At 64.9% G+C, this 57671-nt stretch carries 42 protein-coding genes, 1 tRNA gene and 2 pseudogenes (1 of these 45 running past the window's edge); 27 read left to right on the top strand and 18 right to left on the bottom strand.

Translation table 11 applies throughout. The features are described from left to right. The 4 genes from F3J19_RS16895 to F3J19_RS16880 all read left to right on the top strand — a co-directional run. On the top strand, nucleotides 1-11 hold the end of the coding sequence (locus tag F3J19_RS16895) for a type VI secretion system tube protein Hcp (RefSeq protein WP_167043332.1). It extends 463 nt beyond the left edge of the window; 11 of the gene's 474 nt are visible here — the last part of the coding sequence; its start codon lies off the left edge, out of view; its stop codon occupies nucleotides 9-11. A 1-nt stretch (nucleotide 12) separates the two neighbouring features. Next, nucleotides 13-396 (top strand): DUF3592 domain-containing protein, encoded by a 384-nt coding sequence (locus F3J19_RS16890; protein ID WP_167043330.1) that lies wholly within the window; start codon nucleotides 13-15, stop codon nucleotides 394-396. Between the two features lie 2 nt (nucleotides 397-398). Next, complete coding sequence (locus tag F3J19_RS16885; RefSeq protein ID WP_167043328.1) at nucleotides 399-986, top strand: hypothetical protein; 588 nt, start codon at nucleotides 399-401, stop codon at nucleotides 984-986. Between the two features lie 262 nt (nucleotides 987-1248). Then, on the top strand, nucleotides 1249-1752 hold the full coding sequence (locus tag F3J19_RS16880; RefSeq protein ID WP_167043327.1) for a M48 family metallopeptidase: 504 nt from the start codon (nucleotides 1249-1251) through the stop codon (nucleotides 1750-1752). Between the two features lie 42 nt (nucleotides 1753-1794). Here the strand turns inward: F3J19_RS16880 and F3J19_RS16875 are convergent, their stop codons facing one another. Further along, complete coding sequence (locus F3J19_RS16875; protein WP_167043325.1) at nucleotides 1795-4119, bottom strand: FdhF/YdeP family oxidoreductase; 2325 nt, start codon at nucleotides 4117-4119, stop codon at nucleotides 1795-1797. Between the two features lie 201 nt (nucleotides 4120-4320). Here F3J19_RS16875 and F3J19_RS16870 point away from each other — a divergent pair, with 201 nt between their 5' ends. Next, nucleotides 4321-5769, top strand: coding sequence for a PLP-dependent aminotransferase family protein (locus F3J19_RS16870; RefSeq protein WP_167043323.1), 1449 nt, complete (start codon nucleotides 4321-4323; stop codon nucleotides 5767-5769). 94 nt (nucleotides 5770-5863) lie between these two features. Next, on the top strand, nucleotides 5864-6217 hold the full coding sequence (locus F3J19_RS16865; protein WP_167043321.1) for a helix-turn-helix domain-containing protein: 354 nt from the start codon (nucleotides 5864-5866) through the stop codon (nucleotides 6215-6217). Between the two features lie 117 nt (nucleotides 6218-6334). Here the strand turns inward: F3J19_RS16865 and F3J19_RS16860 are convergent, their stop codons facing one another. Continuing rightward, on the bottom strand, nucleotides 6335-7084 hold the full coding sequence (locus F3J19_RS16860) for an SDR family oxidoreductase (protein ID WP_167043319.1): 750 nt from the start codon (nucleotides 7082-7084) through the stop codon (nucleotides 6335-6337). Between the two features lie 574 nt (nucleotides 7085-7658). Between F3J19_RS16860 and F3J19_RS16855 the strand changes: the two genes are divergently transcribed. The 7 genes and pseudogenes from F3J19_RS16855 (at nucleotide 7659) to F3J19_RS16825 (ending at nucleotide 15055) form a co-directional block, all read left to right on the top strand. Then, nucleotides 7659-8360 (top strand): SH3 domain-containing protein, encoded by a 702-nt coding sequence (locus tag F3J19_RS16855; protein WP_167043317.1) that lies wholly within the window; start codon nucleotides 7659-7661, stop codon nucleotides 8358-8360. Nucleotides 8361-8535: 175 nt separating this feature from the next. Further along, nucleotides 8536-10860: an EAL domain-containing protein gene (locus tag F3J19_RS16850; RefSeq protein WP_167043315.1), complete on the top strand. Its 2325-nt coding sequence runs from the start codon at nucleotides 8536-8538 to the stop codon at nucleotides 10858-10860. 229 nt (nucleotides 10861-11089) lie between these two features. After that, on the top strand, nucleotides 11090-11278 hold the full coding sequence (locus F3J19_RS16845; protein WP_167043313.1) for a hypothetical protein: 189 nt from the start codon (nucleotides 11090-11092) through the stop codon (nucleotides 11276-11278). A 187-nt stretch (nucleotides 11279-11465) separates the two neighbouring features. Then, nucleotides 11466-12863 carry an FAD-containing oxidoreductase gene (locus F3J19_RS16840; protein ID WP_167043311.1) on the top strand — a complete coding sequence of 466 codons (1398 nt, stop codon included), beginning with the start codon at nucleotides 11466-11468 and terminating at the stop codon, nucleotides 12861-12863. 169 nt (nucleotides 12864-13032) lie between these two features. After that, the gene (locus F3J19_RS16835) at nucleotides 13033-13608 is read left to right on the top strand and encodes a TMEM175 family protein (RefSeq protein WP_167043309.1); all 576 of its coding nucleotides are present in this window, start codon (nucleotides 13033-13035) and stop codon (nucleotides 13606-13608) included. A gap of 2 nt (nucleotides 13609-13610) precedes the next feature. Next, nucleotides 13611-14415 (top strand): annotated as a pseudogene (locus F3J19_RS16830) (hypothetical protein). Nucleotides 14416-14575: 160 nt separating this feature from the next. Continuing rightward, nucleotides 14576-15055, top strand: a complete 480-nt coding sequence (locus F3J19_RS16825; RefSeq protein ID WP_345891044.1) for a metallophosphoesterase family protein — start codon at nucleotides 14576-14578, stop codon at nucleotides 15053-15055. Nucleotides 15056-15405: 350 nt separating this feature from the next. Here the strand turns inward: F3J19_RS16825 and proP are convergent, their stop codons facing one another. The 3 genes from proP to argA form a co-directional block, all read right to left on the bottom strand. Further along, on the bottom strand, nucleotides 15406-16869 hold the full coding sequence (proP, locus tag F3J19_RS16820) for a glycine betaine/L-proline transporter ProP (RefSeq protein WP_167043303.1): 1464 nt from the start codon (nucleotides 16867-16869) through the stop codon (nucleotides 15406-15408). An 858-nt stretch (nucleotides 16870-17727) separates the two neighbouring features. Further along, nucleotides 17728-18000 (bottom strand): oxidative damage protection protein, encoded by a 273-nt coding sequence (locus F3J19_RS16810; RefSeq protein WP_167043301.1) that lies wholly within the window; start codon nucleotides 17998-18000, stop codon nucleotides 17728-17730. A 100-nt stretch (nucleotides 18001-18100) separates the two neighbouring features. Next, complete coding sequence (gene argA, locus F3J19_RS16805) at nucleotides 18101-19489, bottom strand: amino-acid N-acetyltransferase (protein ID WP_167043299.1); 1389 nt, start codon at nucleotides 19487-19489, stop codon at nucleotides 18101-18103. A gap of 23 nt (nucleotides 19490-19512) precedes the next feature. On the opposite strand from argA, the gene hrpA reads away from it, so the two are divergent. Further along, entirely contained in the window at nucleotides 19513-24378 is a 4866-nt protein-coding gene (hrpA, locus tag F3J19_RS16800) for an ATP-dependent RNA helicase HrpA (protein WP_167043297.1), read from the top strand. Nucleotides 24379-24628: 250 nt separating this feature from the next. Here hrpA and F3J19_RS16795 read toward each other — a convergent pair whose 3' ends face one another. Then, entirely contained in the window at nucleotides 24629-27007 is a 2379-nt protein-coding gene (locus F3J19_RS16795) for a YadA family autotransporter adhesin (protein WP_240159009.1), read from the bottom strand. Nucleotides 27008-27515: 508 nt separating this feature from the next. Here F3J19_RS16795 and F3J19_RS16790 point away from each other — a divergent pair. The 4 genes from F3J19_RS16790 (at nucleotide 27516) to F3J19_RS16775 (ending at nucleotide 31500) form a co-directional block, all read left to right on the top strand. After that, nucleotides 27516-28535, top strand: coding sequence for a beta-propeller fold lactonase family protein (locus F3J19_RS16790; RefSeq protein ID WP_167043293.1), 1020 nt, complete (start codon nucleotides 27516-27518; stop codon nucleotides 28533-28535). Between the two features lie 61 nt (nucleotides 28536-28596). Then, entirely contained in the window at nucleotides 28597-29595 is a 999-nt protein-coding gene (locus F3J19_RS16785; protein ID WP_167043291.1) for a sterol desaturase family protein, read from the top strand. Between the two features lie 214 nt (nucleotides 29596-29809). Then, complete coding sequence (locus F3J19_RS16780; protein ID WP_167043289.1) at nucleotides 29810-30643, top strand: EI24 domain-containing protein; 834 nt, start codon at nucleotides 29810-29812, stop codon at nucleotides 30641-30643. Between the two features lie 20 nt (nucleotides 30644-30663). After that, nucleotides 30664-31500, top strand: coding sequence for a molybdopterin-binding protein (locus tag F3J19_RS16775; protein ID WP_167043287.1), 837 nt, complete (start codon nucleotides 30664-30666; stop codon nucleotides 31498-31500). 313 nt (nucleotides 31501-31813) lie between these two features. On the opposite strand, the gene F3J19_RS16770 is transcribed toward F3J19_RS16775, so the two are convergent. After that, nucleotides 31814-32278: a rhodanese-like domain-containing protein gene (locus F3J19_RS16770; RefSeq protein ID WP_167043286.1), complete on the bottom strand. Its 465-nt coding sequence runs from the start codon at nucleotides 32276-32278 to the stop codon at nucleotides 31814-31816. A gap of 467 nt (nucleotides 32279-32745) precedes the next feature. On the opposite strand from F3J19_RS16770, the gene glnA reads away from it, so the two are divergent. The 4 genes from glnA (at nucleotide 32746) to F3J19_RS16750 (ending at nucleotide 39389) form a co-directional block, all read left to right on the top strand. Next, nucleotides 32746-34161 carry a type I glutamate--ammonia ligase gene (gene glnA, locus F3J19_RS16765; RefSeq protein WP_167043284.1) on the top strand — a complete coding sequence of 472 codons (1416 nt, stop codon included), beginning with the start codon at nucleotides 32746-32748 and terminating at the stop codon, nucleotides 34159-34161. A gap of 187 nt (nucleotides 34162-34348) precedes the next feature. Then, nucleotides 34349-35491, top strand: coding sequence for a nitrogen regulation protein NR(II) (glnL, locus tag F3J19_RS16760; protein ID WP_167043282.1), 1143 nt, complete (start codon nucleotides 34349-34351; stop codon nucleotides 35489-35491). A 41-nt stretch (nucleotides 35492-35532) separates the two neighbouring features. Further along, nucleotides 35533-37068, top strand: coding sequence for a nitrogen regulation protein NR(I) (gene ntrC / locus F3J19_RS16755; RefSeq protein WP_167043280.1), 1536 nt, complete (start codon nucleotides 35533-35535; stop codon nucleotides 37066-37068). Nucleotides 37069-37247: 179 nt separating this feature from the next. Beyond that, nucleotides 37248-39389 (top strand): prolyl oligopeptidase family serine peptidase, encoded by a 2142-nt coding sequence (locus tag F3J19_RS16750; protein WP_167043278.1) that lies wholly within the window; start codon nucleotides 37248-37250, stop codon nucleotides 39387-39389. A 108-nt stretch (nucleotides 39390-39497) separates the two neighbouring features. On the opposite strand, the gene xth is transcribed toward F3J19_RS16750, so the two are convergent. Next, nucleotides 39498-40274 carry an exodeoxyribonuclease III gene (gene xth, locus F3J19_RS16745; protein ID WP_167043276.1) on the bottom strand — a complete coding sequence of 259 codons (777 nt, stop codon included), beginning with the start codon at nucleotides 40272-40274 and terminating at the stop codon, nucleotides 39498-39500. 239 nt (nucleotides 40275-40513) lie between these two features. Here xth and F3J19_RS16740 point away from each other — a divergent pair. Next, a tRNA-Met gene (locus F3J19_RS16740) sits at nucleotides 40514-40590 on the top strand. Between the two features lie 401 nt (nucleotides 40591-40991). Here F3J19_RS16740 and F3J19_RS16735 read toward each other — a convergent pair. From F3J19_RS16735 to F3J19_RS16715, 5 genes are all read right to left on the bottom strand, one after another. Further along, complete coding sequence (locus tag F3J19_RS16735) at nucleotides 40992-41513, bottom strand: DUF4279 domain-containing protein (protein WP_345891043.1); 522 nt, start codon at nucleotides 41511-41513, stop codon at nucleotides 40992-40994. A gap of 108 nt (nucleotides 41514-41621) precedes the next feature. Beyond that, on the bottom strand, nucleotides 41622-42008 hold the full coding sequence (locus F3J19_RS16730) for a DUF1493 family protein (RefSeq protein WP_167043274.1): 387 nt from the start codon (nucleotides 42006-42008) through the stop codon (nucleotides 41622-41624). Further along, entirely contained in the window at nucleotides 41983-42480 is a 498-nt protein-coding gene (locus F3J19_RS16725) for an STM2901 family protein (protein WP_167043272.1), read from the bottom strand. Before F3J19_RS16725 ends, F3J19_RS16730 begins: the two co-directional genes overlap by 26 nt. A 15-nt stretch (nucleotides 42481-42495) precedes the next feature. Continuing rightward, entirely contained in the window at nucleotides 42496-42969 is a 474-nt protein-coding gene (locus F3J19_RS16720) for a type VI secretion system tube protein Hcp (RefSeq protein WP_167043270.1), read from the bottom strand. Between the two features lie 165 nt (nucleotides 42970-43134). After that, nucleotides 43135-43881 carry a phage major capsid protein gene (locus tag F3J19_RS16715; protein ID WP_167043268.1) on the bottom strand — a complete coding sequence of 249 codons (747 nt, stop codon included), beginning with the start codon at nucleotides 43879-43881 and terminating at the stop codon, nucleotides 43135-43137. A 19-nt stretch (nucleotides 43882-43900) separates the two neighbouring features. Between F3J19_RS16715 and F3J19_RS16710 the strand changes: the two genes are divergently transcribed. Next, nucleotides 43901-44497: a hypothetical protein gene (locus F3J19_RS16710; RefSeq protein WP_167043266.1), complete on the top strand. Its 597-nt coding sequence runs from the start codon at nucleotides 43901-43903 to the stop codon at nucleotides 44495-44497. Between the two features lie 45 nt (nucleotides 44498-44542). On the opposite strand, the gene F3J19_RS16705 is transcribed toward F3J19_RS16710, so the two are convergent. After that, complete coding sequence (locus F3J19_RS16705; RefSeq protein WP_167043264.1) at nucleotides 44543-45241, bottom strand: aspartate/glutamate racemase family protein; 699 nt, start codon at nucleotides 45239-45241, stop codon at nucleotides 44543-44545. A gap of 194 nt (nucleotides 45242-45435) precedes the next feature. Between F3J19_RS16705 and F3J19_RS16700 the strand changes: the two are divergent. Then, a pseudogene (locus F3J19_RS16700) lies at nucleotides 45436-46751 on the top strand (amidohydrolase family protein). A 188-nt stretch (nucleotides 46752-46939) separates the two neighbouring features. On the opposite strand, the gene F3J19_RS16695 reads toward F3J19_RS16700, so the two are convergent. From F3J19_RS16695 to fixL, 4 genes are all read right to left on the bottom strand, one after another. After that, a complete protein-coding gene (locus F3J19_RS16695; protein WP_167043262.1) occupies nucleotides 46940-49045 on the bottom strand; it encodes a M3 family metallopeptidase in 2106 nt (701 codons plus the stop codon). Nucleotides 49046-49488: 443 nt separating this feature from the next. Further along, nucleotides 49489-50358: a bifunctional methylenetetrahydrofolate dehydrogenase/methenyltetrahydrofolate cyclohydrolase FolD gene (gene folD, locus F3J19_RS16690; RefSeq protein WP_167043260.1), complete on the bottom strand. Its 870-nt coding sequence runs from the start codon at nucleotides 50356-50358 to the stop codon at nucleotides 49489-49491. Between the two features lie 426 nt (nucleotides 50359-50784). Further along, the gene (gene fixJ / locus F3J19_RS16685) at nucleotides 50785-51432 is read right to left on the bottom strand and encodes an oxygen response regulator transcription factor FixJ (protein ID WP_167043258.1); all 648 of its coding nucleotides are present in this window, start codon (nucleotides 51430-51432) and stop codon (nucleotides 50785-50787) included. Beyond that, complete coding sequence (fixL, locus tag F3J19_RS16680) at nucleotides 51429-53945, bottom strand: oxygen sensor histidine kinase FixL (protein WP_167043567.1); 2517 nt, start codon at nucleotides 53943-53945, stop codon at nucleotides 51429-51431. Before fixL ends, fixJ begins: the two co-directional genes overlap by 4 nt. A gap of 275 nt (nucleotides 53946-54220) precedes the next feature. Here fixL and aceE point away from each other — a divergent pair, with 275 nt between their 5' ends. Both aceE and F3J19_RS16670 read left to right on the top strand, forming a co-directional pair. After that, a complete protein-coding gene (aceE, locus tag F3J19_RS16675; protein WP_167043255.1) occupies nucleotides 54221-56917 on the top strand; it encodes a pyruvate dehydrogenase (acetyl-transferring), homodimeric type in 2697 nt (898 codons plus the stop codon). Nucleotides 56918-57003: 86 nt separating this feature from the next. Then, nucleotides 57004-57671, top strand: a 668-nt coding sequence (locus tag F3J19_RS16670) for a biotin/lipoyl-containing protein (protein WP_345891042.1), incomplete at its 3' end; no start/stop codon positions are given.

The following is a 57671-nucleotide window of genomic DNA, read 5'->3' as shown; positions in this document are numbered from 1 at the left end:
TTGCGAAATAGTATGCGAAAACGCAATTACATTGCCCTGATCATTGGTCTTGCTCTATTGATTGGGGCGATATCGGAAGTCAAGTCGAATCTGGATTTTATTCGGACATCTACTACAACCTTGGGCAAGGTTATCCGGCTAAACCATGGTGAACGTCATCCCGAGATTGCTTTTGTGACGCAACGCGGCAAGCAGATAACGTTTCCGGCAAGCTTTATTTCTGCGGATGTTGGTGATTCCGTTCTGGTTCGCTACGACCCGCTTATGCCAAGAGAAACCGCACGAATTGACGACTTCTACGGAATTTGGTTTGAAGAATTTATGTTGGCTGTCCTTGCAATTGCATTTCTTTATGCAGGCTGGACAGGAGAGCCATTCAGGGGGAGGTATGGGTAATTATGTGGATCAAGTCGTTGCGTGAGAGTCAATGGCGTTATAAAACTGGGGCAGGTGGCAGCTTGAATGTCGATCTTCTTCTTGCATCAGGAGGCGTTATTGTTGTCGATCCGCCGAGTGGACCACCTCGGAAATTTGAATATTCGGGAGTGGGAATAGGTCTCTCGATTCCTATTCTTAAATGGCTGAAATTGCAGAAGCTCGAATTGCCGAAAATCTCAATCCGGGGACATGGTATAGGGGGAAGTGGTTCTGCAAAGGGTTTTGATAGTAATGGGACTGTGTACATGACAGAGACGTTTCATGGTGACGAGTTGGAAGCCCAAAATTTTGAGGGAGGTATCATTTATCTGGATTGGTCCGCTGGTTATCTTGCGGGCTGGAGCGGATCATATCTACTTGCAGGAATCAATCTGGAGCTAATGAAAGCTGCAATGGTCCCGTGGGCGGGCGGTACGTTTCTGCGGCAAGCGATTATGTCCGCCCCAGTTTTTATCAAAACACAGGGCCGTATGGAAGGGCTGACAGATTCCATTGGCGCTGGCCTGATGTTCGGGCAAATCCACTATCAGGGCGCGGAAGCGGACTAACCTTTGTTCAAGTGGGGCGGAGCGGTAATAGACGGCTTCAATTTTGATCGGCTATTACTCCCGTGATCAATTCTGCCGATAGCAATATCTATCCATCACGCGTTACCGATACCGCTATCCTTCTAGGCGCACACGGTTGGTGCGTCGTTGACAGCTTGGCTCACCACGTCGTGCGGAGTCTAGTCGGCGCCTGACAAATCTCAACCTCGCCAACAAACTGAACCCCGCATAATATCCATCCGACAAAAACCCGTCCTCTTTCATGCTCCCGCTCAAATACCTGACCGGCTACCCCGCGCCTCTACAGGAGAAGGTCAGAACCCTGATCGCCGCCGATCAGCTCGGCGCCTACCTCGCGCGGAAATATCCGAACACGCACGACGTGCAGACCGATCGCGCGCTCTACGCGTATTGCGCCGAACTGAAACGCGAACATCTGCGCAGCGCCGAGCAGATCGACAAGGTCACCTACGACAGCAAGCTCGACGTCGTACGGCACGCATTGGGTCTGCACACGAGCATTTCGCGCGTGCAGGGCGGCAAGCTGAAGGCGAAGAAGGAAATCCGCATCGCGTCGCTATTCAAATCGACGGCGCCGGAATTTCTGAAGATGATCGTCGTGCACGAACTCGCTCATCTGAAGGAGAGCGATCACAACAAGGCGTTTTATCGTCTGTGCGAGTTCATGCAACCGGGCTACCCGCAGATCGAATTCGACCTGCGGCTTTATCTGACCCATCGCGATCTGACGAAGAAGACAGCCTGACGCGCGCGCAGACCACGCACCCCGAACCTCAAACGGCACACGTCAAGCCGCCACCTCAACCACCGAAGCCGTCAGCAATACCGGAATCGACTTCGAAGTCGGCGTGCCCGCGCCATCCGCCACGGAAGAAAGCGGCACGAGCGGATTCGTCTCCGGATAGTACGCACCGAGGCAACCGCGCGGAATGTCGTATTCGACGAGCAGGAAGCCATCCACGCGACGCTCGATGCCATCGGCCCATACGCTCGTGATATCGACGCGCTGGCCGGCCGCGAACCCGAGCATCGCGATATCGGCCGGATTGGCGAACAGCACACGCCGCTGTCCGTACACGCCGCGATAGCGATCGTCGAGACCGTAAATCGTCGTGTTGTACTGATCGTGCGAGCGCGTGGTCATCAGCGTCATGAGCCGTTCGCCATGTTGCTTGCGCGCCAGATGAATCGGCGTATCGAGCGCGATCGCATGAACGAGAAACTGTGCCTTGCCGCTCGGTGTTTTCCAGATGCGCTCACGCGACGCCACGCCGAGATGGAAGCCACCGGGATTCTTCAGGCGCTCGTTGTAATCGGCGAAACCGTCGATCACCTGCGCGATGCCGTCGCGAATCAGCGCGTAGTCGGCCGCGTGCGCGAGCCAGTCCACCTTGGCGCTGCCCAGGGTCGCATGCGCCATGCGCGCGACGATCGCCACTTCGGAGAGCAGATTATCCGAGGCCGGTTGATTCATGCCATACGAGATGTGCACCATGCTCATCGAATCCTCGACGCTCACGCCCTGCGGCACGCCGTTCTGCAGATCGATCTCGGTGCGCCCGAGCGTCGGCAGAATCAGCGCATCGCGGCCATGCACGAGGTGGCTGCGGTTCAGCTTGGTCGTGACGTGCACGGTCAGATCGCAGGCGCGCATCGCCTCCCACGTGCGCGGTGTGTCGGGTGTCGCGATCGAGAAATTACCGCCCAGGCCGATGAACACTTTCACCCGGCCGTCGAGCATCGCCTGAATCGTGTTGACGACGTCGAGCCCATGCTCGCGCGGCGGTTCGAAATCGTAGACCGCGCCGAGCTTGTCGAGAAACGCGTCGGTCGGCTTTTCCTCGATGCCGACCGTGCGGTCGCCCTGCACGTTCGAGTGGCCGCGCACCGGGCACAGCCCCGCGCCGCGCCGGCCGATATTTCCGCGCATCATCATCAGGTTCGACAGCATCTGCACCGTCGCGACCGAGTTCTTGTGCTGCGTGAGGCCCATGCCCCACGTCGAGATCACCGCGCGGCCACGCGCGTAGATGTCGGCGAGCTTCAATACATCTTCGAACGGCACGCCCGCTTCTGCGACGATCGTGTCCCAGCGCTCGGCGCGCAGATCGTCGGCGAACGCTTCGAAGCCGACCGTGTGTTCGGCGATAAAGCCGACGTCGAGCACGCGTTCGAGGCCCGAGGCCAGCGCTTCGTCGTCGAGTTCGATGATGCGTTTGGCGACGCCCTTGATCAGCGCGAAGTCGCCGCCGACCTTCGGGCGGATGAACACCGAACTGATCTTCGTGCTGCCGAGCGTGAGCATTTCGACCGGATGCTGCGGGCTCGCGAAGCGTTCGAGTCCGCGCTCCTTGAGCGGATTGATCGACACGATCGTCGCGCCGCGCCTTGTGCATTCGCGCAGTTCGCCGAGCATGCGCGGATGGTTGGTGGCCGGATTCTGGCCGAAGATCAGCAGCGTATCGGCGTGCTCGAAGTCGTCGAGCGTGACCGTGCCTTTGCCGATGCCGACCGTATGCGGCAGGCCGCGGCTCGTCGCTTCGTGGCACATGTTCGAGCAGTCGGGGAAATTGTTGGTGCCGTACATGCGCACGAACAGCTGATACAGGAACGCGGCTTCGTTGCTCGCGCGGCCCGAGGTATAGAACGCAGCGCGATCGGGATCGCCGAGCTGCTGCAGATGCCGCGCGATCAGCTCGAACGCTGCGTCCCAGCCGATCGGCACGTAGCGATCGGAGCGCGCGTCGTAGACGAGCGGATCGGTCAGACGGCCGTGCTGTTCGAGTTCGAAGTCCGATTGCGCCATCAGTTCGGCGACGCTGTGCTGCGCGAAGAACGCGGGCGTCACGCGCTTGCCGGTCGCTTCGGCGGCCACGGCCTTTACGCCGTTCTCGCAGAACTCGAAGGTCGAGGCATGCTCGCGATCGGGCCAGGCGCAGCCCGGGCAGTCGAAGCCGTCGGGCTGGTTCTGCTTGAGCAGCGTGCGGTAGTTGCCGCCCGCCACTTTTTCCTTGAGCAGATTGAGCGCGACGTATTTGAGCGCGCCCCAGCCGGCGGCGGGGTGCTTGTAGGGCTCGATGCGTGGTTCGATGCTGGCTTCGTTCTTCTTCATGACGGGGCGATGGAGCAGGCTTGGGGGCTTTTCGGGCCGATAGTCGCAAGCGTACTGTGTTCCCCTGAAGGCGTCGGATACAGAAAATCGGAAAGAATAGGAGTACAGTTGCGCAAGCCTGATCGCGGTGCGCGTGCCGGTGCTTTCCCGGCCCTTCGAGCCTCGCAAGCCCGCGACCCCTTCGACTCCACCGTAACCCCCTTGAAGCTCTACGAAAAACTCGCCGACGAAATCACCGAAGCCGTGCGCCGTGGCGTGTTCGCGGCCGGCGAGCGGATTGCCTCGGTGCGCCAGGCGAGCCAGCAGCACGGCGTCAGCATCAAGACCGTGCTGCACGCGTATGCGTTGCTGGAGAGCCGCGGCATCGTCGAGACGCGGCCGCAGTCCGGCTATTTCGTGCGCGACGCGGCGGCGAAGGCGCTTGCGGTGGCGCCGGCCGCGTCGTCCACCGCGGCGCGCGCGGGCCGCAAGTCCGCGGCGTCCGCGCCGGTGCCCGCCACGGTGGACGTGAGCCGCCTCGTGCTGTCGACGCTGCGCAGCATCCGCGCGCACGACGCCGTGCCGTTCGGCTCGCCGTATCCGGACCCGTCGCTGTTTCCGTGGCGGCGCATCAACCAGTACGCGAACGCGATCGCGCGCCGTCACGCGAGCTGGAACCTGATCGACGATCTGCCGCCGGGAAATCCCGAGCTGATCCGGCAAATCGCGCGGCGCTACGCGGAAAACGGCCTGCCGGTCGATCCGGGCGAGATCGTCATCACGCTCGGCGCGACCGAGGCGATCAACCTGAGCCTGCAGGCGGTCGCGAAGCCGGGCGACACGGTCGCGGTCGAATCGCCGACCTACTACGCGATGCTGCATGCGATCGAGCGCCTCGGCATGCGCGCGCTCGAAATCGCCACGCATCCGCTCGACGGCATCGACCTCGACGCACTTGCCAAGGCGATCGGGCGGCAGAAGATCGCCGCCTGCATGGTGATGCCGAACTTCCAGAATCCGCTCGGCTTTTGCATGTCCGACGAGCGCAAGCGGCAACTGGTCGAACTGCTGGCTGCGCACGAGATTCCCGCGATCGAGAACGACGTCTACCAGGAACTGTATTTCGGAGACACGCGGCCTTCCACGCTGAAGACTTTCGACACGAAAGGGCTCGTGCTGCACTGCGCGTCGTTTTCGAAGAGCCTGACCGCGTCGTACCGGATCGGCTGGGCGCTGCCGGGGCGTTATCGCGCGCAGGTCGAGAAGCTCAAGTTCCTGAACACGCTGACGACGCCGTCGGTGCCGCAGGTCGCGGTCGCCGATTATCTGCGTCACGACGGCTACGACCGGCATCTGCGGCACGTGCGCAAGGTGTACCGGCAGCAGGCGCGCATCATGACGGCGCTCGTGCTGCGCTTCTTTCCGGCTGGCACGCGCGTGTCGGCGCCGCAGGGCGGCTACGTGCTGTGGGTCGAACTGCCGGGCCGGATCGATTCGATGCGGCTCTATCAGGCCGCGCTCGCGCGCGGCATCACGGTGGGGCCGGGGATGATGTTTTCGACGCGCAACGATTTTCGCCACTTCATCCGGCTCAACTACAGCTACCCGTGGACCGCGCAGGCCGAGGCGGCGTTGAAGACGCTGGGGGAACTGGTGGCGGGGATGAGCTGAGCGCGCGCGGCAGGATCGCGAGCGTGGCGAACGACCGGCCCGCGAATCGGGCGACCCAGGAACGACTTACGAACGACCCACGAAGGAGACACGCATGGATGATGACGATATCGACCCGCAGCTCGCCGCGATACTCGCGCAGCTATGGCGCGCGCACCGGGAAACGCCGGGGCGCGCGTGGTCGCTCGCGAAGCTGTCGAAGCAGGCCGACGTGCCGATGAGCAGTTTGCGGCGCCACCTGACCGCGCTGTCGGGCGGCGGTCTCGTCGATACCGCGTTCAACGAGGACGGCACGGGCACAGCGTGTCTGAGCGAGTCGGGCGAGGGCTTGTGCGCGCAGTTGTTCGGCGACGCAGAGGGTGAGGGCGGCGATGCCGACAGCAGGGATGCGGACGACGGCGGTGCCGCCGCCGAGGACGACGCGCCTCGGCCGCCGAGCCTGCATTGATATGTTTCACGGTTTGGTGCGACCCAGTGTGACCTGGTACGACTCAGTGCGATCCAGTATGGCCTGGTATGACCTGATGCGACCCGGCGCGTCCCCGCGCGCCGGATCAAAGCCCACTCAAAGCTGACTCATCCCGCCATCGACAATGATCTCGCTGCCGACGATGAACGCCGACTCCGGCGCGGCCAGATGCAGCACGGTCGCGGCGATTTCCTCGGGCGTGCCGAAGCGGCCGAGCGGCACCTGGCCGACGATCTGCGCGGCGGTGGCCTCGAGCGCGGCCGCGTCGAGGCCGAGCTTGCCGTAGAGCGGCGTGCGCACCGGCCCAGGGCTCACCACGTTCACACGTACGCCGCGCGGCAGCAACTCCGCCGATAGCGTCTTCGCGAGCGAAATCAGCGCGGCCTTGCTCGCCGCATACACGGACGAGCCCGGCATGCCGATATGTGCGTTGATCGAACCGTTGATGACGATCGACGCACCCCGGTTCAGCAGCGGCAGCAGCGCCTGGATCTGGAAGTACGCGCCCTTGACGTTGGTGTCGAAGCTTGAGTCCCACAGCGCTTCGTCGACGTCCGCGAACGGCGCGAATTTCGCGCTGCCCGCGTTGATGAAGACGGCGTCGAGCCGCACGCCTTGCGCGTCGAGTGCGGCGGCCAGTTCGCGCGCCGCCGCGAGCGAGCCCGCGTCGTTGCGGATCGCGATCGCCCGTTCGCCGAGCGCGTTTTTGGCGGTGTCGAGCGCGGCGGCGTCGCGGCCGGTGATGACGACGCGAGCGCCTTCGCGGGCGAACGCTTGCGAGGCCGCGAAGCCGATGCCGCTGCTGCCGCCGGTGACGAGAATCGAGGTGTTCTGGAAGCGGGTCATTTCATTTCTCCGAAACAGTGTGAGGGGTTGGTAGGAGTGATAATGCGCGTCGCGGACGCGCTTGCCGTACCACTTCCTCGATGCACTCGTTCGAAGATATCGAACATGTTGTGGGGCGCGGGCCGGGTGCGGTTGGGAGGGCGATTCGGAAGGCGATTCGGATGCGATTCGGGGTACAGGCCGGGAGCGGTTCCGGAACGATCCGGGAGCAGGTCGGGCGAAATCGAGGGGCCGCTGCAGGGCCACTTCAGGGTTGATACAGGCCCATTTCAGGTCCGCTTCCATGCTGTGATAGCCATTTGCCGCCGCCGTCGTCGGAAAACGCCTGGCGACGGGTGACTTGCCTGGGTGCTTTCCAGTACAGTTGGCCCACGGTGCCGTCGAGCGTCGATTGCGCGGCGGCCTCGCGGATCGACGCGCCGCGTGCCGCCTCGCGAGGCGTGCGGGCGAAGCGTTGCCGCCGGGACCGGGCGCCGCGCCATTGTCATACGACGGGTGCAACGTCTATATATAAGTAGGGGCATATAGGGCGGCTGGCGGGAAGCGGCCGTCCAGACTGGGGGAAGGAACAGGAATGACACAACGATTCGTTCTGGGCCTGTCGGTGGCGGCGGGCCTGCTGGCGTTGCCGGTCGTGGCGAGCGCGCAGTCGCAGGCCTACACGACGAGCCGGGTCAACGTGCACGCCGGCCCCGCGGCCGATTATCCGATCGTCACGCAATTGCCGGCCGGCGTTCCGCTTACGGTCATGGGCTGCCTCGGCAACTTCCACTGGTGCGATGTCGCCGCGCCGAATCTGCGCGGCTGGGTCTTTGCAGCGCGGCTCAGTGTGCCGTATCAGGGCGGCAATGTGCCGTTGGTGAACTACGGCACCGTGATCGGCCTGCCGATTGTGGGCTTTGCGATCGCCGATTACTGGGGCAACTATTACCGCAGCCGGCCCTGGTACAGCCAGCAGTCGCGCTGGGCTCACCATCCGCCGCCGACAGTGCGGCGGCCGCCGTGGCATGCTGGACCGGGCGGCCCGCCACCGGGCAATGCAGGCGGACGACCACCGGGTGGCCCGCCACCGGGCAATGCAGGCGGACGACCACCGGGTGGACCGCCACCGGGCAATGCAGGCGGACGACCGCCGGGTGGCTCGCCACCGGGCAACGCAGGCGGCCGTCCACCCGGCGGCCCACAGGGCGGCGGCGGTCCACAAGGCCCCCAAGGCGGGGGCGGCAACCGCCCACCCGGCAGGCAGCAAGGCGGTGGCGGAGGCGGCAACAACTGAACCGGCCCGCGCACCGCGGCGAAGACACCGGGCACGCCGGATAGGCGAGGCTTCCGGCATTCCCCGCCCGGCCTCGCGCATAGGCGACGCATTGCAGATATTTCGCACCGGTCTCTCGTAAACCCTGGTGCGCGGCGGACACTTATTTGCCGATGTTGGGTTGGGGGGCGCAACCATGATTTGCGAAGCGACATCACGTGGCACGACGGCAGCCTCTCCAGAGGGCTCCCGCTACCGGGCCGAGCGAGCCGAGGAACTGCTCGCCTCGGAGCGCAGCGTATTGCGGCTCATCACGTGCAACACGCCGTTGCCGGAACTGCTCGACGAGGTATGCCGCCGCGCCGAGGCGCTGCTCGGCGAAGGCGCGTCCTGCTCGATCCTGCTGCTCGACGCCGACGGCGTGCACATGCGCGTCGGCGGCGCACCGTCGCTGCCGCCCGCGTACAGCGCGGCGGTCAACGGCATCGCGATCGGCCCGCGGGTCGGTTCGTGCGGCACCGCGATGTACGGCCGGCGTCTCGTCGTCGTCGACGACATCGAAACCGACCCGCTCTGGGAAGGCTTCTGCCATCTCGCCCGGCCGTACGGTCTGCGCGCGTGCTGGTCCGTGCCGTTCGAAAACGACGCCGGTGTCGTGCTCGGCGCGTTCGCGGTCTATTACCGCACGAGGCGGCGTCCCACTCCCGAAGAAGAGGCGATGCTGCACGATATCGGCGGCAGCGTCGGCCTCGCGGTCCATCAGGACGCGATGGCGCAGCGTCTCGCGCGCAGCGAGGAGCGGCACCGGCTCGTCGTCGATCATCTGAGCGAGGGCATCGTCGTGCAGTCGCGCGCGGGCATCGTGCTCGCCTGCAATCCGAGCGCGCAGCGCATGCTGCGCGCGACGCCGCAGATCGTCGGTTGCCGCATCGATACCGTGATGACGCGCTCGTTCAACGAGGACGGCTCGCTCATCCACGAAACGCAGCGGCCGGTTACGCAGGTCTTCGCGACCGGCAAGCCGCTGCTCGGCGTGACGATCGGCGTCGAGCTGATCGGCGGCGAGGTCGTGTGGATCACCGAAAACGTCGTGCCGATCATGCGACCCGGCGAGAGCGAGCCGGATTCGGTGCTGATCTCGTTCACCGACATCGGCCCGGTGCGCGAGGCGCAGCGCCAGCTCAAGTTTCTCGCCACGCGCGACTCGCTCACGGGCCTCTACAACCGCGCCTATCTGACCGAGCGGATGCGCGACCTGTTCGAACCGCAGGGCCACGGCAATGGCGGCGACGGCACGTTCGAGCCCGCGGGCGTCGCGGTGCTGTTCGTCGATCTCGACAGCTTCAAGAAGGTCAACGACACCGCCGGCCACGAAGCCGGCGACGCGCTGCTGTGCAGCGTCGCCGAGCGGCTGTCGGCCTGCGTCGGACGCGGCGACACGCTCGCGCGCGTCGGCGGTGACGAATTCGTGATCGTCGTCAGCGCGTATGGCGACACGAGCGAGCTGATCGCCCTCGCGCACCGGATTCTCGACATGATCGCGGTGCCGTTCGCGGTGGCCGGCAACGAGTACTACCTCGGTGCGTCGATCGGCATCAGTCTCTTTCCCGAGGACGGCCAGGACGTCGCGACGCTGATGCGCAACGCCGACTCGGCGATGTATCACGCGAAGCAGCGCGGCCGCAACAACTTCCAGTTCTTCACCGCCGAGCTGAACCGGCATCTGCAGCGGCGCTTCACGATCGAGCAGTCGCTGCGCCGCGCGCTCGCCGCCGACGAGCTGAGCCTCGTGTACCAGCCGATCGTCGATAGCCAGGACGGCCGCACGATCGGCGCCGAGGCGCTTTTGCGCTGGTACAACGGCGAGCTCGGCAACGTGTCGCCGGGCGAATTCATTCCGGTCGCGGAGGACGCGGGGCTGATCGGCGAGATCGGCGACTGGGTGCTCCAGCGGGCCTGCGAGCAGGTCGCGCAATGGCGGCGCACGCTCGCGCCGCATCTGATCGTCGCGGTGAACCTGTCGCCGCGGCAATTCAACGACGGCCTGCTCGAGCGCATCGAGCGCTGTCTCGCGCAGTCGGGGCTCGAGCCCACCGCGCTCGAACTCGAGATCACCGAGCGGCTGCTGATGAGCGACAGCGACACCGTGCTGCCGATGCTGAGCGCACTGAGCACGATGGGCGTGCGCATTTCGGTCGACGATTTCGGTACCGGCTATTCGTCGCTGTCCTATCTGAAGCGCTTTCCGCTGCATAACCTGAAGATCGACCGCTCGTTCGTCGCGGGGCTGCCCGACCATCGCGACTCGATCGCGATCACGCAGGCTGTTGTGGCGATGGCGCACTCGCTCGGCATGAACGTGACGGCGGAAGGCGTCGAGACCGCCGAGCAGGCGGCGTTTCTGCGCGCGATCGATTGCGACAAGCAGCAGGGCTATCTGTATAGCCGGCCGGTCGGCGCGAGCGCATACGCGCGCGGCCTGGGCGATGCGCAGACGAGCGGCATGGCGAAGGCGTACTGAGGTGTCCTGACGCGGCCTTCAACGTCCTGACGTGCCGCGGGCGCTTCTGCCGCCGGGCCCGGCACATGGGCCGCGGATGCTTCGGCTTTGCCGTGCGCGATTGTTCTGATTGACGAACAAGTGACTTCGTGTTGCCGGTATTTATCGACGGCGGCGCGCTCCCTAGAATGCTTCCATCGAAACGTAATCAGGCGTGGTGCCGAAGCGGCGCCGCGCGATGGGGGTCGTCATGTCGGAGTTGATCAGAAACCAGCTTTACCGGCCATCGGTCGTGCTGCCGATGGTCGCGCTCATGCAGGTGATGGTGTCGCAGGACTTCAATCTCGGCCAGGTGGGCTGGGTGTTCGCGGCACGCGGAGCACAGGCCGCGCTGCAACGTTCGCGCGCGCTGCTTTGCGCGGTACATTGCCACGCATGACGGGCGCGGCTCGAATAGGCTTCGAGCCTGCGCGGTAGTTCATGCAGCAGTCCATGCAGTGTTCATGTAGTCATCCCGATTAATCCTCGCGGTGGGCGGATGGTGGTCCGCAAGGCAGTGCTCGTCGGGCGGCATGGTTCAAGGCGTAAGATGCTACGGACCTGCACCCAGCCCCGGGAGATTTGCCATGCCACAGCATTTCGACGCAGTCGTGATCGGTACGGGACAGGGCGGTGCGCCGTTGGCCGTGCGCCTTGCCCGAAGCGGCCGCCGAACCGCCGTCATCGAACGCGCGGAGTTTGGCGGAACCTGCGTGAACGTCGGCTGCACGCCGACTAAATCGTATGTGGCGAGCGCCCGCGCGGCGCACGTGGCGCGCCACGCGGGCGAACTTGGCGTGCAGGTGGGTTCGATCAGCGTCGATCTCGCGGCGGTCAAGGCGCGCAAGGACCGGATCATCGGCGAGTCGCGCGGCGGCGTCGAAAAATGGCTGCGCGGCACCGAGAACATGACCGTATTCAACGGTCATGCGCGCTTCACCGGCGCGCACACGCTGACCGTCACCGGCCTCGACGGCCAACTGCTCGCGGAACTGGGCGCCAACGAAATCTTCATCAACACCGGCACGCGCGCGGTCGTGCCGCCGCTCGACGGCATCCAGCGGATCCCGTACTACACGAACTCCACGCTGCTCGAACTGAGCGAATTGCCGGACCATCTCGTGATCGTCGGCGGCAGCTATATCGCGCTCGAATTCGCCCAGGTGTTTCGTCGCTTCGGCAGCCGCGTGAGCGTGCTCGTGCGCGGCGAGCGCGTGCTCAATCGCGAGGACGCGGATTGCTCGGAGTCGGTGCGCCAGGTGCTCGAGCGCGACGGCGTCGAGTTTCATTTCGGCGTGCAGCCGACGCGGGTCGAGCCGCATCCGCATCGCGCGAACGAGGTGTGCATCGGCTTCGAGCAGAACGTGCCGGCGCTCGAAGCCTCGCACCTGCTGTTCGCGACCGGCCGCAAGCCGAATACCGACGACCTCGGCCTCGACGCCGCCGGCATCGGAACGGACCGGCACGGCATGATCGCCGTCGACGGCCAACTGCGCACGAACGTGCCGGGCGTCTGGGCGATCGGCGACGTCAATGGGCGCGGCGCTTTCACGCATACCTCCTACGACGACTATCAGATCGTCGCGGCCAATCTGCTCGACGGCGGCTCGCGCAGCGCCGACACGCGGATCATGGCGTACGCGGTGTTCGTCGATCCGCCGCTCGCGCGCGTCGGCCTGTCGGAAGAGGACGTGCGTCGCAGCGGCCGGCAGGCGCTGATCGCGACGCTGCCGATGTCGCGCGTGGGCCGCGCGCGCGAGCGCGGTGAAACCGACGGCTTCATGAAAGTGCTCGCCGACGCGCACAGCCGGCAGATTCTCGGCGCGGCGATTCACGGCATCGAAGGCGACGAGGCGATCCACACGTTCATCGACATCATGACGGCGGGCGCACCGTATCCCACGCTGCAATTCGCGATGCACGTGCATCCGACGATCAGCGAACTCGTGCCGACCCTGCTCGACGGTCTCAAGCCGATGCCGTGAGCGCGCCCGCGAGCGCCGCGGACGGAATTGCCCACGACCGGCGCGGCAGCCCATCTCGCGCGCATCGACAAAGCCTTGCCGCGTCGCCGATAATCGGCAACGGCGCGGCTCGTCCGTCATGCGCGGGCGGGCTGTGCGCTCAACCGCATTCATCTCGGGGACTCGCAGCATGGGCAAGGGACGCGTCGAAGCCTTCAGCGATGGCGTAATCGCCATCATCATCACGATCATGGTGCTCGAACTGAAGGTGCCCGAAGGCCACGATCTCGCGGCGCTGCGCCCGGTCATTCCCGTGTTCTGCGCCTACGTGCTGAGCTTCATCTACGTCGGCATCTACTGGAGCAATCACCATCACATGCTGCATGCGGTGCAGAAGGTCAACGGCAAGGTGCTGTGGGCCAACCTGCATCTGCTGTTCTGGCTGTCGCTGCTGCCGGCCGTCACGCACTGGCTCGGCGAAAGCCATCTGGCCGCGTGGCCGAGCGCGCTGTACGGCGTCGTGCTGTTCATGTCCGCGATCGCCTATTTCTTCCTGACCCGCACGCTGATCCACGAACACGGCCGCGACTCGACGCTCGCGAGAGCGCTCGGCGGCGACTTCAAGGGCAAGGTCTCGGTGGTTCTCTATCTGCTCGGCATCGGGCTCGCGTTCGTCGAGCCGTGGGCGTCGGCCACGCTTTATGCGCTCGTCGCCGCGTGGTGGCTCGTGCCGGACCGGCGTATCGAGCATCTGCTGGAGGGCTGAGCATGCTGCTCGCGCTGAAGCTCGTGCTGGTGCCGGCGTTTCTTGCCGCGCTGACGGCCGCCGCGCGGGCGTGGGGGCCGTCGGTCGCGGGATGGCTCGCCGGGCTGCCGGTCGTCGCCGGACCGATCGTGCTGCTGCTCGCGCTCGAACGCGGGCCGGGGTTCGCGGCGCAGGCATCGGTGGCGTCGATTGCGGCGATCGTCGCGGCGGAAGCGTTCAATCTCGCGTATGCGTGGACCTGCCGGCGCTTCGGCTGACCGGTTGCGCTGGTCGCCGGCCTGGCCGGCTGGTTCGGCTCGGCGCTGCTGCTCGTGCGGTTGCCCGGCTCGCTCGGCTGGGCGGTGGCGGCGGCCGGCGCGGCCGTCGTGGTGTCGCAGAGCGGTTTGCCGCGTGCATCGGGGCGCGTGCCGGCGTCGCGCGTCGGCCGTGCCGATCTGGGTCCGCATGCTGGCGGGCGCGCTGTTGACGCTCGCGGTGACCACGCTGTCGGCCTCGATGGGCGCGGCGTGGAGCGGGGTGTTGTCGGTGTTTCCGCTGCTCGGCAGCGTGCTCGCGGTGTCGGCGCAGCGCGAGCACGGCGCGGACTTCGTCGCGCGGCTGACGCGCGGCATGGTGATCGGGCGCGGCTCGTTCGCGGCGTTCTTCGCCGTGACCGCGACGATGCTGCCGCAATACGGCGTGGCGGCGAGCTTCGCGTGCGCGGCGGTGGTATCGGTCGTCGTGCAGGGCTTGACGCGGCGCATGCTCGCCGCACCGCGCAGCGAGCGCGCGGCGCGCGAAGTGGCCGCCGGGCCACGGGCGGAGTGAGGCACGCCGGGCGATGCACGATTACCTGACTTCTTCCGGCGTCCCGCCATCGGCGAATGCGCTGCCTCGGCTTCGCCGGATCAGCTTGCAGAATTGCCATGCAGCCGATCGGCGCGCCGGTACGGCGGGCAGCGCCTCGCGCGCGGACGAGGTGCGCTCCGTGCGCTCTTTCCCCCGCGCGAGCCGCGTCGGGCTTATCTCCGACACGCACAACCTCGTGCGTCCCGAAGCTTTGCGCTACCTCGAAGGCTGCGACGCGATCGTGCACGCGGGCGACATCTGCAACTCGGACGTGCTCGATGCGCTCGCACGGATCGCGCCGGTCACGGCGGTGCGCGGCAACAACGATACCGGCGACTGGGCCGCTTCGTTGCCGACGCACGCGCGGCTGATCGTGCAGCAGGTGACGATTCTCGTCGTGCACGATATCGCCGACCTCGGTTGCGCGCCGCGCGACGAAGGCATCGCCGTGGTCGTGAGCGGCCATTCGCACAAACCGTCGATCGGCGAGCGCGACGGCGTGCTGTTCGTCAATCCCGGCAGCGCGGGGCCACGACGTTTCAGGCTGCCGGTGTGCGCGGGCATGCTGCTTATCGACGGCGAGCAGGTCAGCGCGACGTTCGATGCGCTGCTGACGTAAAAAAAGCGGGCCGGTGAAGGTCACCGGCCCGCTTTCGTCTGGCGGGAACTGCTTTCTGGGGGGGCGGAGCACTCGCTCACGCATCGCCGGGCTGAACGCGGGCAGTTGCGCCTGCGCGATGGCCACGCACTCGATTACCGAGGTCGGCGATTTGACCATGGAGTCGGCGCGCGGCTGCATGTGGTGCACGCATGTGATGTATTCACGCCGGCGGGTAATCGCAGATCAATTGCGTGGCGGCGAACAGCTTCGCTTGTGCGTGCGGTCCGTATTCAACAGCACCGCGCATCCGCTCATGAATCGATCGGCATGTAGCGGTAGCGCGCGTGGCTTACTCCCGAGTCACACCATCAGGCACGCGCCGCCGCCGCATACCGCTCGTCCATCTCCTCGGCTTCGCGCTCGCCGCGCAGCACCGCGTGGGCTTCGGCGCGCGTCGCGACGCTCGGACCTGAGCCGGGCAGCGGCTTGCGCGCGGTTTCGCGCAGCGCGAGCACCGACACGATGCCGATCAGCGATGCGCCCATCAGGTAGTACGCGGGCATCATCAGATTGCCGGTCCGCTCGACGAGCCATGCGGTCATGAGCGGCGTGGTGCCGCCGAACAGCGATACCGAAATGTTGAAGCCGATCGCGAGCGCGCCGTAGCGGATCTTCGTCGGGAACAGCGCCGGCAGCGCCGACGGCATCACACCCGTGAAGCACGACAGCAGCATGCCGAGCATCATCAGGCCGGCGAATACCGGCAGCACCGTGCCCATGCGGATCAGCAGCAGCGCCGGCACCGACAGCGCGAACAGGCCCACGCAGCCGAACAGCATGACCGGCTTGCGGCCGACCGTGTCGGACAGGCGGCCGGCGGCAAGCGTCATCGGCATCATCAGGACCATCACGAGCAGCACGAGGAACAGGCCGTGCGTTTCGTTGAAGTTCAGCGTCGCCGACAGATAGCTCGGCAGATACGACAGCGCCATGTAGTCGGTCACGTTGAAGATCAGCACGAGGCCGACGCACAGCAGCAGCGGCTTCCATTGCTGCGCGAGCAACTGGCTGAACGACTGCTTCGGCAGCGCGCGGTCTTCGGCTTCGCGTTGCTCGGCCTGCTTCTTGAACGCGGGCGTTTCCTCGAGCTTCATGCGGATATAGAGGCCGACCAGGCCGAGCGGGCCGGCGATCAGGAACGGCACGCGCCAGCCCCACGAGAGCAGCGCATCGCTCGGCAGCGCCGCGCTCAGCAGTGCGACCGTGCCCGCACCGAGCACGTAGCCGATCAGCGTGCCGAATTCGAGGAAGCTGCCCATGAAGCCGCGGCGCTTGTCGGTCGAGAATTCGGCGATGAAGGTCGCCGCGCCGCCGTATTCGCCGCCGGTCGAGAAGCCCTGCACGAGACGCGCGACGAGCAGCAGCACCGGCGCCAGAATGCCGATCGTCGCGTAGTCGGGAATCAGGCCGATCGCGAACGTGCCGGCCGCCATCAGGATCATCGTCATCGCTAGCACGCGCTGACGGCCGATGCGGTCGCCGAGCGGACCGAACACCATGCCGCCGACCGGGCGGACGAGGAACGCCGCGGCGAACGTGCCGAACGTGGCGATCAGCTGCGCGGACGGGCTCGACGACGGAAAGAACACCTTGCCGAGCGTGACGGCGATGTAGCTGTACACGCCGAAATCGAACCATTCCATCGCGTTGCCGAGCGCCATCGCGCCGACGGCCCGTTTGAGGAGTGAGTGGTCGACGACGGTGATGTCGTCGAGGGAGAGGCGTTGTTCTTTTTTGTGATGTCGCCAGAAGCCGTTGCTGGAAGCGGTCAAGGTGATAACTCCACTGACTGCGACGAAACTCGGGATGCGTTCCGCCACGGTTGCTGGAAGTGCAATTTCGCGAGCAAGGCGGTGACCTCCGCGGCGGCGGTTATCCGGTGGCGGAAGAGGCGGCGAACCAAAGCAAACGCCCATGCCCCGCGACTATGTCGCGAAAAAACACTCGTCTAGATTATGCTGACTGTTGCACCTGCGTGGCCGTGGAAGGGGGGCAGATGCATGACGGACGCCGGGTTGGCCGGAAGCTGACCCATGCGCCACTGAAGGCTTGAAACGAAAAAGGCCGATCTTGAATTTGCCGCTTGCGCGGGGAAACGACCGACGAGCCTTCTTGTTTAAAAACAGCTCGATTCAGGATGCCGCACGCGCGGAAAAAGCGTGGCGAACCAACTTGAAAAGAGCGCGAATGAAGGTGAGTTGCTGTTGAAACGAAGCACATGATAGCACGATCGCAGAGGATCGTGCAAACCGGGTCTCCCCGCGAGAGCCGGTTGGATGGCGCCATCCCTTGCTGGGCGGGGGATTGGGCGGGGGATTGGGCGGGGGATTGGGCGGGGGATTGGGCGGGGGATTGGGCGGGGGATTGGGCGGGGGATTGGGCGGGGGATTGGGCGGGGTCGGAACAGTCGTAAAAAACGGACTGTTTAGAACATTGGCGGGCCATGCCGGCGACAGGTCGACCACAGGCCAACGAGGTGAGGACGAAAAGAGGGCGAAAAAAATCCGCGCTCGCGGCGCGGATTTTCTGTGTCGATACCGCTCTGTGGACCGGCGTGGGCATGGGCCGGTTAGGTGACGGAGCGCGCCGATCCTCGCGCCGCCAACCAAACCGGTCCGGAAGCGGCAGACTTACGCCGAGGGCGGCACGTAACCCGAAGCCGTATCCGCGCCTTCGCCGAAGAAGAACTTTTCGGTCTGCTTCATCAGATACTGGCGCGCGCGCGGATCGGCCATGTTCAGACGGTTTTCGTTGATCAGCATGGTCTGCTGCTTCAACCAGCCTTGCCAGGCTTCCTTCGAGATGCTTTCGTAGATCCGCTTGCCGAGTTCGCCCGGCAGAGGCGGGAAATCGAGGCCTTCGGCTTCCTTGCCGAGCTTCGTGCATTGAACCATACGAGTCATGCTGTGATTCTCCTGTAATCGTGTTGGGGCGGGCAGACGCCTGTCGGGAGCGGCCGGGGCCGGTTAGCGGGCCGGTAGGCCTGTAGGTCTGGTCGGCCGCTCAAAGCTGCTTCATCAGCACGAGCGACTTGCGCTGCCAGTTGTAGAGCCGGCGCCGGTCTTCGGGCAGGTCGTCGACCGTGGCCTTGACGAAGCCGCGCTTGAGGAACCAGTGCTCGGTGCGCGTAGTGAGCACGAAAATGCGCGTGAGGCCACGCGCCCGCGCGCGCTGCTCGATGCGCTTCAACAGGCGCTCGCCGTCGCCCGTGCCTTGCGCCTCGGGGGCGACCGTCAGGCACGCCATTTCGCCGATGCGCTCCTGCGAATACGGATACAGCGCCGCGCAGCCGAACAGCACGCCATCGTGCTCGATTACCGAGAAATGGTCGATGTCGCGCTCGATCTGGTGACGGCCGCGCCGTACCAGCGTGCCGTCCGCTTCGAGCGGCTCGATCAGCGAGAGAATGCCGCCGACGTCATCCGGCGTCGCTTCGCGCAGGCTTTCGAGGTTCTCGTACGAGATCATCGTGCCGACGCCGTCGTGCAGGAACAGTTCGAGCAGCAGGCTGCCGTCGAGCGCGTACGGGATGATGTGCGCGCGCGGCACGCCGCCGCGGCAGGCGCGGATCGAATGCTTGAGGTAGAAACCCGCGTCGCCGGTGACTTCGCCGCTTTCGTGCAGCTTGTAGGCGTCGTCGAGCGAGAGTTCGTGGATCAGTTCGGGGCTTTCCTCGCCGGCGCCCATGAGGCCCGGCGTTTCGGTCAGGAAGACGATCTTGTCGGCGCGCAGCGCGATCGCGGCGGCCGAGGCCACGTCTTCCATCGACAGATTGAATGCCTCGCCCGTTGGCGAGAAACCGAGCGGCGAGAGCAGCACGAGCTTGCGGCTCGCGAGCGAGTGGCGGATCGAATCCGCGTCGATCTTGCGCACGAGGCCCGTGTGCTGGAAGTCGACGCCGTCGAGAATGCCGACCGGCCGCGCCGTCACGAAGTTGCCCGACACCACGCTGATGTGCGCGTGCGCCATCGGCGTATTCGGCAAGCCTTGGCTGATCGCGGCCTCGATGTCGAGGCGCACTTCGCCGGCCGCTTCCTTCGCGGATTCGAGCGCATGCGCGTCGGTGATGCGCATGCCGTGCGAAAACTCGGACTCGACGCCGTGCAGACTCATCTGCTCTTCGACCTGCGGACGCGAACCGTGCACGAGCACGATCTGGATGCCCATTGCCTGCAACAGCGCGATGTCGGACACGAGCGCATTCAGGAGTCCCTGATGCACCACTTCGCCGCCGAAACCGACAACGAACGTCTTGTTGCGGAACGCGTGGATATAAGGCGCGACGGAACGCATCCAGTCGACGAATTGCGCGTGCTGGGCGAGGGTTTCCGGCGAGTCGGCGGGGGCCGGACCGTTCGCGGGCGCGGGGACGAGGTCGGTTTGGGAATTCATGCCGGGGATTATAATGCGCCCCCATGTCAAATGTACCCAAAAGCCCCGCTGCGGCGAACGAGAATCCGGCGCCGTCCGCCGCTCAGACGAACCCCGGCGACGCGCCGCGCGCGCCTGCGCGGGAAACGCAGTCCGATGCATCGCAGGCGGCGCGCGAATTGCGTCGAGGGGGCGAGGCGCAGCGATCGTCTGCGTCGCTTTCCGAGCAGTTGTCCGGGCTGAAAGGCAGTTTGTCGGCGGCGCGCGAAATGCGCCGCGACGAGGGCGGTGGCGAGGTGAAACAGGGCGATGAGGGGAAGCGGGGGAAGGTTGCGCCGGCTGCCGCTGCTGTTCCGGCTGCGGGCGCCGAGCGGGATCGGCGCGGCGGGGCGCGTGAGTCCCGGCACGGCCATGCGCCGGTGCCGAGCGGTGAGTCGCGTCGCGCGTCGGATATGTCTGCGCAGAAATTGTCGTCTTCGGTGGGCGCTGCCGAAAGCGGCGGCGGACGCGATGAGGGGCGCGGCGACGGGCGGCGGGAGTCGCATCGGCCGCATGCAGAAGGTGAAGCGCGCGGAACAGGTGGGACGGGCGGACATCGCGCGACCGGTGAGGCGCGTGAGCAGCGTGAGCCACGTGAACCGCGCGGGCAACGCCAGGGCGGCGACATGCGTGAGCCGGGGCGGTCACGTGAAGCCGGCGGTGCGACCGACCCTCGTGGGGCCGATGAAGCACGTGAGTCACGTGAAATACGTGGAACGCAGGGGCAGCGCCCTGGCGATTTGCGCGAGCCGGATCGGTCGCGTGAAGCCAGCGGTACAAACGGACTTCGCACGGGCGACTCACGCGAACCTCGCGCTCCGCGTGAAGCACGCGAGGCCAGCGGTACAAACGGACCTCGCACAGGTGACCCACGCGAACCCCGCGCTCCGCGCCCTTCACGCGTCGTCGAGCCGAACCCGATTCCGCCGATCACGTTCCCCGAAGCGCTGCCGGTCTCCGGCCGTCGCGACGAAATCGCGCGGGCCATTGCACAGAATCAGGTTGTGATCGTCTCGGGCGAAACCGGCTCGGGCAAGACCACGCAGCTGCCGAAAATCTGCCTCGCGCTCGGCCGCGGCCTCGGCGCGGGCGGCACGGGTCTGATCGGCCATACGCAGCCGCGCCGGATCGCCGCGTCGGCGACGGGCCGCCGCATCGCCGAAGAACTCGGCACGCCGTTCGGCGAAGTGGTCGGCTACAAGGTGCGCTTCAACGACAACCTCGCGCCGGGCGCGTCGGTCAAGCTGATGACCGACGGTATCCTGCTCGCCGAAACGCAGACCGATCCGCTGCTCAAGGCGTACGACACGCTGATTATCGACGAGGCGCACGAGCGCAGCCTGAACATCGATTTCCTGCTCGGCTACCTGAAGGAAATTCTCGCGAAGCGCCCCGACCTGAAGCTGATCGTGACCTCGGCGACGATCGACGCCGACCGCTTCGCGCGCCATTTCGGCAGCGAGGACCGACCCGCGCCCGTGATCGAGGTGAGCGGGCGTCTCTATCCGGTCGAGGTGCGCTACCGGCCGATCGTCGAGGACAGCCCGGCGGTGAAGGCGGCGCAGGGTACGGCGTCATCGTCTGGACAGTCCGGGCCGTCCGGGCGCGAGCGGCCGAAAACCCAGCGCGAGACCGACCGCGATCTGATGGAAGCGATCGTCGACGCCGTTGACGAACTGTGCCGCGAAGGCCCCGGCGATGTGCTCGTCTTCCTGCCCGGCGAGCGCGAGATTCGCGACGCGGCCGAGGCATTGCGCAAGCATCATCCGCCGCATACGGAAATTCTGCCGCTGTTCGCGCGGCTGTCGGCGGCCGAGCAGGAGCGAGTGTTCCGCACCTCGAACGCGCGCCGCATCGTGCTCGCGACCAACGTCGCCGAAACCTCGCTGACGGTGCCGGGCATCCGCTACGTGGTCGACACCGGGCTCGCGCGCGTGAAGCGCTACTCGTATCGCAACAAGGTCGAGCAGTTGCAGGTCGAGTCGATTTCGCAGGCCGCTGCGAACCAGCGCGCCGGGCGTTGCGGCCGCGTGGCCGACGGCATCTGCATTCGCCTGTATGAGGAAAGCGACTTCCAGGGCCGCGCGCGCTTCACCGATCCGGAAATTCTGCGCTCGTCGCTCGCCTCGGTGATTCTGCGCATGAAGTCGCTGCATCTGACGGCGATCGAAACCTTCCCGTTTATCGAGCCGCCGCCGGGCCGCGCGATTTCCGACGGCTACCAGCTGCTCAACGAACTCGGCGCCGTCGACGACGACAACCGCCTCACGCCGCTCGGCCGCGAACTCGCGCGCCTGCCGCTCGATCCGCGCGTCGGCCGCATGATTCTGGCTGCGCGCGACCAGCAGGCGCTGAAGGAAGTGCTCATCATCGCGAGCGCGTTGTCCGTGCAGGACCCGCGCGACCGCCCGATCGAGGCGCAGGAGCAGGCCGACCAGGCGCATCGCCGCTTTGCCGACGAGCGTTCCGAGTTTCTGCAATGGCTGAAAATCTGGAACTGGTTCGAGGAAGCGATCGCGCACAAGAAGTCGAACCGGCAGTTGCAGGACGAGTGCCGCAAGAACTTTCTGTCGCAGTTGCGCTTGCGCGAATGGCGCGACGTTCACTCGCAATTGCTGACTGTGGTGCGCGAGCACGGCTGGCGCCTGAACGACGCCGAAGCGACCTTCGAGCAGATCCATCTCGCGCTCTTGACCGGCCTGCTCGGCAATATCGGTCTCAAGGCCGACGACGAGCCGTACTATCTCGGCGCGCGCAGCATCAAGTTCTACCTGTGGCCCGGTTCGGCGCTCGTGAAGAAGGCCGGCAAGTGGGTGATGGCCGCCGAGCTCGTCGAGACGAGCCGCCTGTACGCGCGCTGTATCGCGAAGATCGAGCCCGAGTGGGTCGAGAAGGTCGGCGCGCACCTGCTCAGGAAATCGCTCTCCGAGCCGCACTGGGAAAAGCGCGCGGCGCAGGTGTCCGCGTTCGAGCGCGCGATGCTGTACGGGCTGCCGATCTATCACCGGCGGCGCGTGAGCTTCGGCAAGCAGGACCCGGCGCGCGCGCGCGAGCTGTTTATTCGCGGCGCGCTCGTCGAAGGCGAGTTCGAGACGAAGCTCGCGTTCTTCGCGCACAACCGCAAGCTGCTCGCCGACATCGAACAGCTCGAACACAAGTCGCGCCGCCAGGACGTGCTGGTCGACGACGAGCTGATTTTCGCGTTCTACGATCAGGCGCTGCCGGACGGCATTTACACCGGCGCGTCGTTCGAGCGCTGGTATCGCGACGAGGTCAAACAGAGCGGCCAGCCGGAGGGCAAGCTGCGCCTGCTGTACCTGTCGCGCGACGATCTGATGCGGCACGAAGCGGCCGGCGTCACGACCGACCTGTTCCCGAAGCGGCTGACGATGGCCGGCATCGAGATGGCGCTCACCTATCACTTCGAGCCGGGCACGCCGCGCGACGGCGTGACGCTCGCGGTGCCGCTCTTTGCGCTGAATCAGGTCGACGCGCGCCGCTGCGAATGGCTCGTGCCGGGCATGCTCAAGGAGAAAGCGCAACTGTTGCTGAAGTCGTTGCCGCAGAAGCTGCGGCGCCATTGCGTGCCGCTGCCCGAATACGCGGCCGGTTTCGCCGACCGGCACGGCGCGCAGCGTTTCGGCGCGGGCGGTCTGCTCGAAGCGCTGATCGCCGACGTGCGCGAGCAGACCCAGGTCGCGATGAAGCAGTCCGACTTCAAACTCGAGACGCTGCCCGCGCATCTGTTCATGAACTTCAAGGTCGTCGACGAGCACGGGCGGCAGCTCGCGATGGGCCGCAATCTCTCGCAACTGCGCGCCGAACTCGGCGGCCAGGCGCAGCAGCATTTCCAGAAGCTCGTGTCGAGCGCGGCGGGCGCGGCGTTGGCCGATGCCGGCGGCGGCGGTGTGGCACCGCCCGCGCAAGCCGTCGATTCGAACGCGGGCGGCTCACCGCGCGACAAGGGGGCGGCCGCGGTTCCGCAGACCGCGCCGCAGGAGAGTGCGGCGGGCACGGCGCTGTATGAAAAACTGACGACGTGGAATTTCGGCAAGCTCCCCGAACTGCTGGAAATTCGCCGTGGCGGTCAGACGCTGTTCGGCTATCCGGCGCTCGTCGATCGCGGCACGCATTGCGACGTCGAGGTGTTCGATTCGCCTGAAGAAGCAGCACGGATTCATCGCGCGGGATTGCGCCGGCTGTTCGCGCTGCAACTGAAGGAGCCGATCAAGTACCTGGAGAAAAACCTGCCGGGGCTGCGCGAGATGGCGATGCAGTTCATGCCGCGCGGCACGCAGGAGGAATTGCGCGATCAACTGATCGACACCGCGCTCGACCGCGCTTGCCTGCAAGACCCGCTGCCTGACGACGACGCGAGTTTCCACACGCGCCGCGACGAAGGCCGCAGCCGCCTCACGCTGCTCGCGCAGGAAATCTCGCGGCTCGTCGGGCAGATTCTCGGCGAATACACGAGCTTGACGAAGAAGCTGCTGCAAGCGAAGCCGTTCGCGGCCGCCTATGCCGATTTGCAGAGCCAGCTCGATGCGCTGGTTGGCAAGCGTTTTGTGGTCGATACGCCGTATGCGCAGCTTGCGCATTTCCCGCGCTACCTGAAGGGGATGGCGCTGCGCATCGACAAGCTGCGCGCGGACCAGACACGCGACGCCCGGCAATTCGCCGAATTCCAGCCGCTGCTGCAGCACTACCAGCGCGCGGTGTCGCAGCGCGGCGGTGTGCTGGACCCGCGTCTCGCCGAATTCCGCTGGCTGCTCGAGGAGTTGCGGATCTCGCTGTTTGCACAGGAGCTGCGCACGCCGATGCCGGTTTCGGTCAAGCGCCTGTACAAGGTCTGGGAGTCGATGCAGCGGTGAGGGCAGGGCGTGGCGCATGTGGCGGCATGCCGGGCGCTGTCTGGGAGCGTCGCGCGCGATTCACGCTGTGCGAGTGAATTGCCGCGCGCAACGGCCAGCGCGTGACGCTTGTGGGAGCGATGTCACGCGCTGGCCGTGCCGTCATTGCGTGCCTGGGTGCCGCTATGACCACTCGCTGTCTGCGCGGCTGTGATAACCGGGGCGGTCGATTATCCCGACGCACCCCGCTCGAAGCCCTAAGCCATTCCTGCTACCAGTGCATCCCCGCACCGATCGAGGCACCGAGTTGGCCACGCGAGTCCGCGCTGCCCTGGACCTTGTAGACCCATTTGCCGGTATTCGATAGCTGCGACACACCGATCGCCACCGCCGACTGCCCGCCGTAAGTGCCGCCCGCCACGGCAACCATGCCGCGTCCCGGCAAGACCGCTTGTGGCAAGCCGGCCATCGCGAGGGCGGTTGCCGTGCCGCCGTATCCGTCGCGGCGTGCCGAGCGGATCTGGTCGTCGGTGTAATGGTTGGCCTGGCTGACCGCGCCGCCCATGCCTTGCTGCAGTTGATTGACGTTGACCGCGTCGGTGCCTTGCACGCCGGCCGCGACGTTGGCGATCGTACGCTCCTGGCCTGCGGCGCCGACCGACACTGTGTTCGCCCGATCCGCAACCGAGCCTTGGCCAAGCGCCACCGAGTTGTCGGCGCTCGCGTTCGCGGCCGCGCCAAGCGCGGTGGCCTGGTTGCCGCCGGCGACGGCGTTTGCGCCGATGGCGGTTGCGTTCGCCGCGGTGGCCTGCGCGTTGGCGCCGACCGCGACCGCGTGCGTGCCCGACGCCACCGCGGCTTCGCTATTGCGGTCGCCGTCCGCGCTGAAAAGCGGGTTGGCCGAGTCGGCCACCGCGTTGCTGATCGCACCGCTGAGCGCCGAGTTCAACTGACCGAGGTTGACCGCGTCGGACGCCAGCACGCCGTCGGCGACGTTGTGAATCACGGTGCCGCTTGCCGGGTCGCCGCCGAGCGTGACGCTGTTGCGGTTGGCGCTGCCGTCGGCGTTCGTGTCGTACATGACTGCTCCGTCGAGCTTCGCGGCCGTCGCCGCGCTCTGGTCGCTCACCGCCTTCAACTGGGCGACGTTGACCGCGTCGGTGTCGGCGGTACCGGCGGCCACGTTCGTGATCTGGCGCTCGTTGCCCGCGGAGCCGACCGACACCGCGCCCGCGCGATCCGCAATCGACCCCTGGCCGAGCGCGACGGAGTTCGGGGCCAGCGCACTCGCGTTATAGCCGAGCGACACCGCATTGGTGGCCGTTGCGCTGGCACCGTAACCGAGGGCGATCGCACCGGCGCCGTTCGCGACGGAATACGCACCGAGCGCGGTTGCGTCGGCACCGAAGGCCGACGAGGACGCACCGACCGCGGTCGCGTTCGTCGCGCTGGCCGCGGCTTGCGCGCCGAGCGCCGTCGTGGCGGTGCCATTCGCACTGGCGCTCGCGCCGAAGGCTGCCGCGTCGGCGCCCGTTGCGTTCGCGTTGCTGCCGGCCGCCAGCGCGTGCGTGCCGTCGGCGACGGCGTCGTCGGAGCCGTCCGCGGGATCGTCGGCCTTGAAGTAATGCTGGCTGCTGCTTTGTGCCAGCGCATCGACCTTGCCGTCGACCGCGCTCAACTGGCTGACGTTGACGGCGTCCGTGGGCGCCGCGCCTGCCGCGACATTCGTCAGGCGGCGCTCGTTGCCGGCCGAGCCGAGCGAGACTTCGCCGGTTGCGACGGGCGCCGCAATCGCTGTCGCGCCGGTTCCCGCCGGCGCATAGGCGCTTTGGGACAGGTCCGCGGTGGTGCTCGAATTTGCGCCCAGTGCGACGCTGTTGTCGGCGCTTGCGTTCGCGTTGTAACCGAGCGCAATGGCATTGCTGCCCGAGGCCACGGAGCCCGGGCCGATCGCGCTCGCATTGCCGCCGCTTGCCTGTGCGGCCGCGCCGAGTGCGACGCCGCTCACACCGCTGACGGCGGCATGAGCGCCGATCGCAATGCTGGAGTCCGCGCTGGCCGAGGCGAGGAGTCCGGCTGCGAACGCGTTGTCGCCGTTCGCCGTTGCCGCGTATCCGAGCGCGGTGGAGCCGAAGCCCGCTGCGTTGGCAAAGGCGCCGAATGCGGAGGTGGCGTCGCCCGCCGCCGTCGCGGCCGAACCGGCCGCGATCGAATCGATACCGAGCGCGGTGGCGTTGATGCCCACGGCGGTGGAACGGTCCGCCTCAGCGCTTGCGTTCATGCCGACGGCGCTGGAACTGTCGCCTTGCGCGACGCTGCCCTGGCCCAGGGCAAAACTGGCCTGGCCTTGCGCATTGGCGGACAAGCCGAGCGCCGTCGCGCCGTTGCTCTGCGCGCTGGCCTGCCGTCCGACCGCGACTGCGGCGTCGCCGTTCGCACTGGCCGCGTCGCCGATGGCGACCGCGAAATTGCCCGTGGCGCTGGCGGTGTCGGATTGAACCGTATTGATGGCGGCCGCCGCGTCTGCGGCGTAGAGCGCCGCCGCGGCCACTGCGATACCGGCTGCGCCCTGCAGGGCCCGCGCGGTGGTTTTTCTGCGCGTCGACGGACGGTTTCCGGTGAAGGGGGCGGCCTGCGGATCGGTCTCCAAAGCGGCTTCCAAAGCGGCCGGCGCCGGGTGCGACGGGGTACGGCAAATCACTACCAGGTTTTTACTCGTCAATGCAACCTCTACGTTATGGTTTGGCGCGCGGCACGCGAATCAATCGGGCGCGACCGGTCCGCTCGGTCCGTTCGGCCCGTTTGATGGCTCCGGTCAATCCCGACAACAGGCAAGGCGGAAGCGCACGGTGCCTGACAAGGTGCTTCAGGCCCGTCCGTCCGCGCTTGCGTCCGGGTGTGCCCGAGCCCCCGCGTCACGCGCCTGGGTTGATGGGGTAAGCGTCTGGAAGAGCACCGGCGCGAACGCCGGTGCCCGTGCGCTGAGAAGAAGTGTCCGGTCTCGCAGGGGCGCCTGGATATCAGAGGATTCCGAAATGCACGCAAGCCGTCGCGACGCATCGCGCCCTTCATTTTCACGGCGTCTCGTGGCGACCTGAGTCAACCGCTCGGCCCGGCAAACGTTCTACAATGACGGTTGTTCTCCGAAGCGAGTTTTCATGCGTAATTTTTTTCTTCCCGGCTTGACAGCAACGTTTGCCGCGGGCGCGGCGCTGGTCGCCGCAGCAGGCTTTTTTTCTCCGGCGGCCCACGCCAATAACGTGATCGTGCTCAATTCCGGCGAAGCCACGCTGAGCCTGATCGACGAGAACAGCCACCAGGTCGTCGGCACCGTGCCGACCGGCAAGGAACCGCACCACCTGATGGTCACGCCGGACAATTCTTCGCTGATCGTCGCCAATTCGGTGTCGAACAACCTGATGTTCGTCGATCCGAAGTCGGGCCAGGTGCAGCGCTGGGTCGAAAACATCGAAGACCCGTATCAGATCGGCTTTTCGCCCGACCACAAGTGGCTCGTCACGACCGGCCTGCGGCTCGACCGCCTCGACATCTATCACTACGACAGCCAGAAGAACCAGATGACGCTGGCGTCGCGCCTGCCGCTCGCGGTCATGCCGAGCCACATGGCGTTCACGAACGACAGCAGGACGGTGTTCGTCACGCTGCAGGTCTCGGGCGAGCTCGCTGCGATCGACCTGGCCACGCAAACCGTGAAATGGAAGATGAAGGTCGGCAAGGTGCCGGCGGGCCTGTGGATGACGCCGGGCGAGAAATACCTGCTCGTCGGCATGACCGGCGAGGACTACGTGGCGGTGGTCGACTGGCGCAACCAGAAGGTCGTGAAGACGATCCACACGGGCAAGGGCGCGCACAACTTCCGCTCGCTCGACGACGGCCGGCACGTTGCGGTGTCGAACCGCGTCGCCAGCACGATCAGCATCATCGACGAAGACACGCTCACCAATGTCGGCGACATCACCGGTCTGATGCCGGGGCCGGACGACATGGAACTTTCGGCCGACAAACGCTATCTGTGGGTTACGTTCCGCTTTGCGAAGCACGTCGGCATCATCGACCTGAACACGCGCAAGCTGATCCAGACCATCGCGGTCGGCCGCTCGCCGCACGGCATCTACTTCTTCAATCGCGCGCCGGTCACCGCGCCGAATGGAGCCTGAGGGAGCCCGCGCGGCGGCGTGACCGGATGCGGCAACCTCACGAAGCAACCAGGCCAGCACCATGTTCCATCTGATTTTCTCTTCGCTCGACAGCTTCGTCTCGGCCGTGCAAACCTGGCTGTACGTCGACGTGGTGCAGCCGCTGCTGTACCGCTTCGACCTGATGGACTACGACGAAGACACGTACGACAGCCTGTACTGGGTCATCGTCGGCGTGTTCGAGGTGCTGGCGATGTACGCGCTCCTGAGGCCGCTCGAGGCGCTGCGCCCGGTCGAGCGGTGGGACAACCGCAAGGCGGTGCGCGTCGACGTGCTCTACACGTGGATCGCCAAGCTCGGCATTCTCAACCTGTTCTTTTTCTTCGCGCTGCAGCCGTTCTTCGACAACGTGCAGGGCTGGCTGCGCATGCGCGGCATCGCGAACGTCAATTTCGACAATCTGTGGCCCGGCGTGACCACGCAGCCGCTCGTCACGTTCGTGATGTATCTGCTCGTGCTCGACTTCGCCGGCTACTGGTATCACCGCTGGCAGCACCGCATCGGCGTGTGGTGGGAGCTGCACGCGGTGCATCACAGCCAGCGGCAGATGTCGCTGTGGGCCGACGACCGCAACCATCTGCTCGACGACCTGCTGCAGGCCTCGTTCTTCGCGGTGATCGCGCTCGTGATCGGCGTGCCGCCGTCGCAGTTCGTCGTGCTCGTCGCGATCACGAATCTCGCACAGAGCGTGCAGCACGCGAACATCCGCCTGTATTTCGGCTGGCTCGGCGAGCGGCTGCTGGTCAGCCCGACGTTTCATCGCCGCCATCATGCGATCGGCTACGGTCACGAAGGGCTCCAGTACGGCTGCAACTTCGGCGTGCTGTTTCCGTGGTGGGACATGCTGTTCGGCAGCGCCTCGTGGAACCGCGAGATGGAGCCGACCGGCATCCGCGACCAGCTCGAAGGCCGCCGTTACGGCGAGGGTTTCTGGGCGCAGCACTGGCTTGCCTTCGTGCGCATTGCACGGCGGCTCGCGCCGAAGCGCCGCGCGCCCGGCAACGACGCCGCCGCGGTTTGAGTCCGCCCGCGTTGGACCGCCGGCGCGGCCCGATCCGCCTGAACCCACCCGACGCCTGTCCGGGCACACTTACTCGCACCGCCGGCTTCTCCCGGCGGTGCGTCCTGCTGGTTTATCCTGTCCACGTTCGCGCGCACGCGCCGGCTTCCCGGTATGTCGGGCCGGCGCCGGCGCGATTTCTCTTTCACCGTTTCGTTCGCAGGCACCGGCTCGCATGAATGATCTGTTGCGCTCGTTCGGGCGCGCGCTCGCCAGCGCGTTCCATCCGCGCATGCTCTGGCTGACCTTCAAACCGTTCATCGTCGCGACGGTCAGTTGGGGCGTGGCCCTGTGGTTTTTCTGGCAGACGCTCACGGGCGCGACCCGCTCGTGGCTCGACGACTGGTCTTTCACCGCGACGCTTTACCATCTGTTCGACTGGCTCGGCTTTTCGACCCTGCATGCGGTGATCGCACCGTTCATCGTGATCGCGGTGGCGATTCCGCTGATCGTCGTCACGGTGCTGCTGCTGATCGCGATGCTGTCGATGCCGGCCGCGATCCGCTTTCTCGCGGACCGCCAGTTCGCCGGGCTTGAAATGCGGCGCGGCGGAACGTGGTACGGTAGCCTCGGCCAGGCGTTGTGGGCCACGCTCGTGTGTCTCGTGCTGCTGATCGTCACGCTGCCGCTGTGGCTCGTGCCGCCGTTCTTCGCGCTGATTCCGCCGCTCCTGTGGGGCTGGCTGACTTATCGTGTCATGAGCTACGACGCGCTGGCCCTGCACGCGACACCTGAGGAGCGGCGCGAACTCGTGCGGCGCCATCGGCTGCCGCTGCTGCTGATCGGCGTCGCGAGCGGTCTGCTCGGCTCGCTGCCGACGCTGCTGTGGGCGTCGTCGGTCTGGCTGATCGTGCTGTTCCCGGTGATCACCGCGGTGACGATCTGGATTTACGCGTTCATCCTCGTGTTCTCGGCGCTGTGGTTCGGCTACTACTGCCTGCGCGCGCTGCAGCGCATGCGGGCGGAAGAGCATGGCGGCGTGCGCCGGAGCGCGCCGGTTCCCTATTGATCCAACAAGAAGAGGCCGCAATGGCATTTGGCGTCATCATCATTGGCGATGAAATCCTCTCGGGCAGGCGTGTCGACAAGCATCTGCCGAAGGTCATCGAATTGCTCGGCGCGCGCGGGCTGTCGCTCGGCTGGGCTGAGTACGTCGGCGACGACCCCGAGCGCATCACGGCGACGCTGCGGCGCACGTTCGACTCGGGCGACATCGTTTTCTCGACCGGCGGCATCGGCGCGACGCCTGACGATCACACGCGCCAATGCGCGGCGGCCGCGCTCGGCGTGCCGCTCGAGCTGCATCCGGATGCAGCGCGGCTGATCCAGGAGCGCATCCGCGACATGTATCCGGCGAACTCGCCGGCGCCGCTCGATCTGAACACGCCCGAAAACCGGCATCGCCTGAACATGGGCACGTTTGCGCAGGGCGCCGAGATCATTCCGAACGGCTACAACAAGATTCCGGGCTTTTCGATCCGCCAGCATTATTTCGTGCCGGGCTTTCCGGTGATGGCCTGGCCGATGATCGAATGGGTGCTCGATACGCAGTACGCACACCTGCATCACGCCATGCCGCATGCGGAGAAGTCGCTGCTCGTGTTCGAGTTGCCGGAGTCGCGCCTCACGCCGCTGATGGAGAAAATCGAAGGCGATTTTCCGGGCGTGCGCGTGTTCAGCCTGCCGAGCGTCGGCGACGCGGAGCGCGGCGGCGTCTATGCACGGCATCATATCGATCTCGGCGTGAAGGGCGAGCCGGAAGCGGTGGCCGCGGCGTTCGTGAAGCTGCGCGAAGGCGTGCATCTGCTCGGCGGCGATATCGTCGAGCCCGAGGTGGCGGCCGCGACGGCGAAGCCGGGCAAGTGACCGGCGGGCGAGTAGTGGGCTGAGGGTGGGCCGAATCGCGGCGGCTGAACTCTCCGCCATCACTCGCGCTGCGGCTGCGATGTGATGGCGAGCAGTTCAACCCGTGCCCCGGGGCATTCGACAAGACGCATATCGGGCCGCTCGCGAATCATTGGCCTGTCACATTGAACCTCGACCATGTGCAGGCTCGGCGCGCGGCTTCCCGCGGCGCCCGGGACTTCAGGCGGCGAGCGGCCGGCCGCCCTCGCGCCGTGTCAGGCCACGGGTTCACCGCAGCCGAAGCGCGGCCCGTCAGCTTCCAGAGCGCGGGCCTTCAGGCGCCGATCCACGGCAACCCGCGAAAACACCAGCCCGACACCGTCTTCCGATGCCCCTGGCCGTCCTTGTCGCCTTCGAAACCTTCCAGCAGGTCGTACGCCTTGGTGAAGCCGGCCTGGGTCGCGGCGATCGCGGCGAGCTTCGAGCGCGCGGCGCTGCGGCACAGGAACAGCACCGGCGTATCGGGCGATGCCACCTGCGCGAGTTGCTGCATGAATTCCTGATTGGGCACCGCGCCCGGATAACGCGTCCATTCGACATGCGCGTATTGCCCATCGCCGATAACCGGCCGGCCGACCCAGTCGAGTTCGGCACGCGTGCGCACGTCGACGAGACGCGTGCGCGGATCGAGTTGCAGCAACTCGAACGCCTCGGCGGGCGATACCGCGCCCGCGTAAGGCAGTTGATTCCCGGTGCGGCGGGCGTCCGCCTGCGCGTACAGCTGTTCGAGCGTGCTCATGAGCGTCAATCTCCTTCGGACCAAATGATCATTCTAGCGCGCGGTGCATACCGCGCAGGTGTGCGGGGCGCCGGCGGCGCGCAACGGCGCACTCAACCGCCGAAGCATCATGAATGCGCAAAAATGGTGCATTTTTATTCAAATGCACCAAAATGAAGATATGAGTCGTTGCCAAACCGGTGAATGCACGTAACTGGTGCATTCAAATCCCGCCGGATGGCGCGGCGGCCCGGCGCGGGCTGTGTCCGCCGCCGGCAAACGCAGATGCAGCAAGGCTGTGCGCCAGATCGGACGGCCTGGTTCGCAAACATGGCACAGAAGATGCTTTATTGGTGCCGATCGATTCGCCCCGCAGATTTTTCGGGTTTTCACCGTGTCCGAGCCTCTTTCGGGTGGACGCGCCGGGGTGGGTCAGCTAGATTGGGCGGCGGCTGAATCCGCCGAATTCGTTAATCAGGAGATAGGTTATGAGTAAATCCGTGGCCGACGTCATGCAACTCGTCAAGGACGAGGACGTCAAGTTTGTCGACTTCCGTTTCACCGACACGCGCGGCAAGGAACAACACGTTTCGGTGCCGGTGTCGGCATTCGAAGAAGACAAGTTCGAAAGCGGCCATGCGTTTGACGGTTCGTCGATTGCCGGCTGGAAGGGCATCGAGGCATCGGACATGCTGTTGATCCCGGACGCGAACACGGCCTTCATCGACCCGTTCTTCGAAGAATCGACCCTCGTGCTGACCTGCGACGTCGTCGAACCGGCCGACGGCAAGGGCTACGAGCGCGACCCGCGCTCGCTCGCGAAGCGCGCCGAAGCGTACCTGAAGAGCTCGGGCCTCGGCGACACGGCCTTCTTCGGTCCGGAACCGGAATTCTTCATTTTCGACTCGGTCCAGTGGAACACGGATCAGTCGGGCTGCTTCGTCAAGATCGGTTCGGAAGAAGCACCGTGGTCGTCGGCGAAGGAATTCGAAGGCGGCAACACCGGCCACCGTCCGGGCACGAAGGGCGGCTACTTCCCGGTCGCGCCGGTCGACACGTTCCAGGACATCCGCTCGGAAATGTGCCTGCTGCTCGAACAGATCGGCATTCCGGTCGAAGTGCATCACCACGAAGTGGCGGGCCAGGGCCAGAACGAAATCGGCACCAAGTTCTCGACGCTCGTGCAGCGCGCCGACTGGCTGCAGCAGATGAAGTACATCATCCACAACGTCGCGCACACGTACGGCAAGACGGCGACGTTCATGCCGAAGCCGATCGTCGGCGATAACGGTTCGGGCATGCACGTTCACCAGTCGATCTGGAAGGACGGCCAGAATCTGTTCGCGGGCAACGGCTATGCCGGCCTGTCGGAATTCGCGCTGTTCTACATCGGCGGCATCATCAAGCACGCTCGCGCGCTGAACGCGATCACGAACCCGGGTACGAACTCGTACAAGCGTCTCGTGCCGCACTTCGAAGCGCCGGTCAAGCTTGCTTACTCGGCTCGCAACCGTTCGGCATCGATCCGTATTCCGCACGTGTCGAACCCGAAGGGCCGCCGCATCGAAACGCGCTTCCCGGACCCGCTGGCGAATCCGTACCTGTGCTTCTCCGCGCTGATGATGGCGGGTCTCGACGGCGTGCAGAACAAGATTCACCCGGGCGAAGCCGCCGACAAGAACCTGTACGACCTGCCGCCGGAAGAGGATGCCAAGATCCCGACCGTGTGCGCCGGCCTCGACCAGGCGCTCGACGCGCTCGACGCGGACCGCGAGTTCCTGACGCGCGGCGGCGTGTTCACGGATTCGATGCTCGACGCGTACATCGAACTGAAGACGGGCGAGCTGCAACGCTATCGTCAGTCGGTGCATCCGATCGAATTCGAAATGTACTACTCGCTGTAAGCGGTCATGGCGCTTCGCCCGTCACCCGGCGAAGCGCTTTGCCCGACGCTCGCGATCGGTCACGAAGGGACGGCGGCGCCGTCCCTTTTTCGTTAGGGCGCGGGCGGAACAAAGGCGGGCAGCCCCGCAAGGGCAAGCCGAAGCCATCCCCCGACCTCCCACGCTCTCCTACCGGCCGGACTGCAAGATGGTTCTCAAGAATCTGATCAAGGCAAGGAAAGGACACGAACAGACGCTGTCGGACGATCCGCAGCTCGTGAGTTCCGGATTGCTGCCGGGCTTCGAGGCGCTGCCGACCGTCGTGCTGGTGCTCGACAAGCGCACGCTGCGCGTCGCGTTCGCGAATCCGTCGGCGGAGTCGATGCTCGAAATGTCGCGCCGGCAACTGACGCAGATGGCGTGGCCCGACATCTTCTCGAACGCGGACGAACTGGTCGCGACGATCACCGCGATCGCCGCGCACCGTTTTCACGCGACGCATCTCGATGCCGTGCTCGAACGACCGGGCCACGAGCCGCTGCACGTGCATGCGATCGTCGGCTTTCTGGAAAGCGCGCAGGACTACGTGCTGCTCGAACTGTTCGAGAACGAGCGGCATCTGCGCACCGACCGCGAGGAGCGCATCAACGACCTCACGGCCGTCAACAAGCAACTGATCCGCAATCTCGCGCACGAGATCAAGAATCCGCTCGGCGGCATCCGCGGCGCCGCGCAACTGCTCGAATTCGAACTCGGCGAGCGGCAGCGCGACGAATTGCGCGAGTACACCCAGGTCATCATCAAGGAGTCGGACCGGCTGCAGACGCTCGTCGACCGCTTGCTGGAGCCGCACCGGCATCCGCATATCGTCGGCGACGTGAACATTCACGAGGTGTGCGAGCGCGTGCGCCAGGTGATTCTCGCGGAGTTTCCGCGCGGCCTCACGATCGCGCGCGATTACGACGTCAGCGTGCCGGATTTGCGCGGCGACAAGGAGCAGTTGATCCAGGCGCTGCTGAACATCGTGCGCAACGCGGCCGAGGCATTGCGCGAGCGCATCTCGCAGGGCGATGCGCGCATCGAGCTGCGCACGCGCATCGCGCGCAAGGTCACGATCTCGAAGCGCCTGTGCAAACTGGCACTGGACTTGCATATCGTCGACAACGGCCCCGGCATTCCCGAAGAGATTCGCGACCGCATTTTCTATCCGCTCGTGTCGGGGCGCGAGGACGGCAGCGGTCTCGGTCTCACGCTCGCGCAGACCTTCGTGCAGCAGCACGACGGCCTGATCGAAGTGGATAGCCGGCCGGGCCATACCGAGTTTCAGATTCTGCTGCCGCTCGACTGCTGATGCAGATACTCCATGCATTTCAAGACTTCTGACCGACCTATATGAAGCCGATCTGGATAGTAGACGACGATCAATCGATTCGCTGGGTGCTCGAAAAAGCGCTCGCCCGCGAAAACTTCGCGACGCGCAGTTTCGCGAACGTGCGCGAAGCGTCGGCCGCGCTCGATCACGACAGCCCGCAGGTGCTGGTCTCCGACATCCGCATGCCGGGCGGCTCGGGGCTCGAATTGCTGCAAACCGTGCGCGACAAGGTGCCGGGCTTGCCCGTCATCATCATGACCGCGTTCTCGGACCTCGATAGCGCGGTCGCCGCATTTCAGGGCGGCGCGTTCGAATATCTCGCCAAGCCGTTCGACATCGACAAGGCGGTCGAGCTGATTCGCCGCGCGGTCGACGAAAGCATGCGCGGCGAGCAGACGTGGGACGAGCGCGTCGCCGAAGCGCCCGAGATGCTCGGCCAGGCGCCCGCGATGCAGGACATGTTTCGCGCGATCGGCCGTCTGTCGCATTCGGCGGCGACCGTGCTCATTACTGGCGAATCGGGCACCGGGAAGGAACTGGTTGCGCGCGCGTTGCACCGGCATAGCCCACGCGCGAACGGTCCCTTCATCGCGCTGAATACGGCGGCGATTCCGAAGGATCTGCTGGAGTCCGAACTGTTCGGCCACGAGCGCGGCGCGTTCACGGGCGCGCAGGCGATGCGCCAGGGGCGCTTCGAGCAGGCCGAGAACGGCACGCTGTTTCTCGACGAAATCGGCGACATGCCGTTCGATCTGCAGACGCGTTTGTTGCGCGTGCTGTCGGACGGGCAGTTCTATCGCGTGGGCGGCCATAATCCGCTGCGCTCGAATGTGCGCGTGATCGCGGCGACGCATCAGAACCTCGAAGCGCGCGTGCGTCAGGGGCTGTTTCGCGAGGACCTGTACCATCGGCTCAATGTGATTCGTTTGCGCTTGCCGGCCTTGCGCGAACGCAGCGAGGACATTCCGCTGCTCACGCGGCACTTCCTGCAGAAGAGCGCGCGCGATCTCGGCGTCGAGCCGAAGCGGGTCTCGGATGAAGCGCTCGCGTATCTTGCGTCGCTGCCGTTTCCGGGCAACGTGCGGCAACTCGAAAATCTCGCGAACTGGCTCACGGTGATGGCGCCCGCGCAGACGATCGAGATCAAGGATCTGCCGCCCGATCTTGGTCCCGTGCAGGTTGCGGCAGGCGATGCCGCCGGCGCGAGCGCGGCCGCTGCGACGGATGGTGCTGCTGTTGCGTCAGGTGCCGGATTCGCGGGCGGGGCGCCGCTCGCTGGTGCGAACCCCAGTGCCGTGCATCCGCTCGGCGCGGCGGGTGTGGCGGTGGCGGCTGCGTTGAGCGCGTGGGAAGGCGGCTTGCGTACCGAAGTCGCGCGCATGCTGCGCGAAAACGCGGCGGACGTGATGGACGAACTCGCGCGCCGCTTCGAAGCCGCGGTGATTCGCGAGGCGCTCGACTTCACGCGCGGCCGCAAGGTCGAGGCGGCCGAGCGTTTGGGGATCGGCCGCAATACGATTACGCGCAAGATTCAGGAGTTGAATCTCGAGCCTTGAGCGCGCGTCGAGTGCACATCGGGCGCTCATTGAGTGCTCATTGGGCGTTCATTAGGCAATGACGCATGGCAGACGAAGGCGGCGCGAGCCGCCTTCGTCGTTTTGGGGAGAGCTTTCGGCAAATCGGCCGCACGCTCTCCCAAGGCATAATCGACGCTGTTTCCATTCGACAGCCGACGATGCCTGCTTCTTCCGCTTCCTTCCAGTGGCCGCTTTCCCCCGATCCTTTCCTGTCGCTCGAAGCGCTCGACAACCCTGACGCGCTCGCGTGGGTCGAAGCGCAGAATGCGCGCACACGCGCCGCGTGGTGCAGCGGCAAGCCGTTCGACACGCTGCGGCAGCGCCTTGCCGACGCCTACCTGCCGCGCGAGCGCCCGGTGATTCCCGATCGCTGGCGGGAGTGGGCCTACGATCTGTGGCAGGACGAGCGCAATCCGCGCGGCATCTGGCGACGCACCGCGTGGTCGGCGTGGCGCAGCGGCGCGCCCGTGTGGCAGAACCTGCTCGACTTCGACGCGCTCGGCACCGCCGAAAAAACGCCGTGGGTCTGCGTCGACCTCGACATCCTTTATCCCGACGGCGACCGTGCGCTGATCACGATGTCGCCGGGCGGCTCGGATGCGCTCGTCGTGCGCGAGTTCGACATCGAGGCGCGATGCTTTGTCGACGCGGGCTTCGCGATTGCGAAGGCGGGCAAGCACACGGCATCGTGGATCGATCGCGATACGCTCTACGTCGGCTGGGACAACGGCCGCAAGACGCTGACACGCTCGGGTTATCCGCGCGAGGTGCGGCGCTGGACGCGCGGCACCGCGCTGGCCGATGCGCCCGTGGTGTTTCGCGGCGAGTTCGGCGATATCGGCGTGGAAGCGCATTACGATCCGCTCGAAGGTCGCCACACGGTGACGAGCAGCGTCGATTTCTTCGATTCGCACACGTACTATCTCGACGGCGCGACCGATGCATGGCATCGCTATGACGTGCCCGCGCACGTTGCGGTGGGCGCGTGGCAAGGCTGGCTGCTGCTCGAACCGCGGCTCGACTGGGCGTGTGGTGGGGCAGGCAAGGGTGCGCACTATCCGGGCGGCGCGCTGCTCGCGATTCGCGAAGATGCGTTTCTGCGCGGCGAGCGCGAGGTGACGCCGCTTTTTGTGCCGACACCGTTGACCTCGGCCTGCGAGTGGTCGCATACGCGCCATCATCTGATCGTCTCGTATCTCGACGACGTGCGCGGCAAGACGCTGATCTGGACGCCAACGCCAACCTCGGGCAACGACCGGACATGGCATTGGCGCGAGCGCGTATTCGAGTCGCACGGCGATGCGCAGGTCGACGTGTCGCCGGTCGAAGCGACGCTCAACGACGAAGTATTCGTCGATGCCGACGACTATCTGCAACCGCCGGCCTATTGGCTCACCGACCTCGCGCGCGACGAGCCTGGCGATCCTGGCGAATGGGAATTGCTCGACCGCTGGCCGACGCAGTTCGACGCAACGCATTGCACGGTGACGCGCGGACATGCGGTGTCGGCCGACGGCACGCGTGTGCCCTACACGGTGATCGCGCCGAAGCAGGACGAAGCACGCCCGATTGCCCGTCCTTGTCTGCTGAGCGGTTATGGCGGCTTCGCGATTCCGTTGCTGCCGAGCTATCTGACCGGGCAGGGTATCGGTTGGCTCGAACGCGGCGGCGTGTACGTGGTCGCGCATATTCGCGGCGGCGGCGAGTTCGGCACGCGCTGGCATATGGCGGCGCAGGGCGAGCATCGGCAGCGCGCGTTCGACGATTTCATCGCGGTCGCGAAGGCGCTGATCGACACCGGCGTAACGAGCGCCGCGCAACTCGGCATTCAGGGCGGCAGCAACGGCGGCCTGCTGGTGGCCGCCTGCATGGTGCAGCGGCCCGAGCTGTTCGGCGCCGTCGTGTGCGAGGTGCCGTTGCTCGATATGAGCCGCTATCACCTGCTGCATGCGGGCGCGTCATGGATCGACGAATACGGCGACCCGGACGAACCCGGCGAAGCGCGCGTACTGGCCGCGTACTCGCCATATCACAACGTCGCGGCGGGCGTTGCCTATCCGCCCGTGCTGTTCACGACCTCGACCGCCGACGATCGCGTGCATCCCGGCCACGCGCGCAAGATGGCCGCGCGCATGCAGGCGCTCGGCGTGGACAACGTGTGGTATCGCGAGAATACGGAGGGCGGCCACGGCGGCTCCGATGAACTGGAGCAGGCCGGGCACGATGCGATGGTGTTCGGGTTTTTGTGGGGCGTGTTGGGTGGCGAGGCAGTCGCTGATGCGGATATCGAGGGCAGGTAGTGCTGGGGTCGCGGCCGAGGTGAGTGGGGTAGGGGTAAAGCAGGAAGCGTAAGGCAGTGAGGCATGATCCGGCGCTGCCTCGCTGCGTTCAATGCTTGTCGCTCACCCTCAACCCAGCTGCGCGAAAACCGGCGCGTGATCCGAAGGCTGCTCCCATTTGCGCGGCACCTTGTCGACGTCGCAGGCGGTGCAGGTATCGGCGAGCGCTTTCGACAGCAGGATGTGGTCGATGCGCAGTCCCGCATTGCGGCGGAACGCCATCATCCGGTAGTCCCACCACGAATAGATTTTTTCCGGCTGCTCGAACTGACGGAATGCATCGAACAGACCGAGGCCGATCAACTGCACGAACGCCGCGCGTTCTTCGGGCGACACGAGATTCTGGCCTTCCCATGCCTTCGGATCGTGCACGTCGCGATCGTCGGGCGCAATGTTGTAGTCGCCCAGCAGAGCGAGCTTCGGATGCGTGCTTATCTCGGTCGCGAGCCACGCGTGCAGTGCGTCGAGCCAGCGCAGTTTGTAGGCGAATTTTTCGGTGCCCGGCGCCTGGCCGTTCGGGAAGTATGCGGAGATGATGCGTACGCCTTCGATGGTCGCCGCAATCACGCGTTGCTGCGGGTCCTCGAAACCGGGGATATTGCGCACGATGCTGCTTTCGTCGACGTGCAAGCCTTCGCGCACCAGAATGCCGACACCGTTATAGGTTTTCTGCCCCGCGTACCAGCTGCGGTAGCCGACTGCTTCGAGTTCGGCGCGCGGGAATTTGTCGTCGGTGAGTTTCAGTTCCTGCAGGCACAGCACGTCGACGCCGCTGCTCGCGAGCCAGTCGATCACGTGTTGCTGGCGGACTTTGAGGGAATTGACGTTCCAGGTGGCGATTTTCATGACGGCCTCGTATTCCAGTAGTCCCGCATCTTATCGTGCGCGGGCGGGCGCTGTGGAGAGGGCCGCCGGTGTGTCCGCCGATGTCGCTCGCGGGTGTAGTCGCCGGCGTCTTGCCGCGCGTGCGGGGTGTCGGGCGATTCGGGAGAGCGCCGCGCGCGGACCAAGGCGCGTCGATGCTAAATATCCTTTGTGAACATTTGACGTTTTGTGAATGCCCCGATATAATCTTTTTTCTCTGACGCGGGGTGGAGCAGTCTGGCAGCTCGTCGGGCTCATAACCCGAAGGTCGTAGGTTCAAATCCTACCCCCGCAACCAAAGCTCAGTAAGGCTTTCCTCGATTTAGCCCATTTTCGGAAACAGGTTTTTTATTCGATTTTGGGCGCTATGTGGGCGCTGGCCGCGAAAAACCGGCAAAAAGCAGCGCCCAAGCAAGCCCGCCCAAAGCGGGCTTTTTGCTTTCCGGGCCTGTCGCGGCCCCACGCGCCCCGGCCTTTCCTGCTACCTGAAATTCGCGCCATCGGCACCACGGGGCGGATTCTTGCCTTGGCGCGCCTTTTCCCCGGCTACGCTTCCCCCGCTTCTGACGCATGACCTTCTCGACCCACGCCGCCCTATGATGGAAGCATGGGTGGTGCATGTTTGCGCGCTGGCGAATTGACTCAGAAGGGAAAGCCGCCACAAGGGCGGCCTCTTGGTTTTTACTGGCAAAGGCGTCATTAATATTCGTCAATCTCGACCGTTCCACCCATTGCTTCCATCATCGCCCGAATGTCGTCAGGCACATCGGGTACGCGGTCGCCACTTTCGTTGTACCAGTAGCAGAAGAAACGCATATGCGCGCCAGTGCGCTTAAGTAATTCGGGCAAGTCTGGTCGCGGTAGCGCCAAGTGTTCTACAAGATAGCGAAGGTGAGGGGCGAGAAGATTGCTCTGAACGTGCTCTTTGCTACGCACACCCCATAGGCCATTTCGCGCCGGGAATTTACTCTTCTGGCCCGATGATGTAAGCCAGAACTGGTCCTTTATGCGCTGTGTATCAGGCGCAACTCCAAAGTAGTTTGTCCAGAATTCAGGCGGCTCAACGTCCTGATAGATCGTAAACGACGCATGTGCAAGTTGATGTATGGATGTCATTTTGCGCTCAGAAGGCGTAGTCGTGCATGTTGCCGATGATGTTTTTCCTGAATTCAATGTCTCCTGTGTCATGCCAGATAACATTGTCATCGCCTCGTAAATCAAGATCGTCCTTCATGACGTGGACCATATCGCCAAACGTCTTGCGCTCATACCCGTTCGGTTAATTTTCAGCGGTACTCGTAAGGAAAGACCCGATAGCGGGCCTGTTAGTTACTCCTTGGTGTACTCGTCTCTCCGTTCCTTCAAACGCTCGCTGTCCCATACGCCAAGCGCAATTGCTTGTTGAAGCATTGCCACAGTTAGCGGCTCCGTTTGATCGTACTTCTTGATCCCCCAGCGCCGATGCAACCAGTTGGTAAAGATGGAAAACGGCCATACGCTAAATCCCTCCATTTCGAAGTAGCGAAGGAATTCAAAATCGCCCGGCTTGACGTTGAAGTGTTTCGAAAAAGCGTCCATGAAGTCATCGGCATCATCCCCTGTGACTCCAAGATCGTGTTCCAAAGTATCAGAAGGGTTCAACTGTTTCTTCGGAGATAAACCAATCTCCTTCCGTATAAACGCCTCCAGTTCAACCGAAACTTCCTGCGGTCGCATCGTTGATTTGATCCTCTGGCTTGACAAGCTGGTTATAGTGAAGAAGCGTCAATACGGAGATTTTTATCACATCGGCGGCGGTAATAGCCCAACCGACCATCGGTGTCCACCGTCCGATGAATACCCCTAGATTGTTCACCATCCGAAAACGAAACGTGAGTATGGACTTGTTCGTAAGGGTCGGCAGAATATTCCGCTCAAAATCGTAGTCGAATAGCGCGCGACTAACTTTCGATGCAATAGATGTTCCCTTTGTTGCACCACCGAATTTGCCGCGCGTGGGAAGTATTGGCTGGCCCGCAAGAATCGCAATTACTGCACCGATATCTTCCACCCCCAAAGTCTTGACGGTCTGTTCAACCATTACGCAGAAGAAAAGACCTTGCGGCGTTAGGCTATCGTGCTCTCCATACACATAAGTATTCGGCTTTTGGCTCGGAGCATCGCTGATGAGGTGTTCATATTCATTCATTGTCAGTTTCAGCGATCACGTGGTGCTATTCTGCTTAACGTCAATAAGCGCGGTCACGGTTCCCTGACTGCCTCCTATTACGCTCTGAACCACATATTCCTTTTTCATTCGTGCAAAAGACAAAGCAACGTGCTCTAGCGCAAATCCGGCTCCAGCCGCCGGTTCTACGTGCGTAATGACCACATCGGACATCGTGATTTTCAGATATTCGAGCGGCAAGCCACCCGCTTTGCGCATGGTCAGCAAGACCTTTGGAATATGCTTGCCCTGAAAGCAATAGCTCGCGAGATTTGGGCTTGCACGGTCGATCGTGTGTGTAAAATTCAAATCCGAAACTGAAGCCTTCGCCGCGCCGCCACCCGATCCGGAATGCATGCTGGATTTCTGCGTAACATTCCAGTTCCAGCTAAGAACCTCAATTTCGTCGAAGTGCGTCGCGTCTTGCGACTCGCCAGCAATACCATCAATCTTGATAAAAATATCAGCCATTAGGATTCCAGACGTGTTTATGGAGTTTCGAGCATATCGCCAACCCGGAGAGAAATTTGCAAAATAGTGTCAGGAAAGCCGAGGCAAATCGCGGCGGGACGCAGAGCCTGTAGGGCGCACCGACGAAAAGCCCCGCCGAAGCGGGGCCGTGATAGACCTGCGCGATTACTTCGACTTTGCCGACGCCGTTGCGGGCGCGACGAACGAACCATGCAGCACCAGTTCCGGGTTCGCGATCACGAGTGCCATGCGACATTCCGTGAGCAGCGTGACCATGTTGCGGCGGAAATTGTCGGCGTCCTCGCGCGAGACCTCCAGCGTAACGTCTTGCCGCAAAGCGGTGTATGCGCCCTGCGGCGTCGCTGCGGCGACATACGAGCCGCGCGGGATCGACGAGGCTGCGGTGAAGGACGCGCCGAGCACCCCCGACAGCGGCACTAGCGGGTTCATCAGGTACGCGCCGCTCGCATCCTTCATGGTCGCCATTGCGATGATGTCCATCGGATTCAGACCAACGACCACGCGCTGCGCACCCTGCGCCTGAAGCGTTGCCACCGCGATCAGCACGGTGTCGAGCCTGTTGTCGCCCACTACGCCATCGAGCGCGGTGCCCGCCGTGAGCAGCCCGGTCAGGTTGCCGGGTTGACCGTCGCCGGTCAGCACTTCACGGTCGATCTTCTCCTGTAAACCCTCACGCATCTGCAAGTCGACAAAGCCCTGCAATGCCGGTTCGTCATCGAGCACCTGTCGACTCGCGAGAATCCAGTGCGCAATCGTCGCCACCGGAAACAGCGTATCGGCAAAGCTCAGCGTGCTCTGCTTCTTCAGTGAGCCCTCGGGATACTGCGGCGCGGCGTTGTTGGTGAGGTCGCCCGTAACTGGTAAAGACCGAAAAGCCCCACGATATGACATCAAGTCGAAGCGAGAGGTATTGAATAAGATGTTTCCCTTTTCTCATTCTTTTGAAGTGATGAAATCCGTTTTTCAGCAGCCGATGGAGTCGGCAGAAATTTCGGGGCTTCCTGAATTTCCACCGATTTCCAATGTCGCGGACCTGGGCTTGCCGGCTGTGCTGGTAATACGCCACATGGAAATCGAATCATTTCCTCGTTATCTTGGCAGTGTGCGTAAGGGTTATGAAGAAGTCGGGCTTTTTCATTATCAAAAAGACAATTTTCACACCTTCGTTTCTTTCAGCGATGAATTAGGTGGACGGAATGCTTACGTCCTCACTAATTCTATTGATCTGGTCGTAGAGCTGGCTCAAGAGGAGTTCAGCCCGCCGCCGCCCTGGATCGCATGGTGTCACTACGGTCCGTTTGTACGCTACAACGAAGGAGCAGAACAGTATTGGGATGTAAATATTTGGACTCCGTTTTGGCGGCACCTAATGCCGGAAGCGCGCGACGCATACATAGATCGGCGCAGCGTCGCCGCACTTGCGTATATGTCTGACGAAGAATGGGGCGATTGGGTGTATTCCACGCGCAAGAACGACCCTGAATATAGGGAACGTCACGGCTTTTAATTGACGGAACCCGCAATCTGCAAATGCTCAGGCGAAAGCGCTCACTCACTCGGCCCCAATCGCCCACTCCACCGCCGCCTGCGCATGCAGCGCCGTCGTATCGAACACCGGCAGTGCCGAATCTTCCGGCTTGATCAATAGCGTGATTTCCGTGCAGCCGAGTATCACCGCCTGCGCGCCGCGCGCGGCGAGGTTGTCGATCACGCGCTGATAGACCTTGCGCGATACGTCGTCCACGTGGCCGTGACACAGCTCGTCGTAGATGATGCGATGCACGTCCGCGCGCTCCGCTTCATCGGGAATCAGCGTGTCGAGACCGTAGCGCTCGCGCAGGCGGCCCGTGTAGAACGTCTGCTCCATCGTATAACGCGTGCCGAGCAGGCCGACGCGCTCGACACCCGCCGCGCGCAGCGCCGCGCCGGTCGGATCGGCGATATGCAGGAACGGCACCGTGATCGCCTGCTCGATCGAGTCGCACACGCGATGCATCGTGTTCGTCGCGAGTATCACGAGATCGGCGCCGCCGCGTTCGAGCTGGCGCGCGGCCTCGGCCATCTGCGCACCGAGCGCGGACCAGTCGCCGGCGCGCTGGTGGGCTTCGACCGATGCGAAATCGACGGTCAGCAGCAGGCTGCGCGCGTTGTGATGGCCACCGAGGCGCGCCTTCGCGTGACGGTTCAGCAGCCTGTAGTACTCGGTGGACGATTCCCAGCTCATTCCGCCGATCACGCCGATCGTTTTCATCCGTACGCTCCGTGAATGCATGCCTGAAACGGCGAGTATAGGCGCGCCGCATCGTACGCCGCCGGTACGGATTGCTCCTTGCGCGCCGGTACGCATCGGTGCTCGCATCGGCGAGAAGCCCGCCCGCATTTTTCTGGCGCCGATAGAATCGGTAGCGAATCCGAACGCGATCAACCGATCAACGGGAGCGAGACATGGACCTGATCATCCGCCGCGCGATGCTGCCGCGCAGTGCGTGCCAACCGCAATTGCAACGGCAACAGCAATCGCAACCCCAGCCAGTCGATATCGGCATCGACGCGGGCCGCATCGTCGCGGTCGAACCGAATCTCGCCGCAGCCGCGCGCGAGGAAATCGACGCGGCCGGTTCGCTCGTCACGCCGCCGTTCGTCGATCCGCATTTCCACATGGACGCGACGCTGTCGTACGGTCTACCGCGCGTGAATGCGTCGGGCACGCTGCTCGAAGGCATCGCGCTATGGGGCGAGCTGAAGCCTCAGCTCACGCAGGACGCGCTGATCGAGCGCGCGATGCAGTATTGCGACTGGGCCGTCGCGCGCGGCTTGCTCGCGATTCGCAGTCACGTCGACGTGTGCGATCCGCGTCTGCTCGCGGTCGAGGCGTTGCTCGAAGTGAAGCGCCGCGTCGCGCCGTATCTCGATCTGCAACTGGTGGCGTTTCCGCAGGACGGCGTCCTGCGCGGCGCCGGCGCGTTCGACAACCTCAAGCGCGCGATCGGCATGGGTGTCGACGTGGTCGGCGGCATTCCGCATTTCGAGCGCACGATGGCCGACGGCGCACAGTCCGTGCGCATGCTGTGCGAGTACGCGGCCGAGCAGGGCTTGCGCGTCGACATGCATTGCGACGAATCGGACGATCCGCTCTCGCGCCACATCGAAACGCTCGCGGCCGAAACGCACCGGCTCGGCTTGCACGGACGGGTGGCCGGTTCGCATCTGACCTCGATGCATTCGATGGACAACTACTACGTGAGCAAGCTGTTGCCGCTGATACGCGAGGCCGGCGTCGCGGCGATCGCGAATCCGCTCATCAACATCACGCTGCAAGGCCGCAGCGACACCTACCCGAAACGGCGCGGCATGACGCGTGTGCCCGAGCTGATGGCGGCCGGCATCGACGTCGCGTTCGGCCACGACTGCGCGATGGACCCGTGGTACAGCCTCGGCTCGGGCGACATGCTCGAAGTCGCGCACATGGGCTTGCACGTCGCGCAGATGACGGGCGTCGACGCGATGCATGCGTGCTTCACGCGGTCACGGTAAACGCGGCGCGCATTCTCGGTCTGGAAGGCTATGGTCTCGCGCCTGGTTGCGCGGCCAATCTCGTCGTGCTCGATGCACGCGATGCGGTTGAGGCGATCCGCTTGCGCGCCGCGCGGCTCGCGGTGGTCAGCCGGGGCAGGGTGGTGAGCCGCGCGCCGGCGGCGCGAGCTTCGCTATCGATCGAGGGGCGTCCCGGGCAGGTGGATTTCAAACTGCATCGCGCCTAGCGGCTGCGGTGCATTTCGCTCGTTGCTCATCGGGACGGCGAGGAGCGGTGAGGAACCGTGGAGCATGGCGGTGCACGGCGGGGCACAACGAAAAACGGCGGCCTGCCTGCGCAGACCGCCGTTCCTGATCGCATCGTTCGGCGCCGTCTCAGCCGCGCCGCACGATGAGGCGACGACGCGTCAACCCCTCAATGCGCGGCATCCGGCGCCATGCCGTTATGCCGCAGCAGCGCGTCGATATTCGGCTCGCGGCCGCGGAACGCCTTGAACGATTCCATCGCCGGACGGCTGCCGCCCACTTCGAGAATCTCACGGCGATAACGCATGCCGGTCGTCTGATCGAGCACGCTGCCCGCCGCTCGCGCCGCCTCCTCGAACGCCGCATAGGCGTCGGCGGACAACACCTCGGCCCACTTGTAGCTGTAGTAACCCGCCGCGTAGCCGCCCGCGAAAATATGGCTGAACGTATTCGGCCAGCGCGAGAACGGTGCTTGCGGCACGACGTGGAAGCGCTCGTTGATTTCGCGTGCGAGGTCGTTCGCGCTCTTCGTGCCGTTCGCGTCGAAGCCCGTGTGCAACTGCATGTCGAACATCGAGAACACGATCTGCCGCAGCGTGCCGAGACCGCTCTGGAAGTTCTTCGCAGCGAGCATCTTGTCGAACAGATCGCGCGGCAAGGGCTTGGCCGTTTCGACGTGCGAGGTCATGTCGGAGAGCACGTCCCATTCCCAGCAGAAGTTCTCCATGAACTGCGAGGGCAGTTCGACCGCATCCCACTCGACGCCGTTGATGCCCGATACGCCAAGCTCGTCGACGCGCGTGAGCATGTGATGCAGGCCGTGGCCGAACTCATGGAACAGCGTGATGACTTCGTCGTGCGTGAAGCACGCGGGCTTGCCGCCGACCGGTGCCGAGAAGTTGCAGGTCAGATACGCAACCGGCGTTTGCACCGCGCCGTGCGCGAGCTTGTGACGGCCGCGCGCGTCGTCCATCCAGGCACCGCCGCGCTTGCCTTCGCGCGCATAGAGATCGAGATAGAACTGCGCGACGAGGCCGCCATCCTGATTCTCGACGCGGAAAAAGCGCACGTCCGGATGCCACACGGCTGCTTCGTCGCGGCGGATGCGCACGCCGAACAATGTCTCCGTGACCTTGAACAGGCCCTTGAACACCGCGTCTTCCGGGAAGTACTGCTTCACTTCGTTTTCCGAGAACGAATAGCGCTTCTGACGCAGACGCTCGGCTGCGAACGTCATGTCCCACGGCTGCAGATCGCTCATGCCGAGTTCGCTCGCAGCGAATTCGCGCAGTTCCTTCCAGTCCTGTTCTGCATGCGGACGCGCGCGCGTCGCGAGGTCTTCGAGAAAGGCCATGACTTGCGCCGGCGATTCGGCCATCTTCGGCGCGAGCGACACTTCGGCGAAATTGCCGTAGCCGAGCATGCCGGCTTCTTCGGCGCGCAGCTTCAGTTCGTCGGCGAGCACCGCGGTGTTGTCCCACTCGGGTTTGCCGTTGCCGTATTGCGCACCGAGTTCGGACGCGCGCGTCACGTAGGCACGGTACATCGCTTCGCGCATCGGACGGTTTTCCGCGTACTGCATCACCGGGAAATACGACGGGAAGTGCAGCGTGAACTTGTAGCCGGTCTTGCCTTCGCGTTCGGCGGCTTCCTGCGCGGCTTCGATCACGTCTTCGGGCAGGCCGGCCAGTTGCGCTTCGTTGCCCGCCTCGACGACGTACGCGTAGGCGTTGGTCGCATCGAGCACGTGATCCGAAAACGCCTTCGACAGCGCCGCCTGACGCTCCTGCAATTCGGCGAAACGCGGCTTCTGGTCTTCGGGCAATTCCGCGCCCGACAGACGGAAGTCGCGCAGCGCGTTGCCGAGAATTTTCTTGCGCTCGCCGGTCAGCGAAGCGAAATCGCTACTCGCGTTGAGTGCCTTGTACTTCTCGTAGAGTGCGAGATTCTGGCCGACGCTCGACCAGAATTCCGTCACGCGCGGCAGGTTTTCGCCGTACACGGCGCGCAGTTCGGGCGTATCGGCGACCGCGTTCAGATGGCCGATCACGCTCCACGCGCGCGACAGCGGTTCGGTGGCGCGCTCGACCGGTTCGACCACGTCGGCCCACGAGGCGGGCGTGACCGGCAGCGCGGCGCGCTCGACCGCGGCGGCCGCGTTGGCGAGCAGCACGTCGAGCGCGGGCGTGACGTGTTCGGGGCGAATGTCGCCAAAGCGCGGCAGGTCGGAGAAATCGAGGAGCGGATTGTCTTGAGGCGTGGCGGTAGTGGACATAGGGCTTCCTGTCTGACGCGGGTGAATGGGGCGGTGCGGCGGCGCGCGCGTTCCTCGGGCGGGGTTGCGTCGAACGCGCGGTGTACGGCCTTGCCGGCACCGGATACGAACATTATTGGGGCGGCGCGCGCGGATTCCAATCCGTTGGCGGACAAATTAACAGAGGTCGCGGCGGGCTGGGCCGTTTGGGGGGAGCCTGGGCGGGCGCGTAGGGAGTACGCGTGGGGCGCGCATGGAGCGGGGATGGCGGCGGGCGATCGAGCAATCGGGCGATGCCGTCGATAAAGCGAAAAACGCTGGCGGGAAGCGAATCAACGCGGGGTCGACGCGCGACGAACGGCGCATCCGCAAGCGAGGCCCGAGCTTCGCACCCGCCGGGCCTCGCCGATACCGGCGTGATCGAGCCGCGCCTACGTTCCGATCACGCGAGGGTCACCTTGCAATCACGCCTTCGACGTCTGCGCGTTCGCCTCGCGCTCGGCTGCTTCGATCGTATTGACGAGCAGCATCGTGATCGTCATCGGGCCGACGCCGCCCGGCACCGGCGTGATATGGCCGGCCACTTCCTTGACGCCCGCGAAGTCGACGTCGCCGCACAGCTTGCCGGCGTCGTCGCGATTCATGCCGACGTCGATCACGGTGGCGCCCGGCTTCACCATCTCGGCGGTCAGAATGTTGCGCAGGCCCGTCGCGGCGACCACGACGTCGGCGTGGCGCGTATGCGCGGCGAGATCGCGCGTCTTGCTATGGCAGATCGTGACGGTCGCGCCCGCTTCGAGCAGCAGCAGCGCCATCGGCTTGCCGACGATGTTCGAGCGGCCGATCACCACGGCGTTCGCGCCCTTCAGGTCGATGCCGTAGGCCTCGAACATCTTCATCACGCCGTACGGCGTGCACGGACGGAACAGCGGCTGGCCGGTCATCAGCGCGCCGGCGTTGGCGACGTGAAAACCGTCGACGTCCTTTTCCGGCGCGATGGCTTCGATCACCTTGTGGCTGTCGATATGCTTCGGCAGCGGCAGTTGCACGAGGATGCCGTGGATGGCCGGATCGCGGTTCAGTTCGTCGATGCGCGCGAGCAGATCGGCTTCGGACAGCTCGGCCGGATAGCGGTCGAACGACGAACCGAGGCCGTTGTCGTGGCACGCCTTGATCTTGTTGCGCACGTAGACCTCGCTCGCCGGGTTGTCGCCGACCAGAATCACGGCGAGGCCCGGCTGATGGCCGCGGGCGGTGAGGGCGGCGGCGCGCGCGGCGACGTCGGCGCGCAGGGTCTTGGAGAGGGCGAGGCCGTCGATCAGTTTGGCAGTCATGGTCGGTCGAGGGTAGGGTCGAGAGTTGAGTCGGACAGGCGTGGCAAGCGGAGCGAAGCGGGGGCGCGGGCACGCAGGCAAGTTCGTGCGCGGGTGTTTTTCGACGGCAGCCGGCGGCGGGTCCGTGAAAACATGCGATGCCGCTTCGGGCAAGGCGCTGCTGCAAAGTCCGACATTATACCGGCGCGGGACCTGCGCCAGAGGTGCCGGCGACGCACCGATTGGCTTCGTCTCGGCAGCGAAGTGGGGGGCAAAGCGGGTGCAAAGCAGGCGCGTGCGGAGAGATAAAAAAGAAAGAGGAAGAAGAAAAGGCCGCCTGGGAGGCGGCCCTTCGATGGTCTGTCTATGGCAGGCCGCATCATCCGGTGGCCCTTCGTGCGAAGGGCCGCACGCGCCGGTGCCGGTGCGCCGTGGCGTGTGCCGCGACTATGACTGCGCGGCCTGCGGCTTGTTCGACAGCGCGAGGCGCAGCAGATCGGCGACCGTGTTGACGTTCAGCTTTTCCATGATGTTCGCGCGGTGCGCCTCGACCGTCTTGATGCTGATGCCGAGGTCATCGGCGATCTGCTTGTTCAGACGGCCGGCGATGATGCGTTCGAGCACCTGATGCTCGCGCGCGGTCAGCTTGCCGAGACGCTCGGCCGCGGCGCGCTGCTGCTGCACGCTGCTGCTTTCGCTGCGCGCCTTGTCGAGCATGCGCTCGACGAGCTTGCGCAACTCGGCTTCGTCGAACGGCTTTTCGATGAAGTCCATCGCGCCTTTTTTCATTGTCGAGACCGCCATCGGCACGTCGCCGTGGCCGGTCACGAAGATGATCGGCAGCGCCGCGTTGTCGGCGATCAGGCGCTCCTGCAATTCGAGCCCGCTCATGCCGGACATCCGCACGTCGAGGATCAGACACGCGATCTGGCCCGGATGCTGATGCGGTTGCCATGCGTCGAGGAACTGCTCGGCGCTGGAGAAGCATTGAACGCGGTAGCCGTTCGCTTCCAGCAGCCAGCGCAGCGAATCTCGCACGGCCTCGTCGTCGTCGACGACAAAGACGGTTTCCTGTGTGGTGACTGGGCTGTTCATAGCTCTCCCGTAACGGTTTGTGGTGTCGGCGCCTCGGACCCGCCGCTGCTCGGGCCGTCGGGGTCTCCAATAGGCAGACTGCAATGGAACGTGGCGCCCGTGATGTGGCCGTCGGATTCGACGTTGTTGACCACCCACAGACGCCCGCGATGCGATTCGATAATCGAACGGCAAATGTTCAGCCCCATGCCCATGCCATCGGACTTGGTGCTGTAAAACGGTTCGAACAGACGCTCGGCGGTCGCCTCGTCGACGCCGGGCCCCTGATCGACGACGCTGATGCAGACGAAGCCGCCCTCGAGCCGCACGACCACGCGGATCACCGGGTCGACCGCGTTCGGGCGTGCTTCGGCCATCGCCTCGGCACCGTTCTTCAGCAGGTTCACGAGCACCTGCTCGATCAGCACCGGATCGACGTAGATCACGGGCAGGCGCGCGCGCAGATCGGTGACGATGCGGATGCGGCGCTTGCGCGTTTCGATTTCGGCGAGACCGACCGCATCGGCGACGATATCGGCGACGCGCGTGGCCTGGCGTTTCGGCTCGCTGCGCTTCACGAACTCGCGGATGCGCTTGATGATCATGCCGGCGCGCACCGCCTGCTGGGCGGTCTTTTCGAGCACGGGCAGCAGGTTGTCGGGCGTCGTCCGGCCGGATTTAACCAGCGCGACGGTGCCGGAGCAATAGTTGTTGATCGCGGCGAGCGGCTGGTTCAGTTCGTGCGCGAGCGACGAGGCCATTTCGCCCATCGTCATCAGGCGGCTCGTGAACTGCAGCTTTTCGTCCTGCTGGCGCGACAGTTCCTGGGCCTGCTTGCGCGTCGTGATGTCGGTTGCGATCTGCATCTGCGCGAGATGGCCGTCGACCCACTGGATGTACTGGCGGCGCACCTCGAACCATTTCTGGATGCCCGGAATATAGATTTCCTGGGCGTCGGCCGTGCTTTCGGTCAGCGCGGCGGCGGGCAGGCCCGCATAGGTGTCGACCATGTCGATCGAATCGGACGAGGCCTGCGCGCTGTCGAAGCCGCCGCCCGCGAGTTCGAGATGGCCGTCCGGGCGGATGCCGAACAGGTGCCGGTAGTAGCGGTTCGCGAACAGCAGTTCGGCTTCGTCGGCGGCGAGCACGGAGACGGCCGCATCGAGGCTTTCGAGCACGGTCGTGAAGCGCTCGTGCGCGGCGGCGAGTTCCTCGCGTGCGCGCTTCGGCTCGGTGATGTCGGTCATCGACGACATCCAGCCGGTCTGGCGGCCCGAGCTGTCGATCAGCGGCGACACGTAGAGCCGCGCGTGAAACGTCGAGCCGTCCTTGCGGCGCACGCGCAGCTCGAAGCCCGAGGACGGCGCCTTGCCGCGCAGCGTCATGTCGAGCTGGCGCTGCATCTCGGGATACGAGTCGCGCGGCCAGTAAGCGAACGGCGCGCTCTTGCCGACGAGATCGCTTTCGTCCCAGCCGGTCATGCGGCAGAACGCCGGGTTCACGTGCGTGATGCGGCCGTGCATGTCGAGCACGCGCATGCCGATCAGCACCGAGTTTTCCATCGCGCGGCGAAAGAACGCTTCCGCATAGAGCGCCTGCTGCGCCTCGAAGCGCTGGCGCGTGTGCTTCCACAGGCTCCACAGGCTCCACAGCACGAAGCACGAGAGGCCGGCGACGAGCCACACGAGCGTGTTGTTGGTGAAGTTGGTGATCTGCGGGAACGCGTAGACGCGCACCGAGATGCCCTGGCCCGGCGGATCGAGCGGCAGGTCGTAGAACATGTCGCGCGGCAGGCGCGGGCGCGTCGACGTGGTGGTCAACTCGCGGTTGTTCACGTCGATGATCGAAATCTTGTACTTGGCCGACAGCTCGGGCGGGATGTCGCGCTTCAGGATGCCTTCCACCGAGAACACCGCGGCGATCGTGCCGAGGAAATCGCGGTCGCGGAAGATCGGCGTCTGCAGCGTGATGAAGCCGTTGCCGAGGTCGTCGTAGATGAGCGGCGAATAGACCTGGCGGCGCGTGTTGCGCGCCTCGGCGAAGCCGGCCTTGACCGCTTCGTCCATCTGCGCGTCGTTGGGGCGCGCGAGACGCTGGCCGAGCACGGGCGGCGCGGCATTGGGCCAGCGCGGCTGCTGCTGCCCCGTGTACCAGTTCAGGTAGAGGATTTCCGGGTGCCCCTGCATGATGTCGGTGGTGGTCACCTGGAACGAATGCTCGTCGGCATGGCCGGCGGCGAGATCGCGCGCGAGCGCCTGGATCTGTTCCTGCGCGCCTGTCATGGACAGGCGGATCTGCTGCTGCGCCCACGCGACGTTGCGGTAGAGCGTGTCTTCCTGCTGCTGCTGTTCGCGTCGGTTCAGACTCCATAGAATCAGGCTCATGACGACCAGAAACACGAGGATCGACAGGAGCGGCGTCAGCAAATAGGAATTGGACCACCATGGTCCATGGTGCCAGCGAGTGGACGGCGACGAATCCGCGGGCGTTCCGGCGGTGCGCGCCGAGCGAGCGAAAAGCCGTTCGGTCAACATGCGTGGCATTGTAGCGCAGCGCGTCCCGGACAAATGTCGCAAAAAAGCGCAGAAAGTCACGTTAATCGGCGCAAACTAGCCGGCGGTTCCGTCGATCGGCAGTCAAATCAGGTTGCGTTGCAACAATTTTCCGCATTATGAGAATTGATCTCGTAATTTGAAAATTTGGTTGCGCTGATGTCGGGACCCTTATTACAATCGGCCGGAGCTTCCGCGGCCTATCCTGCGTCCGCGTGGTCTGTTCAAAGTGCGTTCCCCATACCCAGGAGACGAGCATGTCCGCTGTACCCGACGAAGTCATGAAATATGTCGCCGCCGAAAAAGACGACGATCCCCAGGAAACCGGCGAATGGCTGGAAGCGCTGGATGGCGTGATTTCTGCTGTGGGCCCCGATCGCGCTCACTACCTGATCGAGAAGCAGATCGAATTCGCGCGCGTGCACGGCGAACATCTGCCGTTCTCGGCCAACACCCCGTACATCAACACGATTCCGGTCGCGGGCCAGGCGAAAAACCCCGGCGACCAGGACATCGAACACCGTATCCGCTCGTACACGCGCTGGAACGCCATGGCCATGGTGCTGCGCGCCGGCAAGGAAACCAACGTCGGCGGCCATATCGCGTCGTTCGCGTCGGCCGCCACGTTGTACGACGTCGGCTATAACCACTTCTGGCACGCGCCGTCCGCCGAGCATGGCGGCGACCTCGTGTTCGTGCAGGGCCACTCGTCGCCGGGCGTCTACTCGCGCGCGTTCCTGCTCGGCCGCCTGACCGAGAAGCAGCTCGACAACTTCCGCCAGGAAGTCGGCGGCGAGGGCATCTCGTCGTATCCGCACCCGTGGCTGATGCCGGACTTCTGGCAGTTCCCGACCGTCTCGATGGGCCTCGGCCCGATCATGGCGATCTACCAGGCGCGCTTCATGAAGTACCTGCAGGCGCGCGGCATTGCCAAGACCGACGGCCGCAAGGTCTGGGCCTTCCTCGGCGACGGCGAGACCGACGAGCCGGAGTCGCTCGGCGCGATCGGCATGGCCGGCCGCGAGCGTCTGGACAACCTCGTGTTCGTCATCAACTGCAACCTGCAGCGTCTCGACGGTCCGGTGCGCGGCAACGGCAAGATCATCCAGGAACTCGAAAGCGAGTTCCGCGGCGCGGGCTGGAACGTCATCAAGGTCATCTGGGGCAGCCGCTGGGATGCGCTCTTTGCGCGCGACAAGTCGGGCGCGCTGATGCGCCGCATGATGGAAGTGGTCGACGGCGAGTACCAGACGTACAAGTCGGAGTCGGGCGCGTTCGTGCGCGAGCACTTCTTCAACACGCCGGAACTGAAGGCGCTCGTCGCCGACTGGTCCGACGACGACATCTGGAATCTGAACCGCGGCGGCCATGATCCGCACAAGATCTACGCGGCGTTCGCGGCAGCGACGAATTCCAAGGGCCAGCCGACCGTCATCCTCGCGAAGACGATCAAGGGCTACGGCATGGGCGAAGCCGGCCAGGCGATGAACATCACCCACCAGCAGAAGAAGATGCAGGTGGAGCCGCTGAAGAAATTCCGCGACCAGTTCCGTTTGCCGATCACCGACGAGCAGATCGCCGACGTGCCGTACCTGACGTTCGAGGAAGGCTCGAAGGAGCTCGAATACATGCGCCAGCGGCGCATGGACCTCGGCGGCTATCTGCCGGCGCGCCGTCAGAAGGCCGAGTCGCTGCCGGTGCCGGAACTGTCGGTATTCGAGCCGCTCCTGAAGGGCACGGGCGAAGGCCGCGAGATTTCCACGACGATGGCGTTCGTGCGGATTCTGAACATCCTGCTGAAGGACAAGGCCCTCGGCAAGCGCGTCGTACCGATCGTGCCGGACGAATCGCGTACCTTCGGCATGGAAGGCCTGTTCCGCCAGATCGGTATCTGGAATCAGGACGGCCAGAAGTACGTGCCGGAAGACTCCGACCAGCTGATGTTCTACCGCGAGTCGGAAACCGGCCAGATCCTGCAGGAAGGCATCAACGAAGCCGGCGGCATGGCCGACTGGATCGCAGCCGCGACGTCGTATTCGACGCACGGCGAGATCATGATCCCGTTCTACATCTTCTACTCGATGTTCGGCTTCCAGCGCATCGGCGACCTCGCATGGGCGGCCGGTGACATGCGCTCGCGCGGCTTCCTGCTGGGCGGCACCGCGGGCCGCACGACGCTGAACGGCGAAGGTCTGCAACACGAAGACGGCCACTCGCTCCTGTGGGCCGCTTCGGTGCCGAACTGCATCAGCTACGACCCGACGTTCGGCTTCGAACTCGCGGTCATCATGCAGGACGGTCTGCGCCGCATGGTCGCCGACCAGGAAGACGTGTACTACTACATCACGGTGATGAACGAGAACTACGAGCACCCGGCGATTCCGCAGGGCGAGACCGTAGCCGCGGACATCATCAAGGGCATGTACTCGTTCAGCAAGACCGCGGCCGAGGCGAAGACGCCGCACGTGCAGCTGATGGGCGCGGGCACGATCTTCAACGAAGTGATCGCCGCCGCCGACCTGCTGAAGAACGACTGGGGCGTCAACGCCGACCTCTGGAGCGTGCCGAGCTTCACCGAACTCGCGCGCGAAGGCCACGACGTGCAGCGCTGGAACCTGCTGCATCCGACCGAAGAGAAGAAGCTCTCGCACGTCGAGAAGCTGCTCAAGGACGCGCCGGGTCCGGTCATCGCATCGACCGACTACGTGCGGGCGCTGACCGAGCAGATTCGCGTGTTCGTGCCGCAGAAATTCGTCGTGCTGGGCACCGACGGCTATGGCCGCTCGGACACGCGCGAGAAGCTGCGTCACTTCTTCGAAGTCGATCGCTACTGGGTCACGGTCGCCGCGCTCAACGCGCTGGCCGACGAAGGCACGATCGAACGCAAGGTGGTCGCCGAGGCGCTCAAGAAGTACAACCTTGATCCCGCCAAACCCAACCCGATGACCGTCTAAGGCATCCTTCCCCGTGTGCCACGGCGCGCGCGCCTGCCCCTGACCAGAAGGGGCGGGCTGCGTGCGCGGCCCAGGAGACACTAACAATGAGTCAAGCGATCGAAGTCAAGGTGCCGGACATCGGCGATTACAAGGACATCCCTGTGATCGAGGTGCTGGTGAAGGCGGGCGATACCGTCGAGAAAGAGCAGTCGCTCGTTACGCTGGAATCCGACAAGGCGACGATGGACGTGCCGAGTTCGGCGGCCGGCGTCGTCAAGGAAGTGAAGGTCAAGGTCGGCGACAACGTGTCGGAAGGCTCGCTGATCGTCGTGCTGGAAAGCGCCGGCGGCGCAGCCGCGGCGCCTGCCGCGGCCCCCGCGCCCGCAGCGGCTCCCGCTCCGGCGGCGGCGCCCGCTGCCGCGCCTGCCGCGAGCGGCGGCGTGCAGGAAATCAAGGTGCCCGATATCGGCGACTACAAAGACGTTCCCGTGATCGAAATCGCGGTGAAGGTCGGCGATCGCGTCGAGAAGGAGCAGTCGCTCGTCACGCTGGAATCCGACAAGGCGACGATGGACGTGCCGAGCTCGGCCGCCGGTGTCGTCAAGGAAGTGCGGGTCAAGGTCGGCGATACCGTGTCGGAAGGCTCGCTGATCTTGATTCTGGAAACGGAAGGCGGTGCGGCGGCTGCGGCCCCCGCGCCGGCGGCGAAGCCCGCGCCGGTCGAGAAGCCGTCCGACGCGCCGGTCGCGCCGACCCCGGCTCCGGTCGCGCC

Source organism: Burkholderia sp. Ax-1724 (assembly GCF_011752995.1).
Classification (GTDB): domain Bacteria; phylum Pseudomonadota; class Gammaproteobacteria; order Burkholderiales; family Burkholderiaceae; genus Paraburkholderia.
The sequence above is the reverse complement of the archived record's forward strand: the minus strand, read 5'-3'. Positions and strand labels throughout refer to the sequence as shown.

Bases quoted from the DNA above. Each gene is read 5' to 3' on its own strand.
- F3J19_RS16840 (WP_167043311.1), top strand. From the start codon at position 11,466: ATGCCACAGCATTTCGACGCAGTCGTGATCGGTACGGGACAGGGCGGT.
- folD (WP_167043260.1), bottom strand. From the start codon at position 50,358: ATGACTGCCAAACTGATCGACGGCCTCGCCCTCTCCAAGACCCTGCGC.
- F3J19_RS16875 (WP_167043325.1), bottom strand. From the start codon at position 4,119: ATGAAGAAGAACGAAGCCAGCATCGAACCACGCATCGAGCCCTACAAG.
- F3J19_RS16860 (WP_167043319.1), bottom strand. From the start codon at position 7,084: ATGACCCGCTTCCAGAACACCTCGATTCTCGTCACCGGCGGCAGCAGC.
- F3J19_RS16780 (WP_167043289.1), top strand. From the start codon at position 29,810: ATGAATGATCTGTTGCGCTCGTTCGGGCGCGCGCTCGCCAGCGCGTTC.
- F3J19_RS16835 (WP_167043309.1), top strand. From the start codon at position 13,033: ATGGGCAAGGGACGCGTCGAAGCCTTCAGCGATGGCGTAATCGCCATC.
- F3J19_RS16880 (WP_167043327.1), top strand. From the start codon at position 1,249: ATGCTCCCGCTCAAATACCTGACCGGCTACCCCGCGCCTCTACAGGAG.
- ntrC (WP_167043280.1), top strand. From the start codon at position 35,533: ATGAAGCCGATCTGGATAGTAGACGACGATCAATCGATTCGCTGGGTG.
- F3J19_RS16750 (WP_167043278.1), top strand. From the start codon at position 37,248: ATGCCTGCTTCTTCCGCTTCCTTCCAGTGGCCGCTTTCCCCCGATCCT.
- F3J19_RS16705 (WP_167043264.1), bottom strand. From the start codon at position 45,241: ATGAAAACGATCGGCGTGATCGGCGGAATGAGCTGGGAATCGTCCACC.
- fixL (WP_167043567.1), bottom strand. From the start codon at position 53,945: ATGTTGACCGAACGGCTTTTCGCTCGCTCGGCGCGCACCGCCGGAACG.
- glnA (WP_167043284.1), top strand. From the start codon at position 32,746: ATGAGTAAATCCGTGGCCGACGTCATGCAACTCGTCAAGGACGAGGAC.
- F3J19_RS16810 (WP_167043301.1), bottom strand. From the start codon at position 18,000: ATGACTCGTATGGTTCAATGCACGAAGCTCGGCAAGGAAGCCGAAGGC.
- fixJ (WP_167043258.1), bottom strand. From the start codon at position 51,432: ATGAACAGCCCAGTCACCACACAGGAAACCGTCTTTGTCGTCGACGAC.
- F3J19_RS16695 (WP_167043262.1), bottom strand. From the start codon at position 49,045: ATGTCCACTACCGCCACGCCTCAAGACAATCCGCTCCTCGATTTCTCC.
- F3J19_RS16725 (WP_167043272.1), bottom strand. From the start codon at position 42,480: ATGAATGAATATGAACACCTCATCAGCGATGCTCCGAGCCAAAAGCCG.
- hrpA (WP_167043297.1), top strand. From the start codon at position 19,513: ATGTCAAATGTACCCAAAAGCCCCGCTGCGGCGAACGAGAATCCGGCG.
- F3J19_RS16790 (WP_167043293.1), top strand. From the start codon at position 27,516: ATGCGTAATTTTTTTCTTCCCGGCTTGACAGCAACGTTTGCCGCGGGC.
- F3J19_RS16845 (WP_167043313.1), top strand. From the start codon at position 11,090: ATGTCGGAGTTGATCAGAAACCAGCTTTACCGGCCATCGGTCGTGCTG.
- F3J19_RS16865 (WP_167043321.1), top strand. From the start codon at position 5,864: ATGGATGATGACGATATCGACCCGCAGCTCGCCGCGATACTCGCGCAG.
- xth (WP_167043276.1), bottom strand. From the start codon at position 40,274: ATGAAAATCGCCACCTGGAACGTCAATTCCCTCAAAGTCCGCCAGCAA.
- F3J19_RS16770 (WP_167043286.1), bottom strand. From the start codon at position 32,278: ATGAGCACGCTCGAACAGCTGTACGCGCAGGCGGACGCCCGCCGCACC.
- F3J19_RS16730 (WP_167043274.1), bottom strand. From the start codon at position 42,008: ATGCGACCGCAGGAAGTTTCGGTTGAACTGGAGGCGTTTATACGGAAG.
- F3J19_RS16720 (WP_167043270.1), bottom strand. From the start codon at position 42,969: ATGGCTGATATTTTTATCAAGATTGATGGTATTGCTGGCGAGTCGCAA.
- F3J19_RS16775 (WP_167043287.1), top strand. From the start codon at position 30,664: ATGGCATTTGGCGTCATCATCATTGGCGATGAAATCCTCTCGGGCAGG.
- F3J19_RS16855 (WP_167043317.1), top strand. From the start codon at position 7,659: ATGACACAACGATTCGTTCTGGGCCTGTCGGTGGCGGCGGGCCTGCTG.
- aceE (WP_167043255.1), top strand. From the start codon at position 54,221: ATGTCCGCTGTACCCGACGAAGTCATGAAATATGTCGCCGCCGAAAAA.
- F3J19_RS16885 (WP_167043328.1), top strand. From the start codon at position 399: ATGTGGATCAAGTCGTTGCGTGAGAGTCAATGGCGTTATAAAACTGGG.
- argA (WP_167043299.1), bottom strand. From the start codon at position 19,489: ATGAATTCCCAAACCGACCTCGTCCCCGCGCCCGCGAACGGTCCGGCC.
- glnL (WP_167043282.1), top strand. From the start codon at position 34,349: ATGGTTCTCAAGAATCTGATCAAGGCAAGGAAAGGACACGAACAGACG.
- F3J19_RS16890 (WP_167043330.1), top strand. From the start codon at position 13: ATGCGAAAACGCAATTACATTGCCCTGATCATTGGTCTTGCTCTATTG.
- F3J19_RS16850 (WP_167043315.1), top strand. From the start codon at position 8,536: ATGATTTGCGAAGCGACATCACGTGGCACGACGGCAGCCTCTCCAGAG.
- F3J19_RS16715 (WP_167043268.1), bottom strand. From the start codon at position 43,881: ATGTCATATCGTGGGGCTTTTCGGTCTTTACCAGTTACGGGCGACCTC.
- F3J19_RS16785 (WP_167043291.1), top strand. From the start codon at position 28,597: ATGTTCCATCTGATTTTCTCTTCGCTCGACAGCTTCGTCTCGGCCGTG.